Raw genomic sequence first — 57671 nt, 5'->3', positions numbered from 1 at the left:
CCGGGCAGCTTGCCGTTGTCGGCGGGAGTGATCTCGTTCACGGTGTAGGTGAACGTCTTCGACGTCTTGCCGTCCAAATCGCTCAGCTTGTAGGCGATCGGGTCGAACGCGATCGAGCCGTCCGCGGCCGCGGCCTTGGTCTGGAGGACCTTGCCGGTCGTGGTCGCGCCTTCGTGCAGCTGGAACGTGAAGTCGTTCTCGAAGATCGGGCGGGCGGAGCCGTCCGAGTTCCTGAAGTCCTTCTTCGCGCCGAGCGTGGCTGCGCCGGCCGCGTCGTAGGTGTTCGTGAACTCGGCGGTGTCGGTGCCGCTGTTCGCGTCCGTGACGGCGGCCTTGAGCTTGCCGGTCGACTTGTCGAGCGTCACGTCGACGTGCACGTACTGCCACGTGTGATCGTAGGTCACGCCGTTCCTGACGTCGTTCACGGCGTCGTCGGGCACGACCTCGCGGATGGAGTAGTCGTGGGCGCCGACCTTGTCGAAGTCGATCGTGTCGAAGGTCACGTCGCCGTTCGCGGCGTTGGTCTTCGTCTGGAGGAGCTTCGCCGGGTCGCCGTCACGGAACTGGATGCCGTCGTACAGCTGGAACGTGAACTCGCCGTCCTTGAGCGTCGCGCCGTTCAGGGTCTTGTGGGCCTTGAGCTGCGCGTCGACCTTGGTGGGCGTGTACGTGTTCGTGAACACGGGGCGTCCGGCGTCGATCCTGTCGGCCGCGACCGGGTCGCCGTTCTTGTCCTTGAACGCGGGGGTGACGGTAAGATAGCCGTTGCCGTCCACCGCGACCGTGACGTCGACCGTGTAGACGGTGTCGTCATAGGTCATGCCGGCTTCGGAGCCCTTGACCTCGGCGATCTCGTAGCGGTAGGTCTTCGCGCCGCCGTCGGCCGCGAGGTCGGCGTCAGTGAACTGCACGTCCTTGAACGCGGCCTCGCCGTTGCCGGTGTTCTCGGCCTTGAGGCTCGTGGCGTCCTTCACCGTGCCGTCGGCGTCGATCACGTGGAGCGGCGCGTTCTTGACCGGCGTGAGCGTGAACTGGAACTTGCCGGCGGTGAGCGGGTTGGCGTCGCCGCTCAGGTCGGTGTAGCGCTTGAGGACCTTCGGGCTCCAGTTCTGGGAGAGCTTCGCGTACGTGTTGGTGATCGTCGCGACCGGTTCGCCGACGGCGGGATCGGCCTTCACGGCCTTGCCCTGCTTGGCGGCGTTCGGATCGACCTTGGAGACGAGTTTCATGGCGGTCGTGGCGGTCAGCTGGCCGGTGCCGTCGTCGGTCACGGTGACGGTGGCGCGGTACAGGTCGGTGGAGTAGCTGACGCCGGGGATGGCGTCGGCCGCCGAGGGCTGGACCTCGCTGATGTTGTACACGTAGGTGCCGGCCTTCGTGTAGGTCATCTCGCCGAATCCGAACACGTCGCCATTGGTGGCGGTGTGCGTGAGCACGCCGTCCTGCGCGCCTGCCGGCATCGGGATGTCGGTCTTGGCGACGGTCGCCTTGTTCGCGGCGAGCGTGCCGCTCACGGCTTCGAGCTTGAAGTCGAAGCGGTCGGTGCCGTCGGTCTTCCAGTCGCGGCCGTCAAGCTGCTTCTTCGCGTGCAGTTCGGCGGTGGCGGGCGCGGGCGTGTACACGTTGTCGAACGCGGCGGCCTCGGAATCGGGGTCGTCGGACGTCGCGGGATTGCCATCGCTGATCGCGTAGCTGGTCTGCAGCGTGCCGCTGCCGGCGTCCTTGACGGTCACTTCGATCGTGCGGGTCGTGGCGTCGTAGGCGATGCCGTCCTTCACGTCGCCGGCCTTGGCGGGCTGTCCGTCGGGGCCAAGTTCGGCCGCCGTGTAGGTCAGGTTCCAGGTCTTCGTGGCGGCGTCATAGGCGGCGTAGCCGTCGGTGACCGCCTGCGCGAGCGAGGCGGGCGTGTAGTCGATGTGGTCGAAGGCGACGTGGCCGGAGGCCTCGCCGTCTACGGGGGCCGTGTTCGTGGCGGTCTGGATCGGCGTCTTGCCGTCCGTGCCGTCGCCCTGGTACAGGCCGAAGGTGTACGCGCCGGCCTTGAGCTGCGGTGCGGTGGTTCCCTCGGAGGCGGTGATCTTCTTGTGCAGCAGGAAGTACGCGTAGCCGGTGGGCGCGTACACGTTGGTGAACGTGGACGCGTCGGTCGTGTTCCTGTCGGCGTCGGTCGTCGCCGCGGAATTGTCGTAGACGGTGGGCGCGATGGCGAGCGTGCCGTCGCCGTTGTCCTTCACCGTGACCGTGACGTACCCGACGTGCTCGTCCTTCTGCGTGCCGGTCTTCACGGTGCCGGTCTCGGTGACCGCGAACTTGAAGGTTCCGGGCTTGCTGAAGTGGAGGCCGTCGAAAGTGAACGCAGCGGGCTGGCCGTCCTTCGCGTTCACGACGGTCTGCGTCATGTCGGTGGCTTTCCTGTCGGAGCCGAGGACGATGGAATGGTCCTTCAGTCCGGCGCGGGCGGCACGTGCTTCGGCCGTGTTGTCGGAGGCGGCGGCGAGACGGAACGTGAACGTCTCGTTCGGATCCATGTCGCGGCCGGTCAGGGTCTTGCGTCCGGCGATCGACGTCTCGGCGGGCGTCAGGTCATACGTGTTGGAGAACACGGGGCGGCCGTTGTCGAGCTTGGAGGGGTCGACCGCATTGCCGTCCTCGTCGAGGATGGTGACGCTCTGCTTGAGCACGGGCCTGTCGCCGTCCGTCGTGGTGCTGATCGCGACCTTCACCGTGTATGCGGCGAGGTCGTAGGTCATGCCGTTCAACGTGGCGGCCGTGCCGTCGGCGTTCGGCGTGGCACCGTCGGGCACGTTCTCCTTGAGCGTGTACTCGTAGGTCTTGCCGTCGTCGCGCGCGGAGGTGAGCGTGATGAGGCCGAACGAGGCGACGCCGGCACTGGTGACGTTCGCCGTGGCGGAATCGCCGGTGGCGCCATCGGGCAGCGGGGCGCCGTCCTTCGCGACGAGCGCGAACGAGAACATGCCGTCGGTCAGCGGCTTGGAGCCGGTCTTGTCGGCGTACTTCTTGGTGACGAGCAGGCCGAGGTTGGCCTCCTGCGCCTTGAAGACGTTGGTCACGGCCGCGACGTTACCGTCGACCGCGGTGTTGCCGGCGGACGTGCCGTCGTCGTTCTGCACCTTGGTCATGACGACGCTGTCGTTGGACAGCTTGCCGTTGCCGTCATCGGTGATGGTGACGGTCACGTCGTACAGCGCGTTCGAATAGTCGACGCCGGGGATGGCATGCTCGCCGTTGTTCGCGGTGGGCGTGCGTTCGAACACGGTGTAGTGGTATTCGCCGGCCCTGTCGTAGGTGATGTCGCCGAACGCGTGCGTCTTGCCGTCGGTCACCGTGAGCGAGGCGTAGCCGTTCTTCGCGCCCGCGGGCAGCGGGGCGTCCTCGGTGGGCGCCGCCGGCTGCAGGCGGAACTCGAACGAATCGCCGTCACGCCATGCGCGGCCGGTGAGCGTCTTCTGCACCTTGATGGTGCCGGAGGTCGTGACCGGAGTGGGCTTGTACGTGTTGTCGAACGTCCAGTCGCCGTGGTTCTCGTCGATGCCTTCAACCTTCGCCTGACCGCCCTTGATCTCCAGGTTGCCGGAGGCATTGCGCGTGACGGTGAACGTCACGGAGGCGGTGCGGGTGTCGACGGTCATGCCGTCGCCATCCTTGCCGGTCTCCTTGACCGTGTAGGCGTAGGTGCCAGGTTCGGGGAACGTGAAGTCGCCGAACGTGAACGGCGAGGCGCTGCCGTCGGCGCCGTCGCCGGTCTTGCCGACGGTGGCGGTGGTGTCGGCGGGCATGGCGGCCTTGAGCGCGGCCTCGCTCACACCCTTGCTGTTCGCGGCGTCCGCGGCGAGCTCGAACGTGAACTTGTCGGCATCTGTCCACGCGCGGCCGGTCAGCTGCTTGTACAGGGTGACGGAGCCCTTCACCGCGGCGGGCTTGCGCTTGTCGTACACGTTGAACGACGTGCCGTCGGAGACGGCGAGGCCGAAGCCCTTAGCGCGGTCCAGCGCGTTCGCGGCCTGTTCGGCGTCCGTGCCGGGGAGCATGAAGTAGTGCGGCGTGGCGTCGAGCTCGTAGGCGGTGCCGTCCGTGCCGGTGGGGGCCGCGGTCTCCACGAAGTAGTAGAGCGTATTGGTCTTGAGCGGCTTGTCGGCGGAGCCGAACGTGGCGACGCCGTTGGCGTCGGTCGTGACCTCGGCGCCGGACTGCGTGGCGACGGCCTTCACCTGGTCGAAGGTGACCTTCGTGCCGGACAGCCGGTTCATGTCGACTTCGTAGAGCGCGAACTTCGCGCCGGCGAGCTTGCGGGAGAGGTCGTCGGCGTCGGTCTTGGTGATGGCGATCGAGCCGGCGGCGCCGTCGGTGCCGGAGTTCGGGTTGGTGACGGTCCAGTCCTTCTTGTTGATGTCCTCGCCGTTGGCGACGCCTTCCAGCGTGGCCGTGTTGGTGAGGTTCACCCTGTCGCCGGGCTTGCCGTTGGGCTTCACGTCATAGGTCACGGTGACGGGCGTCGAGTCCGGCAGCGTGAGCGTGAGCTTGGTGGTGGGGTCGCCGTTCGCGTCGGTCACGTCCTCGACCTTGACCGGCACGATGAGCGTGGCGCCCGTGTTGCTGTTGGTCACCTTGAGCGAGGCGGGAATGAACGTGCCTTCGGCGTCCATCATGTCGGTGAGGGTGACGGTGTCGGCGTTCTTGATGAGGTCGGCGCCCTGCGGGTTCACCTTGATCGTGTAGCGCACGCGGTTGAGGTCCTTGATCTGCGCGGCGGACTTGTCGATGACCTTGCTGTCGCCGGTCACGGTGCTGGAGTCCTCGCCGAAGTGGGTGTCGCCGGAGTCGGCGGTCGCCTTGTTGGTGAAGGCGACCGCGCCTCCGGTGGTCTTGGCCGCGGTGGAGTAGGTGAGCACGGCGTACGCCTTGTCGGAGCCGTCGGTCTGGACGACGCCGTTGGTGGGGATCGTGAACGTGAGTTTGCCGTTCGCGTTCGCCATGACGTTGTCGAGGTTCTGCTTGTCGAGGGTGCCCGGATTCCAGCCGGCCTGCACCTTGTAGGTGCCACCGGGCACGTAGCTCATGCCCTGCGGGATGGTGTCGTTGACGACGATCGGCCGGCCGTTGAGTTCGGTCTTGCCGACGCCGTTGTACGGGTCGTCGTCCTCGTTGACGGTCACCTTCCACGTGGCGACCCACGCGCCCTTGGTGGCGTCGCTCGGGTCGATCTTGGACCAGTCGAAGTCCTTGTCCCATTTCATCGAGCCGGTCTTGGAGACGAGGTTCGTGTTCTCGATGTCGTAGGAGTCGCTGGCGGAGGTGGTCCTGCCGTTGACCTTCACGCTGGCCGTGTTCTTGTACGTGCCGGGCGTCTTGTCGCTCGTGGTGGCGTAGCGGACGGTCACGTCCTGCTTGCCGACTGCGGCCTTGAGCGCGTCGGTCGCCTTGAACGTGATGGTGAACTGGTCGTTCGTCTTGTTGTAGGCGACCGTGTAGTCGGGGCCTTCGGCGAGCGTCGTGCCGCCGATCGTGAGCGTCGGTTTGCCGTCGAACGTGAACGTGGCGCCGTCCGGCTCGGAGAGCTTGTCGGTGAACGTCACCTTGGACGGGTCGGTGCCGGCGGCCATCTTGGAGAACTCCACGGTGGACGTCCACGTGGCCTTGCCGTCGGCGGCGATGGCGGTCTTCGGGGTGTCGAGCTTCTTGGTGACGTACGTGTTGGTGTCCTTCGGCGTGTAGGAGCCGTCGTCGCTGCCGCCGGGGTGCTTGTCGTCCGGCGGGGTCACCTCGGCGTGGTTGTCCACCGTGGCGGTGGAGGAAGCGTCGTCGAGCGCGGTGTGGTATTCGATGGTGTACTGCTGCGCGCCGGCGTCCGCCGGGAACGTGTAGGTGAAGTCCTTGGCCGAACCGTCGAGCCGGCCGGTGGCCACCGTGTTCCCCTTGGCGTCCTTCACGGTGTAGGAGCCGGTGTAGTGCTGGCCGTCCCTGATGGCGTCGGTGAACACGTAGCCGCCCATGTCGGCCTTGAGGCTGCCGGAGTTGAGCTTGACGGTCCACTTGATGTCGGAGGCGGTGCCGGAGCCGTTGGACTTCTGCACCATCGCGTAGCTGAGGTTCGGGGTGACGTCGGCCGCGCCGGGCTTGTCGGCGCCGTCCCAGTTCCATTGCGCGGTGTTCTTCGCGTCATCGAGCTTGCCGCCCTGGGCGAGCGTCTTCTTCGCCGCGTCGGTGAGCTGCGCCTTGTAGGTGAGCTGGTAGCCGTTCTTGTCGGCCTTCGCGAGGTCGCCGAGGCTGATGGTGGCCTTCTGGCCGTCGATTGTGGCGTTCACGGGCTTGCCGTCGAGCTGGAAGCTACCGTCGACGAACGTGAAGTTGGAGCCCATCGTGTCGGTGACGACCATGTCCTTGACGTCGAACTGCGGCTTCAGGGTGACGGTGAACGTGACGGTGCCGTCGTCGTTGATCGTGTACGTCTTCTGGCCGTTCACCTTGGACTTGTCGATGGTGATGGTGATGTCGCCGCCACCACCGGGGAACGTGATGTGTTCCTGGTCGCCGTCGCCGCCGGCATCCTCGCCGAGCGTGAAGTCGAAGCTCACGTACGAGCTGATGTCGGAGGGGTGGCTGTTGAGCCAGTCCTCGTTCCAGTGCGCGGTGACCACGCCGTGCGCGATCTTCCACGTGCCGGCCGCGTTGCCGTCCTTGTCGTAGAGCGTGGAGGATTCCACATCCTTCACACGGATGTTCTTCGGGAACGTGTAGGAGCGGTTCGGGCTGTCGAGCGTGGGCTTCTGCTCGTCGGTGAAGTCGAAGCTGATGGACCCGTAGAACGTCTGGCCGACGCTCGCCTTGTCGGTGTTCGGATCGAACTTCTGCGTGTGGTTCTTGTCCTTGTAGATGTCGACGGTCACGCCGCTCGTGACCTCGACGGCCGGTGCGTCGGGATTGTAGACCGTCTCCGCCGCGACCGCGGACGGCGTGAGGTTCACGCCCGTCAGCAGCATCGCCACGGCGGCGATCAACGCCACCAGCACCTTGCCTAGCCTGCTTGTGTTCTTGCCTATCTTGTTGTCCAGCGATTCCATGGCCGAACGCCCCTTACTGGCTTATTCCTGGTTCTCTCCGTCGTGAAGCGTCTGAACGAGCCCGCCTCGGTGGCGCAGGGAATTCCCAATACGCCTATAAACGACGAACGTAGCCCCCCCCCCCGGGACAAAAACCAACCGGAAAACGGCGGAATTCCAGTAATGCCAACGTTGGCACTACCTTCAGTGGCGTGTCTCACATCGCGAAAGTGCTTTCGTCATACGATTGAATGTGCACAACCGGAATCAATCAATCGAATCGTATAGTATTAGATACTAATAGATAGTATAAGATAATGTAAGATAGTAGACGAAACACGCCCACGATAAGGAGACCACGATGACGTCGCTCCATGAGAACCTCATCACCGAATTCAAACGGGATTGGGTGGATGGTGCGAAACGCACGGCGGTTGCCTTCGCCAACACGGACGGCGGCGTCATCTATCTCGGCGTGGAAGACGACGGCACACCAATAGGCGTTCCGGACGCGGACGAAAGCATGCGACGCGCCACCCAGGCGATAGCAGACGGCATCCACCCCGATCTGATGGGATTCACCTCGGTGGAGACGGAACAAATGAACAACGTTCCCGTGGTTGCCGTCCACATTCAACGCGGCACGAACCGTCCCTATTATCTGGCCGACAAGGGGATCAGACCTGCCGGAGTGTACGTCCGTTCCGGTGCGGCGTCGATTCCCGCCAGCGAATCCGCGATCGTCGATATGATCCGCCAGACGGCTGGCGACTCCTTTGAGGACGCGGTGTCATTGCAACAGACATTGACGTTCACAGCCGCCGAACTTGCGTTTTCCGATACCGGACTCGCCTTCACCGAAGCCACCCAACGCACGCTGGGTCTACGCACCGATGATGGCCGGTACACGAATCTGGCATGGCTGCTTTCCGACCAGTGCACGGTCTCCATCAAAGCCGCCGCATTCGCCGACGACGACAAGGAGACGTTCCTGAACCGGCAGGAATTCAGCGGATCGCTGCTCACCCAGTTCGACCAGGTCAATGAATTCATCAACCGGCACAACACCGTGGTCTCGCGCACCGGCGACGACATGCGCCGCGTCGATGACTACGATTACACGCCGTTGGTGTTGCGCGAGGCTCTGCTCAATCTCATTGTGCACCGCGACTATGGGCTGTCCGGCCCGTCGCTGGTCAGCGTGTTCGCCGACCGTATGGAATTCCTCAATCTTGGCGGCCTCCCCAGCAGGTTCACCCGCGAGGACATGATGAACGGCATCTCCGCCCAACGCAATCCGAAACTAGCGAACGTGTTCTACCGGCTGCGGCTCGTGGAGGCATATGGAACAGGAATCCGCCGCATCATGGGAGATTATCGGGATTCCAAGGAACAACCATCGTTCCATATCACCGATCACACGTTCCGACTGGTGCTACCCAAGCACGCAGCGTCCCGCGCCACCGCCCACGGTCACGACACGGCCGCAAGCCACGATACGGAGCAGCCGTTGTCCCCCAACGAACACATGGTGCTCGACTATGCGCGGAATCACGGTGCCGTCACCCGGCGACAGGCACAGGCGCTCACCGGACTATCCCAAGGCTCCGCCTACCAAATAATCGCATCGCTGGTGGGACGCGGCATGCTCTCCCGAACCGGGAAGGCACGCGCCACACGCTACATGCCGGCATAGCCGCATCGCCGTGCGGCACTCCGCGTCATGCCGTCCGGCGGTTCTCTCCGCCGGAACCACTGCCGGAGAGAACCGCCGGACTACCGGCCGCCGCCCGAGCCGCCGCCGGAACCGCCGCCACCTCCGCCGAAGCCGCCGCCGCCGGACGAGGAGGACGGCGCGGCGGCGGAGATCGTCGAGGCGACCGAATCGAAGCCGGAGCTCAGCTGCGAGCCGATGTCGCCCAATCCGCCGGCGAACGCGTCGCCGCCGAAACCGCCCATGCCGCCGGACGACGACCCGCCCGACCACGGGCCGGAGGACCCGTACCCGCCGCCGCGGCCGTACCGGCGATGCCATTCGCGACGGCGGTAGTTCCAATACCACACGGAGTCCGAACCGTTCTCGTCGAGCCATGCCGGATCGGCGAGCTGCGGGTAGGCTTTCGCGAGCTCGGCGGCCATCCGCCCGGAGATGCCGAACGCGGCCGCGTACACCATGTACCAGTCCCAGAGCACGAGGTCCGCGGGACCGCGGCCGGTGAAGTCGGAGAAATCCTCCATGTACCGTTTGAGTCCAAGGCATCGGCCGGCGTAGTCCTCGCCGGAGGCCGTGAACCGTTTCGGCATGCCGATGCCGAGGATGAACACGCTGGTCCACACGCTGGGGGCGCCCACGCACAGCTGCACGGCGATGTTCGAGGTGAGCACGGGGGATGTGAGCAATCCCGAGCCGAGGATCAGCAGGAACGCCATGGGGATCATGTAGCCGCTCGTCATGGAGCGCACGGCGTCAAGCGCCGCGTATTCGAGGTCCGCGGCCGATGTGAACCGTTCCATCGACTTGTAGCCGTCCCGCCACCCCTTGCATGCCGCCTTCATCTGCGTGAAGTCGAACACCGGGGAGCCGACGCGGCGCGAGATGTCGATGATGAGGTCGAGGCACGCGGATTCGGACCGGCACAGGCCGAGCGAGGCCCGTTGCGGCGTGAACACGGCGGGGAGGATCACGATCGTGCTCGTCGTGTCGCTCGCCGCGACGAGCCGCGGGTCGGCGCCGATCATGCGCGACAGGCCGACCGGGTCGGCACGGCTCAGGTCGATGCCCCGGTACATCCACGAGGGGCCCGGGTAGATGGCGACGGCCTTCTTCACGGCGAGCGCCATCACGGTGCCGGAAAGCGAGCATTCGTTCAGCATGCGGTCGGCGCGTTTGCCGGCGACGCCGCCGACGGGCAGCCCGTCCATCGCGTCCATGAGCCGTGCGGCGACGGCGGGGCTCACCTGCGGCGGGTCGCGCCAGTAGACGATCGGGCCATGGTAGCCGGCGAGTCGGCGCGACCGGAACGCGGCGATGAGCCCCCACGTGCACAGGCCGATGGCGGCGGCGGCGAGCGCTCCCCACCAGGCGAGGTACGTCCATGCTTCGCCGCGTCGGTCTTCGCGCCATTGCCGTTCCTTGGCGCGTTCGGTGGATGTGAGGTCGGCGAGCGCGTCGTCGTGGACGGTGTGCGCGACGTCGCCGGCGAACCGGGAGTCGTAGGCGGCGACGACGTCGAGGTAGTCGCCGGAGCGGAGGTCGTGGACGGTGAAGTCGAACGTGCCGTCGTCGGTGCGGCCGTCGGCGTCCGTGTCGGTGTCGCTGTCGCGTTCGGTGTGCAGCCAGCTCCACACGTTCGACGCGCCGGTGCCGTCGGGGAAGCGCACGCTGCCGGTGATGGTTCCGGCGGGAACCCGGCTGGTGCTCTTGATCGGCTCCCATTGGAAGGTGGTGACGTCGTCGTGTTTCGTGGCGATGTCGTGCATGGTGAACGACACGTCGAATTTCAGGCTGTCGGTCTCCTTGGTGGCGGGGATGTTCCAGCCGATTTCGATGGTCTTGGGGCCGCCCGTCGCGTCGGCGCCGTCGAGTCCGTCCCTGCCGGGCTCGTAGGGTTGCGGGTCGTCGGCGCCGTCGGTCACGTCGGCGATGTACCAGTGGTCCGCGTATTTCAGGTTCCAGGTGCCGTCGTTGACGGTTTCGGGGTTCTGCGGGTCGATGCGCGTGTACGTTGCGCCGGTGGTGGCGTTGCGCACGGTGATGCCGGTGATGTCGGTGAGTTTGCCGCGTTCGAGCGTGTACTGCCAGTACAGCTGCTTCCAGCGTTTCGTGTGGCCATCGTCGTCCTCACGCGCCTTGAGCCGGTAGTCGTAGCGCGTGTCGACCTTGAGGTCGCCGTCGGCGGTGGCGACGGCCGTGTAGTCGATGGTGCGGCAGCTGAGCAGGGCGCCGCCGACGAGCCCGCTGTGCCCGAGGAGCAGGATGCCTACGAGGATCGCCGTGGCGATGAGTGCGTTGACCGCCGATCTGACCAGTCCGTGCCGCATGTTGCCGTCCCGTCCGTGCCGTTGTTCGTGTCGTTCGTCCGCTCCGTGTTCGGTGTGCTCTACGCGTTCAGCGTCCGCCGAAGGAGCCGCCGCCGGAGCCGCCGCTCGAACCGCCGAATCCGCCGGAATCGAAGCTGCCGGACGAGCCGAAGTCGATTCCGCCGGAGGAGCCTGACGAGCTGGAGGGCGACGCGGCGTCGATGGTGGAGGTGATGTCGGAGATGCCGGCGGACAGCTGCGAGCCGAGGTCGCCGAATCCGGCGAGCCCCGAACCGTTGGCCGAGTACGGGCCGATGCCGAAGAAGCGGTCGAGCCTGGAGGAGAACGAGGAGCCTGCGCCGTTCCCCGGGCCGCCGTAGCCGTAGGCGCGGGGCCCGTCGCGCCATGGGTCGGTGCGGTAGTCCCAGTAGAGCGTGGAGCCGGACGCGTTGCCGTCGAGCCATGCCGGGTCGGCGAGCTGCGGGTAGGCGTCGGCGAGTTCCCGTTTGAGCTTGTCGGACATGCCGAACGCGGCCGCGTACACCATGTACCAGTCCCACAGGGCGATGTCGGCGGTGCCGCGGTCCGTGAAGTCGGAGAAGTCGTCCATGTAGCGTTTGAGCCCGAGGCATTGGCCGGCGGCTTCCTGTCCTTTCGGCATGATTTCGTTCATCGCGCCGCTCATCGAGCAGAACAGGCCGATCGTGAAGACCGGCATGCCGAGCAGCAGGCCGACGGCCCCGTGGCCGATGATCACGTTGGCGAGCATCGTGCCGAAGCCCAGCAGCGTGGTGAACACGCCGGAGACGATCCACCGCCAGCCGACCGACTTGGAGACGTGCAGATGCCAGTATTCGCTGTCGCGGGCGTTGATGAACCGGTTGAGTTCGATGTACCCGTCCTTCCATCCGCGGCAGGCGGCGTCCATCTGGTCGAAGTCGAACACGGGCGAGCCGACGCGTCTGGAGATGGCGACGAGCAGGTCGAGCAGCGCCTTCTCCGAATCGGTGAGACCGCCAGCCGCCACCGCGGCGGCGGCCGAGGACCGGTCGAGGGCCCGCGGCAGCAACACGATGGTGCGGGTGCGTCCGGCCGCGTGCCGTCTGCCCGGGTCTGCGTCGATCATGCGGGTCAGTTCGGCGGGTACGGCACGGCTCAGGTCGATGCCGACGTACATGGTCGCGGGACCGGGGTAGACGGCGATCGCCTTCTTGACGGACAGGGAGAGCAGCGTGGCGGTGAGCGCGCGGTTGGTGCGCGAGGCGCGATGCCTGCCGCCCTCCGGGTCGACCACGTCGATGAGCCGCGCCGCGGCAGCGGGGCTCACCGCGGGCTTGTCGCGCCAGTATTCGATGGGACCGCGGTAATGGGAGCGCCGTCGGCTGGTGACCACGGCCGTGATGGACAGCGCGCACATGACGATGCCGGCGACGAGCGTGATCGACCAGTAGATGAGCCGCGCACGGGCGTCTCCTTGCTGTTTGTCGCGCCATTGCCGTTCCTGTTCGGCCTCGCTGCGCTTCAACGCGTCCAGATGCGTGCCGGAGCGCGTGCGCGCGACATTCGACGCCTCGTCCGCGTCGAAGGCGGCCACGAGGTCGAGATAGTCGCCGGAGCGCACGTCGTGCACGGTGAAGTCGAGCGTGCCGTTCTTCCCACGGCTGGTTTCGGATCGCTGTTCGGTGTGCAGCCACGCCCATGAGTTCGTCGTGTCGACGCCGAGCGGGAACCGTACCTTGCCGGTGACCGTGCCGATCGGCACCTGGTTGGACGTGCCGAACGGCTCCCATTGGAACGCGGCGACGTCGTCCCACTTGGTGCCCACGCCGTGCATGGTGAAGCGGATGTTGAACGTCAGGCTGTCCGCGGATTCGGTGGCGGGAATGTTCCAGCCGAGTTCCACGGTCTCCGCGGTCTTCGCGCCGTCGACGCCCTTCCTCAGGGTGACTTCGCCGCCGCCGGTCTCGTAGCCGGTCGTGCCGCCGCCGTTGACCTTCGCGATATACCAGCGGTTGGCCTGTTCGGCGTTCCACGTGGCGTCGGAGTAGGCGTCCGGCGCGGCGTACTCGTCGCTTTCCTCGTACTCGATGCCTTTGGTGATGTTCGTCACGTGGATGTCCGAGATGCCGGTCAGGTTGTCGGATTTCAGCGTGTACTGCTGGTACAGCTGCTTCCACGGCTTGGTCTCGCCGCCCTCCGTGCGTTTAGCCAGACGCACGTCGATCTTCTGCGTGATCTCGAGGTCGCCGTTGCGGTCGACCAGCACATCGTAGTCGAGCGACCGGTAGCTGAGCGACGGCGAGACGCCCACGCTTTGGATCAACGAGAGCGAACCGAAGACGAACGTCATGAGCAGCGTGCCGAACACGGTGACGATGATGGCGACGATGGTCCGTTTCCTCATGGTTCCCGCCTTCCCTTCCGCCGGCCGCCCGTCCGGCGGTCAGAACCTCACCTGCGGCACGGCGCGGCTCGCCTCGTCGGCGGCGAAGTACTGCGCCTGCGTGAAGTGGAAGAGTCCCGCGATGATGTTGCTCGGCACCGTCTCGATGCGCGTGTTGTATTTCATCACCACGTCGTTGTAGAACTGGCGGGCGAACGCGATCTTCTGTTCGAGCGCCTGCAGCTGGTTCTGCAGGTTCACGAAGTTCTGGTTGGCCATGAGCTGCGGGTACGCCTCGGCCGTGGCCGTGAGGTTGAACAGGGCGCGCGACAGCTGGTTCTCGGCGGCGGCGCGTTGGGCGATCGTGGCGCCCGGGTTCGTGGCGGCCGCCATCGCGCCGGCGCGCGCGGCCGTCACCTGCGTGAGCACGCCGGATTCGTGCGCCGCATAGCCCTTCACCGTCTCCACGAGGTTCGGGATGAGGTCGGCGCGCTGCTTCAACTGCACGTCGATCTGCGCCCAGCCGTTGCCGACCCGGTTGCGCAGCTGCACGAGACCGTTGTAGGCGGCGATCGCCCACGCCACCAGTCCGATGATGACCGCCAGGATCACCACCACAATCACTATCGCCACCGCCGCACCGCCCATGGCCCGCTCCTTCGTCCGGGGGACACGGCCGCGCCGCACGCGCCCGTGTCCCGTCATCCGATCGTCGTCCGATCGTCCGCGATCATCCGTAACCGCTTGCACCCCATTCTTCCACGCCCCACGCCATACCGGTAGATATCCACCGGTTATTGCCGACGCCCGGCGCGTCGCCCCACCCACATTCCCATGGTGCGGCAACACATAATCTCCATAACGGCGGAATCAAGCCGTTTCCCGTCACCGCACCATGGGTGATTCACCGCACCATGGGAGTCGGGTCACCCCACCGGTGCATCGCCGCCGACCACCATTCGATTGTTGGTGGTTTCTCAGACAATAACAAGCCCATTAACAAAAACAGGGGTCCGGAACATCGTAAGATGTTCCGGACCCCCTTGAGTTGGCGGCCGTTAGGCCATACATCCGGCATGAGACGATTTCGAAGGCGATCTCATGCCCTCAACTGCATGTGAAGAAGCTTGACCGGACGCCAACCCAAGCTTCGGGGAGCCTGAATCGGCATAGCGGAATCAGGCACGCTTGCGCAGCAGCATGACGGCCGCGGCACCGGCGAGCGCGACGAGCGCGAACACCGCGACGCCCGCGATGGCGGAACCGGTCTCACCGAGAATGGCGCCGTCGTTCTTCTTCGCGTCGGCCTTGGCCGCGGCATCGGTCTTGGACTGGTCGCCCTTGGCGGCGACCTTGGTCCACTGCGCCACGATCTTGTACACGTTGCCGGTCGCGGTATCGGTCGCCTTCACGGCGGAGCCATCCTTGTCGGTACCGGTCTCGGCGTACTGCCAACCGGACAGCTTGTAGCCGTCGCGCACGATCTCGTCGGTGGTAGGCAGCTTGTCCAGAATGGTGTCGCCCTTGGCAACCTGCACGGAGAAGTCACCGACCTCGCCGTTGATGTTGCCGCCGTTCGTGTTGTACACGACGGTGAACTGCTCGACGTTCATATCGGGGTCGGGATCGGCCACGTCCCACAGGGCGATGACGGTCACGTCACCGGTCACGGTATCGGTCGCCTTGACGGTCGTGTTGGTGCCGTGCGCGGCGACATCCTCGTAATGCCAGCCGCGGAACGTGTAGCCGTCACGCTTGAGCTTCGGCAGCTTGTCCAGCAGCGTGTCGTTCTCGGCCGCGGTGAACTTCACGTCACCGGACTGGCCGTCGAACTCACCGCCGTCGATCACACCGCCCTTGGTCTTCACCGTCACGTCATACGTCTTGACGTTCATACCGGAATCCGGATCGGCCACGTCCCACAGGGCGATGACGGTCACGTCACCGGTCACGGTATCGGTCGCCTTGACGGTCGTGTTGGTGCCGTGCGCGGCGACATCCTCGTAATGCCAGCCGCGGAACGTGTAGCCGTCACGCTTGAGCTTCGGCAGCTTGTCCAGCAGCGTGTCGTTCTCGGCCGCGGTGAACTTCACGTCACCGGACTGGCCGTCGAACTCACCGCCGTCAATCACACCGCCCTTGGTCTTCACCGTCACGTCATACGTCTTGACGTTCATACCGGAATCCGGATCGGCCACGTCCCACAGGGCGCGCACGACGAGATCCTTGGTGACGGTGTCGCTCTCGCCGACCTTCGTGGAGGTGCCGTAGGACTGGTTGTCGTTCTCGTCCCAGCCGTAGTACCAACCGCGCTGCACGAAACCATCGCGCTTGAGCGACGGCAGCACGGAAAGCAGGTTGTCTCCGTCGCCGACGGTGATGGACACGTCGCCGTTCTGGCCCTTGGCCTCACCATCCTGAACGGTGCCGCCGTTGGTGCGCACGACCACCGTATGCGTGGTCACCTGCATACCGGGATCGACCTTGTCGAGATTCCACGTGGCGTAGACGGTGACATTGCCCTTCACCGTGTCCTGGGCGCCGACCTGGGTGCCGGCGTTGTCGGCGTAATGCCAAGCGACGAAAACGAAACCGTCGCGCTTGAGCTTCGGCAGCACGGAAAGCAGGTTCGTGCCTTCCTTCACCTGGTACTGAAGGTCACCCGTCTGTCCGGCGTTCTCGCCGTTCTGGACGGTGCCGCCGTTGGTGCTCACGATAATGTTGTAGGTCGCCGTCGGCTGTTCGGGTGTCAGGGAGGTCCACTGGGCCTGGACCTCGTAATAGTCCTTGCCGAGCTTGGCCACATCGCCGCTCTGGACGGGCGTGCCGTCGGTGTACGTCCAACCGGCGAACTTGTAGCCGTCGCGCTGGAGGTCGACTGCGGTCGGCAGTTTGTCCAGAATCGTCTGGCCGGCGGGGACCTGCACGGTGCCATCGCCGCTCACACCGTTGATGCTGCCGCCGTTCATGTGGTAGACGACAGGCACGGACTGCTGATTCGTCACCTGCGAATTGGTGGTTTCGGTAGCGGCCGGCGTGTTCTCATCGGCCTGGGCCGTCATAGGTGCCAACACCGCCAATGCGGCGATTGCAGTGGCACCCGCAATAATCTTCTTCAAAGTCATGATGATACCTCGACAGTACTTCTCTACTATCTCCTTGAGTTATCCATTCCCGTCAGGTGCCTTCGAAAATCCCTTAGGATACGCGAGATTCCTCTTCACTGAAATCTCACAGGGAGAAGATACCCCCCCCCCCCCCGCGGACAAATCTCACCCAACGAGACATGCCGGAGCCATACACGCGGACGGAAATCCGTGTGAGAATCCGGCGCATCCACTCCACTCAGCCGGGCACCTTCCCCACGGTTCTTTCTATGGGCGGCTATCAATCCCTGCGAATCCGCGGATTCCCGCGGGCCACGCGCACTCGCGCGGGAAACGCGCGGCTGCTAGAGATGAGACCATGACCTCAGATCTCGTACATCATGGCGAATCCTTCGACGGCACGCCGCTCGGATTCGCGACCAAATCCATCCACCTCGGCAACGGGGTCGACGCCGAGACCGGCGCGATCCGCCGTCCGATCACGCTGGCGAACGCCTACGCCCTGCCCTACGACCCCTCCGACATCAACTGGTCCAGTTCGGACGTGAACCTGTACACGCGCAACGGCCACCCGAACCAGCGCTATCTGGAGGCGAAGCTCGCGAACCTGGAGGGCACCGAGGACGCGGTCGTGCTCGCCTCCGGCGTCGCCGCCCTCGCCGCCACGTTCACCACGCTCCTCGACCGCGGCGACCACGCGATCTTCTCCGACACGACGTACATCGCCGCCTACCGCCTGCTCAACCAGATCCTGCCGGAGAAGTACGGCATCGAGACGTCGATCGTCGACACGTCCGACCCGCAGAACATCGCCGCCGCGATCCGCCCGAACACGAAGCTCGTGCACATCGAGACCCCCGCCAACCCGACGTTAAAGGTCACGGACATCGAGGCGGCGGCGAAGCTCGCGCACGACGCGGGCGCGCTCCTGTCCGTCGACAACACGTTCAACTCGCCGTTCAACGTGCGTCCCGCCGACCTCGGCGCGGACGTCGTCATCGAAAGCCTCACCAAGTACATCAACGGGCACGGCGACGCGCTCGGCGGCGCCATCGCCACCCGCAAGGCGCTCACCGACCGGATCCGCTTCACCTATCAGGTGAACTACGGCGGCATCATCTCGCCGTTCAACGCGTGGCTCATCAACCGCGGCTCGGTCACGCTGCCGCTGCGCATGCGCCAGCACAACGCCTCCGCGCTGGCCATCGCGAAGCATTTGGAATCGCTGCCGCAGGTGCGGTTCGTCGCCTACCCGGGACTGGAGTCGCACCCGCACCACGACGTGGCGGCACGTCAGCTCGCCCGCCCGGACGCGGGCTTCGGCGGCGTTCTCTCGTTCGGTCTCGACACCGACCATGACGGGCACAACCGGTTCGTCAGCAAGCTCAACGTGATCACGTCCGCCGTCTCGCTCGGCCACGACGAAAGCCTGATCGTGTTCCTCGGCGAGGACGACGAACGCCAGTACCTGTACCCGGAGGAGTTCCACCGCGGGTTCTTCCGTCTCGCCGTCGGCCTGGAGGACACCGACGACCTCATCCGCGACATCGACCACGCCTTCGCCGAGGCGAAGCTGTAGCGCCACCATCACCAACACCCACACCAACACCCCACACCAACACCCATGGTGCGGCAACACACAATCTCCACAACGGCGGAATACCAACGTTTTCCACCACCGCACCATGGGGATTTCACCGCACCATGGGAATGACGGCATACGAATAGGGGGGCGCACCGGGATCAACGTTCCCGGTGCGCCCCCCCTATCGCGTACTCAGCGTGCGACGCCGACTTCTAGATTAGTCCGACTCAGTCCTCGAATGCTGAGCCGTCAAACGGACAGCCCAGTGGGCTGTCCGTAGGCGAAGTGAGCCGGCGCACTACAAGCGCCGGCGAAGGATCCGTGAGAGGACTCAGTCCTCGAACGGATCGAAGTCGCGACGGACGCGGCGGCGCGGGCGCTCGGTGCGCTCGATGCGGTCCGCGTGGTACTCGTCGTAGTTCTCGTCGGTCGCGTAGCGCGGGTTGCGGTCGTAGCCGCCACGGCCGCGGCCGCCGCGACGGTCGTCACGATCGGAACGACGGTCGTCACGATCGTCGGAACGACGGCGACGCGGACGATCGTCATCGCGGGAGCCGCGACGGTCGTCACGATCGTCGTAGTCACGCTCGGCGCGGCGACGACGCGGACGATCATCGTAATCACGATCGTCGTAGTCACGCTCGGCGCGGCGGCGACGCGGACGATCATCGTAATCACGATCGTCGCGACGGTCGTCGCGGTCGTCGGCACGGCGACGGCGCGGACGATCGTCGTAATCGTCGTCGCGGTCGCGACGGTCGTCACGACGCGGGCCGCGGGAGCCGCGACGGTCGTCACGGTCGGAACGGGCCGGACGGTCGCCGCCGCGACGCGCGTTGTTCTCCTGATCCTCGAAGCCGGGGATCGCGAGGGAGATCTTGCCGCGGTCGTCGACGCCCTGGACGACGACCTCGACGGTGTCGCCCTCCTTGAGCACGTCCTCGACCTGGTCGATGCGCTCGCCGTTGGTGAGGTTGCGGATCTGCGAGATGTGCAGCAGGCCGTCGGTGCCCGGCGTGAGGTTCACGAACGCGCCGAACGACGTGGTCTTGACGACCTTGCCGTTGTAGGTCTCGCCGGCCTGAGGCACGTGCGGGTTGGCGATGGAGTCGATGATCTGCTTCGCCTTCTCGGCGGCCTCGCCGCCTTCGGAGGAGATGAAGACGGTGCCGTCGTCCTCGATCGCGATCTCGGCGCCGGTGTCCTCCTGGATCTGGTTGATCATCTTGCCCTTCGGGCCGATGACCTCGCCGATCTTCTCGACCGGGACGGTGGTGGTGATGATGCGCGGGGCGAACTCGCTCATCTCGGCCGGGCCGTCGATGCACTCGTTGATGACCTCGAGGATCGTGGTGCGGGCGTCCTTCGCCTGCTGCAGCGCGGCGGCGAGGATGTCGGCCGGGATGCCGTCCAGCTTGGTGTCGAGCTGCAGGGCGGTGATGAACTCGGAGGTGCCGGCCACCTTGAAGTCCATGTCGCCGAACGCGTCCTCGGCGCCCAGGATGTCGGTCAGGGTCTTGTAGATGTGCTGGCCGTCGACGTCGCCGGAGACCAGGCCCATCGCGATGCCCGCGACCGGGGCCTTCAGCGGCACGCCCGCCGCGAGCAGCGACAGGGTGGAGGCGCACACGGAGCCCATGGAGGTGGAGCCGTTGGAGCCGATGGCCTCGGAGACCTGACGGATCGCGTACGGGAACTCCTCGCGGCTCGGCAGCACCGGCACGAGGGCCTTCTCGGCGAGGGCGCCGTGGCCGATCTCGCGGCGCTTCGGGGAACCGACGCGGCCGGTCTCGCCGGTGGAGTACGGCGGCATCTCGTAGTTGTGCATGTAGCGCTTGGACTGCGGGCCGGACAGGGAGTCGAGCTGCTGCTCCATCTTGAGCATGTTCAGCGTGGTGACGCCCAGGATCTGGGTCTCGCCGCGCTGGAACAGGGCGGAGCCGTGGACGCGCGGCACGATGTCCACCTCGGCGGACAGGGTGCGGATGTCCTTGAGGCCACGGCCGTCGATGCGGTAGTCCTCGGTGAGGATGCGGCGGCGCACGATCTGGCGCTGCAGCTCCTTGAACGCGTTGCCGAGCTCCTTGTCCTTCTCAGCGTCGTCCATGTCGGTGAACTCGTTGGCGAGAATCTCGCGCACGTGCTCCTTGATCTCGTGGATGCGCTCCTGACGCGGCAGCTTCTCCGCGATGGTCAGCGCCTCGTCGAGGTCCTGGTGGGCGATCTCGTCGATGCGGTTGTAGAGGTCCTCGGTGTACTCCGGGAACAGCGGGAACTCGCGGGTCTCCTTCGCCGCGGCGGCCTTGAGCTCGTTCTGGGCCTCGCAGATGACCTTGATGAACGGCTTGGCGGCTTCGAGGCCTTCGGCCACGACGGTCTCGTCCGGCTTGGTCTGGCCCTCGTCGTAGATGAGGTGCCAGGCGTTCTTGCCGGCGCCGGCCTCGATCATGGCGATCGCGACGTCGCCGTTGTCGATCACACGGCCGGCGACCACGATCTCGAACACGGCGCGCTCACGCTCGGACCAGGTCGGGAAGGCGACCCACTGGCCGTCGATGAGGGCCAGGCGCACGCCGGAGACCGGGCCGGAGAACGGCAGGCCGGAGATCATGGTGGAAGCGGAGGCCGCGTTCAGGGCGACCACGTCGTACGCGTCGTCCGGGTTGACGGACAGGATCGTCTCGACGACCTGCACCTCGTTGCGCAGCGTGTGCGGGAACAGCGGGCGCAGCGGGCGGTCGATGATGCGGCAGGCCAGGATCGCGTCGTTGGACGGACGGCCTTCGCGGCGGAAGAAGGAGCCGGGGATCTTGCCGGCGGCGTACATCTTCTCTTCGACGTCGACGGTCAGCGGGAAGAAGTCGTAGTTCTCCTTCGGGCTGTTGCCGGCGGTGGTGGTGCTCAGCACCATGGTGTCGTCGTCCAGGTAGGCGGCGACGGCGCCGTCAGCCTGCTGGGCGAGACGGCCGGTCTCGAAGCGCAGCGTGCGCTTGCCGAACGACCCATTGTCGATGATGGCCTCTGCGGCCTTGATTTCGGGACCCTCCATAGGGTTCCTCCTTTGTCTTGTCTTTTCCTACAACCATGCGGCCCTTCTTCAGCCGGGCCAGGCTCTTACATTCGCTTTCGTTCCGGCGGCGCGGCCCATCCGATCGGACCTCCGTTCGGGCCTCCCGCCGCCGCCATGCGCGACCCCCGGCCGCGCCCTCGTGTCAACTCACGATTCGTAAACCGGATTCTCTGCCGGCCGCACCTCGCGGCCCGTCCTCTCGAATCCGTCCCCTCTTCGGTTGTGTTGCCGTTTGGCAGGCGTATGTAAAACGCCCGAACGCCGTAAGGCGCCCGGGCGGAAGTCTGTACTATCGACGCAGACCAAGCTTCTCGATCAGCGCACGGTAACGGTTGATGTCGTTGCGCTTGAGGTAGTCGAGCAGGGAGCGACGGTCACCGATCATCATCTGCATGCCGCGACGGGAGTGGTGGTCGTGCTGGTGCTTCTTCAGGTGCTCGGTCAGGTCGGAGATGCGCTTGGAGAGCAGCGCGACCTGGACCTCCGGGGAGCCGGTGTCGCCCTCGTGCGTCGCGAACTCGTTGATGATCTGGGACTTCTCTTCAGCCGTAAGTGCCACGGCATCCTCCTTATGGTCGTTGCGCGGTGCCCCATGCTCGTTGCGTGGAGCGCTCTCTATCCGCGGGCGATTTACGCCAAATGGAAACTATAGGACGCGGTGCGGACGTGCGTGTCACATGCGATGCATGTCACGCGCACGGCGAACGCCACGCGTCACGCGTCACGCGTCACGCGCCGACGGTGGTGAGCAGACCGCCGAACATGACGACGAGCAGCGCCGCCGCCTCGATCGCGAAGAACAGGATGAACGACGCCCAGCTGCGCGTGAGCACGTTGAGCGGCGACTCCTTCCTGATGACGACGAGCAGCCCCACCCAGATCACGGCGAACACGGCCACGCCGAATCCGGCGGCGATGATGCCGAGGTTGGCCGCGTTCGCGACGGTCGCCGATTCGCCGTACACGACGTACGTCGAATACCAGAAGTCGAGTCTGAGCAGCGCCACGCCGGCGACGAACTGTTCGGCGGCGAGACCGATCACGAACAGGATGCGCCAGATCCAGCGCCCGGAGTCGACGATCGCGACGCCCAGCATGGCGATGGCCGCCAGCGTGACCGTCCATGAGAGGAACGCCATGCCCTGCGGCGTGAACGCGTCGAGGTGCGCGGTCAGCCACGCGGTGTCGTTGACGGCGAGCGCGCGCCCGTACCAGTACGGCGCGATGATCGCGACGAGCACGGCCGCGGCGTACACGGCCCAGCGCACGGGATGGGAGCGTCCGCGTTCGATGTCCGCGAGCGAGAGGTCCGTCTCGGGAATCGTCGCCTCCGGATGCTTCGACACCTCGACCGTCTCGACCCTGCCGTCCACGATCTCGGTGGCCTCGTTGCGTTCGCTCTCGTCCGCCATATACCGCCTCGCTTGCCGTCGTTCCTTCACATCCGTCGCGCCGCGCCACGGCCGACCGCAGCCGTGGCGCGTGCTGTTTTCCTCCGTCCACGATACTGCACACCACCGGCGAAGCGGGCACCCCGCGCAATCATTCATGTTTCGGCGCCGGCAATCGCGAAACAGCGGGGATGAAACGCCCGCTTGCGATGATTCCGCCGTTGCGATCCGCGAATCTCCGGGGCGACGATTCGACTGTCATGGCGGACGATCCGGTTCAGATGTCGTGGCTTCGTCGTCTGTTGTCCGCGATCCGGTACACTTCGTCGTCCGCGCGGATGCCGACCACGATGATGAGCATGCGGCTGTCGGTGCGAATCGGCTTGTAGACGACGCGTACGCCGATGTTCCTGAACTTGATTTTGCATAGTCCGGCGAGCTTCGTCTTGTTGCCGTTGCGCAACGGCTTCCCGTACCCGCCCTCGGTCGTGGGAAGCGGATTCTCGGCGACCTTCCGCAATCCTTTGATGACCTGGGCTTGAATCGAGGCGTCGAACTTGCTGAAATCATGTTCCGCTTCGGGAAGCCACTTCCGTTCCCATGCGGTCACTCGAATTCGACCTCCGGCGCGGCGGCGATGTCCGCCTCCGTGATGCCGGCGTGCCGCATGACATCATGCTCGTTGATGGCGGTTCCGTTCCAATGATCCAAACGCTCTTCGGCCATGCGGGCGTCGTCCATGTCCTCCAGGTATTCCTGAATCCGATTGTATTGGTCGATGTCGAGGATGACGGCCGTCGGCTTGTTGCGGTTGAGGACGACCACGGGGGCCTTGCGGGCGAGGAGGCATGTTTCGGTGGCCTTGCCGCGGTTGAGATCGCTGATGGAGACCGTCTGGTTGATGCGGGGCAGTGTGGAAACGCTCATCGATTCCTCCTTATATCGTTGTCTATGACGATATTACCATCGTCATAAACAACGATAAATTCGTTCTCGACATCGCATCCTCCGGATGTATGCGCGGGTAGCGGGACATGATTGCGCGAACCTTGTCTATGTCGAACATGGGCGGGCTCCTCTCTCCCCTAGTTGCTTTCTCTTTTTGCCTTCTTCGCTCTTCGTCGCCTATACCTGACGGCGCTCCTTTCGCTCCGGCTTTGTTTTCGGTCTGTCTCAGACCTTGGTCAGTTCCTGGTAGCGGTCGAAGAGGATCTGGAGGCGTTCGTCGTCCGACCCGCAGGGTCTGCCGGCGCCGAACGCGGCATCGACGACGCGGTCGAGCCGTTCGTGGGCCTTGAGCAGGTCGGGGTGCATGAGCAGCGGGTTGTACAGGTCGGCGAGGCTTTCGCCCGGATGGTTCGCGCGCGCCTCGGTCACCGCCCGGCCGGCCTCGATGACCTTCACGCGCATGGCATCGGACAGCTTCGGCAGCGGCAGCGTGTTCCAGACGACGGTGTTGCTGAAATTGCAGTCGTTCTTCAATCGTCCGCCGATCGCCTTCTGCCATGTCAGGAACATGGACGATTCGATGATCGCGAACGCGAAACCGTCCGGATCGTCGCAGACGAAAATCTTGTTGCCGGCGATGACGTCATTCGGCAGCAGACCGCAGGTCATCCACCGACGTTGGCTGCTGAACACCGCTGGGATGGCGAGATACTGTTCCCTTGGTTGGTGGTCGTCACGGAACAATTGCGGGGTGTCGCGGTGTTTGTACGCGTCGCCCTTCACCGGCGCTTGTTCGCGGTATTTCCTGCACGCTTCGACCCGCGTCTTGAGATACGGGGATCTGAGGATGTCGGACGCGGGCGCGTCCGCGAGCCACAGGCACCAGCGGTCGATGCCGTTGATGAGCTCGCGTCCCATGCGGAACGGGCGCACGTATTTCGCGGCGATCGGATCGTCCATCGCCTTCGCGTATTCGTCCGCATCGTTGATGAGCAGGTTGCCTCCGTCCAACGGCATCGAGCCGAAATCGACCCGGCCGAGCATCGGCGAGAGCGGCCCGGCCTTCTGGCTGCGTTTCTCCGCGTACACGTCCGGCCCGTCGAGCAGGTACCCGTTGACGTGCCGCGGATGCGTGGCCTCCGGTTCGCCGTCGATGTCGGGGTATTCGAACAGGACGGGCGGCTTCGTCGCGTCGTCGGCATGGTCCATGCCGATGATGACGACGTGGACGTGCGCATTGTCCGTGGATTGCGCGTTCCACGCGAACGTGCGGTGCGCGAACGCGATGCGCCACCCGTCCTCCATGATCGGCTTGAACAGGCGGGGCACGGGCTGTCCCTGCGTGATCGAGTTCGTGCTGACGAGCGCGAACGCCGCCGAAGGCTTGGTCAGGTACCGCGACGCCTTGCGGAACCAGCCTGTCGCATAGTCGAGATACCCGTCGTAGCCCCCGCCCCACACGGCCTTCAGGTCGCCCGTCTGCTCCGGCGTCTTGCTGATATGGCCGAGGAACGGCGGATTGCCCATCACGTAATCGCACTCAGCGCCGGGCAGCAGGTCGTTCCAGTCGTAGCGCAGGGCGTTCGCCTGCACGATGTTGCCGGAATCCTTGAACGGAAGCCGGTCGAGCCCCCTGCCGGACACCGATTCGGTCTCGTCGAGCATCTGCTGCTCCGCGATCCACAACGCGGTGCGCGCCACCGCGCACGCGAACCCGTTGATCTCCACGCCGTACATCTGCGCGATCGACACCTTGACGCTGAACCCCTCCATGTCGAACGCGATCTGGTCGCCCTGCAACGCCTCGATGACCCGGTTCTCCAACCGGCGCACGCAGATGAACGTCTCCGTGAGGAAATTGCCCGAACCGGCCGCGAAATCCGCCCACTTGAGGCCCGCGAGACGATCCTGGTAATCCTGGAGGCCCTGACGCCACTCCTTGAACGCGCGCCCTTTCTCCGCCGCCGGGCGGGCGGCGAGCAGCCGATCGCACTCGGCGGTCAATCCGTCGAGGAACAACGGGTCGATGAGCCGGTGGATGTTCGTCACGCTCGTATAGTGCATGCCGCCGCGCCGCCGCTCGTCATGACTGAGCGTCTCCTCCATGAGACTGCCGAAGATGACCGGGCTGATGCCGCTCCAGTCGAATCCCTCGCTGATCTCCATGAGCGCGTCCTGAATGTCCCGCCCCATCGGCGGTATCTCGATCTGGTCGCGGAACAGGCCGCCGTCCACGTACGGGAAACACGCGAGCGTCTCATCCAGGTATCTGCTCCGACCATCCTCGGGCGTGTCGAGCACGTCGAACAGGTCCTCGATGTCGCCGCGCAGATGCCGCGGATCGGACGCCTTCACCAGGTCGCGGAAACTGTTGGCCGGGAACAGGCCCGCATCCTCGGCGTACAGGCAGAAGACGATGCGCACGGTCAGCATCGCCAGATCGTCATGCGCCTTCGCCTCATCCGGATCGTCGTAGCAGGACGCGAGGGCGTCATGCAGCCTCGCACCCAACTGGCCCGCCTTCTCCGACAACTGCTGCTGGACGATGGTACGGCTGCGGCCCCGGTCGAACAGGCCAGCAAGCTCGCCGACATGGCCGGGCAGCTCCTCCAGCGCGAACTCCGAGCGCGGCGCCTTCGCCAACGGGTCCGATTCCAGATCGTAGAGACGGAACACGCCGAAATTGCAGGTGATCAACACCACCGGCCGCTCCGACGGCGGCAACGCGTTCGCATAATCGAGCGCCTGACGCACCGGCGTCTTCATCACGCCCTGCCGCGGCTCCTCCTTGTCCAAGTCCACGCCAAGGCTCTTCTGCTCGACCAGCACACGCGCCTCGACCATCAGCACGTCAATCAGGCCGTTGCCCGCCGTACGCCGCTCGAACCACAACACCTGCCGGTCGCTCAACCGGTCCACATGCAGCACATCGCCCAACAGATCCATCCAGAACTGCTGGGTCTCGCTGTTCTCATCGCCACGGCCACGCCACCGTTCCACGAACGCCCCGGCGCGCATCCTCAACTCATCAGCCATGCCCACCATCATCCCCGATGGCATGCCCCAATCGGCACAGCGGAAATAAAATGTTCTCACCGTGTTCTCACGGGAGCCGAACCCGACCTCGGCCAAGCCCGTACCGAACCCCGCACCGAACCCCCGCACCGACCCCCGCACCGAACCACCCGCACCAAACCACCCGCACCAAACCACCCGCACCAAACCCCCGTTATCTGGTTTCTACAGCGCCAAACACCCGATTCCACACCCCCTATCCGTCCATTTGACGCTGTACATCGCGGAGAACGGGGGTTTCATACGGGGTAATGTCGGACCACCCTCAGTCATGCTCCGCATGACAGCTCCCGCCAGCGGGAGCGGCACTGGGTCATCCCCGCGTTGCAGGCGAGACGGCGGACGAACAATCCATGCCACAACAATATGCCCCAGCGAAACAATCCGGTCATGTCCTACCACCTTCGACTCGTCCCAGCGAAACAATCCGGCCATGTCCTACCACCTTCGACTCTCACCGAATCACAAGACCACCCTCAGTCATGCTCCGCATGACAGCTCCCGCCAGCGGGAGCCAGTGGGTGCCCCTATGTTCCGGCAACCCCAGAACAAGCAAAAGAACCGTTGGAATTATTGGAATTCCAACGGTTCTTGAGTGGAGCGGATGACGGGAATCGAACCCGCGTAATCAGTTTGGAAGACTGAGGCTCTACCATTGAGCTACATCCGCGCATCGTCTCACCGAATCACTCCGATAAAACAACTCGTGCCATTATACACAAGGCCGCACGACGCACAACCCGCAGGGCGCCGCCGTGTCGCAGACGCCCCCGTCGCAACGCCCACGCCATGCCCCGAGTGCCGTCACCCACCGTTCCGGCACACGGCACATCCGCGCATCAGCACCGGCAACACAACGTTCCCGGCGCCACAAGTCCCCGACACCACAACGCGTCAGCAACACGCACTCCGGCGACACAGCACCCGCCATCACAACATATTCGCGCATCCCACGTCATGCGGACAGTACGGATTCCGCTCCGTGACGCCGGCACGGTCGCGTCGCGTCGCACGTCACGCGGGCAGCACGCCGACGTCGGCGGTGCGCACGACGTGCGTCACGCCGGCATCGTCGCGGATCGTGAGCGACGCGTCGTCGTTCAGCGCGACGGCCTCGCCTTCCAGCGTGCTGCCGTCGGTGAAGTGCGCGACGGCGCGGCGTCCGAGCGTGACGCACGCGTCGGCCGTCTCGCGCCGCAACGCCGCCGCCGCGTCGCGCGGCCCGGCAGCGAGGGCGGCGAGACGGCGGCGCAGCGCGGCGACGGTCCCAGCGGCGATCCGGTCGCGCAGCTCCTCCCCCGACGGCAACGGCGCATAGTGCAGTTGCAGCGACGTGGCCTGCGGCGTGGGCAGCCGGTCGGCGGGCACGGCGAGGTTCAATCCGACGCCGAAGACGATGGCGACGCGGCCGGCATCGTCGGGCGTCTCCGTCGACGGCCCGTCTCCCGACGCGCCAGTCCCCGATTCCCCCGTTTCCGCCGTTTCCGGCAGCGGCACGAGTTCGGCGAGGATGCCGCCGAGCTTATGGTCGCCGACGAAGATGTCGTTCGGCCATTTGAGTCCGAGACGGTCGGCGGACACGGCGGGCGCGTCGCCGCCATCGCCGCCATCTTCCGCGTCGTGCAGCGGCTTCGCGCCGACCGCCGCGAGCGCGGTCCGCAGCCCGTCGAGCGTGGCGAGCCCGGCGGTCATCTGCAGCCAGCCGTTGACCGTCTCGTCGACGGCGAGCGCGCGCGGCACGGTCACGACGTACGACACGGTGGACGACTCCCCCGGCGCGCTTTCCCACGTGTGGTCGAGACGGCCGCGTCCGGCGGTCTGCCGGTCTGCCGCGACGACGGCGGCATATGGGTGGTCCGATGCGGCGGAACCACCTGCGACCGCCCCGGCGGCATCCGCGACACCGGCGGCGCCCGCGAGTTCCCCCGATGCGACCAGTCCGCGCGCGAGCGTGTTCGTCGATCCGGTCTCGCCGACGAACACGACGCGGTCGGCGACCTGTGCCGTGCGCGGCATGCGCGCTTCGTCATTCCCGATGATTCCCATATGGGCGACTGTAGCGCGATGGGACAGGATGTTCGCGGAATCGTCCGCGTGATGTGATGCGGCGGGGACGCCGATGGTTGCCGGCGACGGTTGCCGGCAGGCTCCCGCACGCCGCCTGGGAGCGGATATGGGATGGCCCCGGCCGCGTGGGAAGGGGATCCGCGCGGCCGGGGCCACAGGTGGGACGGCATCGCGTCCGAGAGGAACAGGGCGCGATGCCGATGATGGTACGTCGTGGAGCGGCGCGTGCGGCGTCACTCCGCGACGACGGTTCGGGGACGGCTCACTCGTGGGCGACGATGATCTTCGCCTCGTAGGGCTTGAGATCGACGCGCTCGGGGAGCGTGACGTCGGCGGTGCTGTCGAGCACGGCGTAGGTGTCGGCGTCGGTGAAGTTGAACAGGCCGACGATCGTGCGATCGCCCTCCTTGCGCAGGACGCCGAGGATCGCGTCGTCGTGCGTGTCCCACGTGGTCACCCACGCGTCCGGGCCGAAGCACGGATCGTCGCGCATCTCGCGCAGCGACTCCATGCCCTCCCACAGGCGGTTCTGGAGCGTGCCGGGCGTGTTGCGCTCGGCGGCCTTCTTCCAGTCGAACTTGCTGCGGTGCAGGTTGCGGCTGTCGGCCACGCGGTCCGGGTCCTCCTTGTAGTCCCAGCCGTTGAGCTGGCCGATCTCGTCGCCGCAGTTGAGCATCGGGAAGCCGCGCAGGAACGCCATCGCGCGGTGCAGGAGCAGGTCGCGGTCGATGGACTTCTCGTAGGCGGGCTTGTCGTGGGTGATGAGCGCCTTCTCGACGCCGCACAGGGAGGCGGCGGTGCCGCAGCTGCGGGCGTCCTTGGTGGCTTCGTCGTAGTTGTACAGTTCGCCCATGGCCCAGCTGCCGGGCACAGTGCCCTCGTAGAAGTGGTACAGGAACTCCTTGTGCTTGAGCGGGTCGATGGCGAGGCGCACCTCCTCGTCCTCGTCGAGGCCCCAGCCGATGTCGTCGTGGCAGCGCAGGTAGTTGACGAACCAGCAGTTGTCCGGCAGGGCGTTGAGCTTGTCGGCCTGGCGCTTGAGCAGGCGCACGTCGCCGCTGGCGAGCGCGGCCCACAGGTTCACCATGATGGACACGTTGTACAGCATGTGGCATTCGGGGCGTTCGGGGGTGCCGAAGTAGGCGGCGAGCTCCTTGGGGGCCATGACGACCTCGCCCTTGAGGACGACGGCCGGGCAGACGATCTCCAGCATCATGCGCATCATGCGCACGATGGTGTGGACCTGCGGCAGGTTGCGGCAGTTGGTGCCGAACTGCTTCCAGATGTACGGCACCGCATCGAGGCGGAACACCTCGACGCCGAGGTTGGCGAGGTGCATGACGGAGGTCATCATCGCGGTGAAGACCTTCGGGTTGCGGTAGTTGAGATCCCACTGGAACGGGTAGAACTGGGTCATGACCCACTTGCCCATCTTCTCGTTCCAGGAGAAGTTGCCGGGCGCGGTGTTGGGGAAGACCTGCGGGACGACGGCGTCGTACTGGTCGGGGATGGTGCGGTCGTCGTAGCAGAAGTAGTAGTCCTGGTATTCGGGGTCGCCGGCCTCGGCGGCCTTCGCCCAGCGGTGGGAGGAGGCGGTGTGGTTCATCACGAAGTCGAGGCACAGGCTGATGCCGGCCTTGCGCAGCTTCTTGGTGAGGGCGGCGAGGTCCTCGTTGGAGCCGAGCAGCGGGTCGACGGTGTCGAAGTCCTCGATGGCGTAGCCGCCGTCGTTGTCCGGGTGCGGCATCTTCAGCAGCGGCATGAGGTGCAGGTAGGTGAGCTTCTGCTCCTTCAGGTAGTCGATCTTGCCGGCGAGTTTCTTCAGGTCGCCCGCGAACAGGTCGGTGTACATGGTCATGCCGAACATGTCGCCGCGCTTGTACCACTCCGGGTCCTTCTCGCGTTCGATGTCGAGCTTCTTCAGGTCGGCGGGGCGTTCGGCGTAGGCGTCGGCCATGGCGCGCTCGAAGACGGCGAGCTCCGGGGAGTCGCCGTACAGCATGCGGAACAGGGATTCGAATTCGTCGTGATGGCGGGCGAGTCGCGCGGCGAACACGTCGTCGGTCGCGGGGGCGGACTTGGTTGCGGTGGTTTCGGCCATCTGTGACTCCTTTTAGCTGCGGTGCCTAACTTCGTCGTTGGTTGTATGCGATGACGCTGTCCAGTGTAACGTCGCGCGCGCGTGTTATCAAACCGGTTCGATACCCGGCGTGTCAAACCGTTCCAAGCCACGCCACCGCAACGGTAACAGCGTTTGCACCGACCCACTTCCCCATCCCCCTTCCACCACTCACCCACCACTCACCCGCCACTCCCGCCATTCCCATGGTGCGGCAACACACAATCTCCACATCGGCGGAAAATGGCCGTTTTGCGGTACCGCACCATGGGGATTTCACCGCACCATGGGGTAAGGGGCGGGGTTATGACTCGAGGAGGGTGACGGCGGAGGCGATGCCGGCGTCGTGGGTGAGGGAGACGTGCCAGCGGGGGGCGGGGGACGGGGGCGCGGCGGGCCCTCCCCCGATCGGCTCCGTCGACGGGTCCCTCGGCAGCGGGGACCGAAGCCGCGGCGACGGCAACGACTCGCGCAGTTCGCGTGCGACGTCGTCGCGCAGCGCGACGTGCGGGCGTCCGTGTGCGTCGTCGAGGATCTCGACGCCGGACCAGGGGAAATCGTCGAGCGTATACGGCAACGCGCCCTCTCCCACGGCCTCGCACCACGCCTTCAGGACCGCCTCCTTGCCGGCCCATTTGGCGGCGAGATGCACGGCCTCGCCGTCGTACTTCGCCGCCGCGCGGGCCGCGGCCTGGCGCGTCTCGCGCACCGAGAACAGCGTGCGCATGCGCGAGCCGGGCAGCGCGAGCTGTTCGGCGAACGCCGCCACGTCGACCACGTCGTGGCCGAGTCCGAGCACGGGCATGATGACCTCCCATCGGTGTGCGTATGAATCGATATACGTATACGGAAATATACGGATACGACTACGTACGGATATGTACGGATATGAAAAAGCCTCCCTTCAACGAGGGAGGCGGCGCGACGCCCCGGAGGGGGAGACCGCGGGAAACGCGCCGTGGTCTCTCCCCGGTCGGCTTCGCCGGCAGCCCCCTCAGACGAGGGGGGCAGACCATGATGACGGGCACGGTGTCGACGCGGTCGTGCGGCCCCGCAACGGGGGCCGACGACGTCACCGCATCACCGCGCCGCCGCATCACGCTTCGAAGTAGCCGGAGGCGTTCAGGCGGGCGTCCGGGTCGAGGAGCATGGCCTTCTCGACCTCGTGGGCGTCGTAGCGGCCGCCGCCCGCGAGCTTCACGCCGTCCTCGCGGAAGCGACGGTTGTCGATCGGCTCGTAGAGCGCGGCGCGCCCCATCATGCCCTCCTCGAGTCGGCGCTGGCCGGCGGCGAGACGGGCGTTCGCGCGTTCGCGCCACGCCTCGAGCGCGGCCTCGCCGTCCGTCTTCGCAACGGACGCCTCGAACGCGCCGGGGTGCACGAGCGCGACGAACCCGCTCACGTGACCGAAGCCAAGCGACGTGGCGAGACCGGCCTTGACCGGCTTGCCGGCCGCGGCGCGGCCGAACACGTCCTCGCCGCCGCCGATGCGCAGGGGCTTCCTCAGCCAGGTCATGTGGTCGTCCTTCGCGAGCTTCGGGTCGACGCAGTCGAGCGCCGCGTTCGCCGGGATGACGCCGGAGGCGAACAGCTGCGTGAGGCCGTTGACCTGGAAGATGCAGGCGCCGCCCTTCGCATGTCCGGTGACGGTCTTCTGCGAGATGACGAACAGCGGGTTGCCGTCGGTGCGGCCGATGGCGTGAGCCAGCGTGTTGTGCAGTTCGGACTCGTTCGGGTCGTTCGCGTTGGTGGACGTGTCGTGCTTGGAGACCACGGCGATGTCGTCCGGCGTGACGCCGAGCTTCGCGAGGTCCCTCACCAGCTTCGAGTCGCGTCCGCCGAGGCCGGCCGCCAGGGCGCCGAGGCCCGGGGCCGGGATCGACGTGTGGGCGCCGTCCGCATAGGAGTGGATGAAGCCGATCACGCCGGCGACCGGCAGACCCAGCTTGAGCGCGATGTCGCCGCGCGTGAGCAGGATCGTGCCGCCGCCCTGGGACTCCAGGAAGCCGCCGCGGCGACGGTCGTTCGCGCGGCTGAAGAAGCGCGCGTCGATGCCCTTGCCGTACATCTCGGCGGAGTTGGCGGTCGCGTTCATGTTGCCGAAGCCGATCACCGACTCCACGCCGATGTCGTCGATCGCGCCGGTGACGACGAAGTCGGCCTTGCCGAGCGCGATCTTGTCGGCGCCCTCCTCCAGCGACACCGCGGCGGTGGCGCAGGCGGAGACCGGCTGGATCATGTTGCCGTAGCCGCCGATGTAGCTCTGCATGACGTGCGCGGCGACGACGTTCGGCAGCGCCTCCTGCAGGATGTCCGTCGGGATCTCGTGGTTGAGGAAGCGGTCGAGGTAGAGCTTGCGCATCGAGGCCATGCCGCCGAAGCCGGTGCCCTGCGTGGAGGCGACGAGCGACGGATGGATCGCCTGGAGGATCTCCGCCGGGTTGAATCCGGCCGACAGGTACGCGTCCACGGTGGTGACGATGTTCCACAGCGCGATGCGGTCCACGTCGCCGACCATCGAGGCGGGGATGCCCCACTTGACCGGGTCGAAGCCCTTCGGGAACTGGCCGCCGACCGTGCGGGTCATGGCGGCGCGGCGCGGCACGCGGATCATCGAGCCGGCGTGGCGGGTCACGTTCCATTCGCCGGACTCGTCGTCGCGGGCGATGGACGTGTGGGCCTCGTCGAGCTTGACGTACTCGCGGGCGACCTGCTCGGTGGGCACGGAGAAGGTGACGTCGTGGTCGAGGTAGACCTCGGCCTCCTCCTCGTCGGCGCCGTCCTTGTAGTCGTCGCCCATGCCCTCCTCGAACGGGCGGATGCCGGAGCGGGCCACGACCTCGTCGTGGTAGCGGTCGGCGATGTCCTCCTCGGGCACGAGGTTGCCGTCGGTGTCGTACCAGCCGGGCTTCGGGCTGTCGGCCCAGGTGAGCAGGCCCATGTTCCATGCGAGTTCGAGCACGGCGCCGGCGTTGAGGTCGACGGTGCCGTCCGGGTGGATGCCGAGTTCGGCCTGGGCGCGCGTGCGGCCGGAGCCCCACGGACCCAGCTCGCCGACGGACACGATGACGATCTCGTCCTCCGGTCGGGCGGTCACGCCGTCCCAGTCGGCGAGGTCCACGTGCGGCTGGTGCGGGACGTGCGGCGTGGGGAGCGCCTTGATCCGCTTCTCTTCCTCAGTCGCGACATTCGTCGCGCCAGCTCCCGCCGGCGGGAGCCCAGCGGCTTCCTTCGCCGCGTCCGTCTCGGCTTCCGCACGCAGAGCGCGAATGTCGATCGGCTCGCTGCCGAGACCGCCGGTCAGGTCCACGTCGAGCGGGGCAGCGACGGCCGCCTTGCGCGAGTCTGCGGTGCACAGGTCGAGCAGCTTGATTGCGATCTCACGCGTGGAATACGTGTGGATGCCGTGGCGTTCGACGACGGCGACGAGCGGGTCGTTGCCGCCCATCAGGCCGGTGCCGCGCACCCAGCCGATCTTCGGGTGGGCGAAGGTGACGCGGTCCGACCAGGCGTCGCGTTCGGCGCGGGCGCGGTTGACGATCGCGTCGAACGCGGACTTGACCTCGCCGTACGCGCCGTCGCCGCCGAACACGCCGCGGTTCGGCGAGCCGGGCAGCACCACGTGCAGCTTGTGCTGCACGTCGGTGTCGGCGCCGATCTTCGCCAGTCCGACGATCGCGCGTTCGACGCCCCACAGCATGAGGCGGGCCTGCGATTCGAACAGTTCGCCGGAGTCGGCGAGCGTGCCGTGCACCGGCGGGGCGGCGAACGGGAAGAACAGGGTCGGCTCGTAGGCGGGCTTCAGGATCGTGGTGGTCGCGCCGGTCGTCTTCTTCTGGACGTTGCCCACCCAGTCCACGAGCGCGTCCACGTCGCGGAAGCTGGACAGGTTCGCGGGCACGAGCCACAGCTTGGCGTCGCCGGTGGCGTGCTCGCGGTACGCCTGGCGGCCCCACGCCTTGATGGACGGCCTGAAGCTGTGCGAGGTGGCGATCACGGTGGCGCCGCCTGCGAGCAGGCCCTCGACCACCTGGGCGGCGATCGAGTTCGGGCTCACGCCGGTGACCACGGCCACGTCGCCCGCGAAGCGGGAGGCCGTCTCGCTGGACGAGGCCGGTTCGAGCGCCTCGGAGGCGATGCGGGCGAACGCGGACTTGAGCGTCTCGTCGTCGGCCGTACGACCACCCTCGGTCTCGCCATGCTCGACGGCTCCCGCCAGCGGGAGCCGGGAAAGGAACCACTCGGCTTCGTCGGCGACGGCCTTGCCGAGGCCGATGAAGCTGCCGGCGAGCGCGTCCGCGTCGCCTTCGTAGTAGGCGCGGGCGAGGTCCTCGCGGGCGGAGGCCCAACGGTCGTCGAAGAGGATGGCCTTGTTCGCGTCGAAACGCGGTTCCACCTGCTTCGGCCAGTCGGAGCCGAGTTCGGCGCTGACGGCCGCGACCACGGCCGCGTTCTCGTCCTCGCCGGTCTCGGGCGCGGGGGCGGCCACGCCGAGCTCGTTCAGCACGAACCGCGCGGTGGCGGCGAGCACGCCGTCGGCGCCGGTGACCTTCTCGGCGAACGCGTCGAGCGCGGCGGAGTCGACCACGGCACCGCCCGCGGCACCGCCGGCGGACGGCTTGGAGACGGCCACGCCCTTGGTCTGTCCGACGAGGGCGACCGCGTCGTCGATGAGCTTGTCGGCGGCGGCCGCGTTGGCGGCGGCGCCGGTCGGCAGCTTGGCGAGGTCGCCGCCGCGCGAGCTGGAGCCTTCGCGGGTGTCGAGCAGGAGCGCGGCGGTCGTGGCGGCCACCCAGCCTTCGCCGAGCTGCCACACGCCGGTCACGCGTTCGCGGATGTGCGACGGCTTGACGCCGGCCGCACCGAACAGGGCGCGCAGACGGTCGCGGATCGCGTCGGAGAGGACCGGACCGAACGGCTTGTAGTTCGGGGCTGCCTTGTTCACGATCTGGGCGAGCTGGGTGAGCGTCGCCTCGGCGGCGCCGTCCACGCTGGCCACGCCCAGCTCGGAGCTGATGTCCATGAGCAGCTGGTTGCGGCGGGAGGACACGCCGTTAGTGAGCGTGTCGGTGGTGTCGGAGGCGCCGATCTGATCGAGGCGCACCTTGGCCGAGTAGGCCATGAGCACGCCGATCGCGTCGGCGGCCTTGAACGGCAGGTCAGGCACGTCCGCACCGGACGCCTGATTGCCGGCGGCCTGATTGCCGGCGGCCTGACCACCCTCAGTCGCGGCTTGCGCCGCGCCAGCTCCCGCCAGCGGGAGCGGAGACGCCGGAGCGGCGGACGCGGCCGGTGTGGCGGCACCCGCGGCACCCGCGGCGGCAGCCGAAGCCGCGCCGGAGCCGAGCTTGGCGACGGCGGAGCCGCCGGCCGGAGCCGCCTCGACGGGGGCCGCGGCGGCCGGAGCGCTCTCCGGCTCCTCCTCGGGCACGAGCGAGTCGGAATCGGTCATGTACACGCGGCCTTCGTCGCGGCCCACGTTGTAGACGGTGACGTCGGTGCCGGCGAACTCGGGCAGGCGGAGGGTCTTGGCGCCGAGGTTGGCGAGGGTCGGCGCGTTGCCGAGGCCGACCTCCACGTACTCCTCCACGCCGAGACCGCCCTGCGCGGCCTTGTGGAAGAGCAGCGACTGGGTCTCGATCCAGCGCACCGGGGAGGCGAACTGCCAGGAAAGCAGTTCGGTGAGCAGCAGGCGGCCGAGCTTCTGGTCGTCGGCGGTGTAGGAGTCCCACACGGCCGGGTTCTCCAACGCCTCGCGGATGCGCTCGGAGGGCACGACCTCGAGGATCTTCGCCGCGAATTCCTTGGTCATCTCGAACGGCGCGGCCACGAGGTTCGGGATGTAGCGGCCGACGAGGCGTCCGCGGTAGTCGATGTGCTGCGGCAGCAGCGCGTCGAGCTTGTCGCGGAACTCGGGCACACCCTTCCTGAGGAGCGTGGAGTGGAACGGCACGTCGATGCCGGGCACGAGCATGAACGCCGGCTTGCCGCCCGCCTCCTTGGCGCGGCGGTTCGCGTCCGCCTGCAGCGCCTTGAGACCCGCGATCGTGCCGGCGACCGCGTACTGCGCGCCCGCCAGGTTGTAGTTGACGATCTGCAGGAACTCGCCGGTCTTCTCGGACACGGATTCGACGTACGCCTTCACTTGCGAGTCGCCCACGCCGAACTGGTTCGGACGCAGCGCGCCCATGCGGTAGTTGGAGCGGCCCTGCGCGTCGCGCGGGATGAGATGGTGCATCGTGGAACCACGGTGGAACACGAGTTCGAGCACGGTCTCCAGCGGGATCACGCCGGCGAACGCGGACAGCGCGTTGTATTCGCCGAGCGAGTGGCCGGCGAAGTAGGCGGGCCAGATGTCGCTGCCGGATTCGCGCAGGCGCGCGGTCTGCGCGAACGCGACGGTGGCGAGCGCGACCTGCGTGAACTGCGTGAGGTTGAGCAGGCCCTCCGGGTGGCGGTAGGTGACGCCGTTGGCGGTGAGTTCCTTCGGGTTGTCGCGCACGAGGGCGAGGATCGAGAATCCGAGCTTGGAGCGGGTGAGCTTGTCGGCGCGCTCCCACACGTCGCGGGCGGCGGGCGACTTGGCGCGCTCGTCCAAAACCATGCCCTGCTTCTGGATGCCCTGGCCGGGGTAGACGAACGCGGCCTCGGGGGCGCGCACCAGCGCGGTGCCGCGGGAGACGAGCTGGCCGTCGATGCGGCAGGTGACCTCGAGGGTCATGCCGCCGTGGCGCACCTTGCCGACGCGTTCGACGGAGATCTCGACCTCGTCGTTCAGCTGGACCATGCCGTACATGTTGTAGGTCCAGCCGGCGATCTCGTAGTGGGCGCCCTTCTCGTCGGCCGCCTGCACCGCGTGCTGGGCGGTGGCGGACAGCCACATGCCGTGCACGAGCGGCGCGGCGAGGCCGGAGATCGCGGCACCGCGCTTGGAGGTGTGGATCGGGTTGAAGTCGCCGGAGGTGCGCGCGAACGCGGTCATGTCGTTCGGCGCGGTCACCTTGACGCGGCGCAGCAGACGGCGCGGCGTGGATTCGATCTCGTCGTGCTGCGCGTCGCCGAACTCCGGGGAGTCGACGGGCAGCGCGTCGGAGTAGACGCGGCCGCGGATCGCGAAACGCTCGGTCTCGCGGGCGAGCAGCGTGCCGTCGGCGGCGGTGTGGGTCACGTGGATGGTGACGACGCGGCCGGACGCGGATTCGAAGTAGTCCTCGGCCCAGGAGGTGAGCGTGACGGTCTCGCCGACGTGCTGGAGCAGTTCGTCCTCGGTCTCCTCGAGTTCGATGAGATGGTCGAGGTGGACGGCGTTGAGCAGGCCCTCGATGACCGGGTAGCCGTTCACGGACACGGAGCCGAGCGCCGCGTAGATCGCCGGCCATGCCGGGCCGACGAGCGCGTCCGGCGCGATGCGGGAGGCGCGCAGCGTGCCCGGCAGGGCGCCGCCGGTCGCCGCCTCGTGGTCGTAGCCGAGGTTCGCGGAGAACGTGTAGGAGGCGTGCGCGACGCCGAACGGGTGTTCCCCGTCACGCGTGCCGTCAATCGCGGGCATCGCGGTCAGCTTGTCGCCGGTGATGGCGGTGTTGCCGATGCCGGCGGTGGCGGCGAGCATCGCGTACACGTCCGGGATCAGGCGTTCGCGGTTGACGATCGGCATGCCGCCGGTCGCGTCGGCCGGCACGGTGAGCGGGATGACGATGTCGCGCACGGCGTGCTTCGACTTGCCGCCGTCCGGGTCGTTGTCCCAATACGTGTCGAGATGGATGTCGAGGTCGTATTCGCCGTTCGCGGCGTCCACGGCGCGGATCTCGTAGTCCTTGTCGCCGAGCGTGGTGCCGTACGCCGGATTGTCGGTCACGTGGCCCACCCAGGAGATGTTCGGCGACTTGCGGATGAAGTCCTCGGCGTTCCCGGCCTCGCCGAGCGTCGCGTACTCGTTCTCGACCGCGGCGCCGGACTCCTTCGCACGCTCCAGCGCGGCGGCCTCGAAGCGGCCGAGGATGTCGGCCACCGGCTCGTCGACGGTGGTGATGCCGGCCACGGAGATCGGGCCGGGGATGACGCGCACGGAATCCGCGGAATAGCGCGGGTCCTCGGACTGCCAGAGCTGGTCCTGGCCCCACCAGCGCAGCAGGTCGTTGTCGATGACCGGCACGAACGGCATCGGCTTCGGGTATTCGCGCACGAGCACCGGGAACCACGCCTCGTCGGCCGGGGTGACCTTGAGCTCGGCGGCCTGCGGGTAGGCGGCGGCCAGCGCCTCGAGCGCGGGCGCCGGATCGGCGATCACGTCGTCGCGGGTCACGTCGAGCTTCGAATCGAACTCGCCGGAGTCCACGTCGGCCACACGGGCCTCGATGCGGTGCAGCAGGTGCAGGAAGCGGTCGGCGTACGTGTCGTCCGCCCACGGGTAGGCGAGGTCGGCGAACCGCTGCGCCCACTGGAGGTAGGTCATCGAGGCGAGATCGCCGAAGTACGGCTTGGCGGTGCGGTCCAGCGCGGCGATGATCTCGTCGCGGCGGGACTGGAGCTCCTCGGGGTGCTTCATGACGCGCACGAGCAGACGGCCGCACACGGCGGAGGCGTTCTCCACCTCATAGATGTCGGCGTGCAGATGGCTCAGGCCGGACGCGACGCCGCCCACGGACTTGCCGGACGGCACCCAACGCTCGCCGGCGGGGGCGAACGGGTCGTCGGCCGCGCCGGACGCGGCGACGGTCTCGGCGGTGATGCCGGGGGTGTCGACGAGCAGCCGCTTGACCTCGGGGCTGGTGTGCGCCTCCTTGGCGGTCATGACGGCGGTGCCGACGAGCACGCCGTCGACCGGCATGTCGGGCAGGCCGTAGGCGCGCGACCACTGGCCAGACAGGTAGTCGGCGGCGCGTTCCGGCGTGCCGATGCCGCCGCCGGCGACGAGCACGAGGTTGTCGCAGGCGCGCACTTCGGCGTAGGTGGAGGTGAGCAGGTCGTCGAGCGACTCCCAGCTGTGGTGGCCGCCGGCGGCGCCGCCTTCGACCTGCATGAGGATGACGGTCGGGGCGACGGCCTTGGCGATGCGGATCACCTGGCGGATCTGGTCGACGGTGCCGGGCTTGAAGCTCACGTACGGCAGGCCGTCCTTCTTGAGCTGCGCGACGAGCGCCACGGCCTCGTCGAGCTCGGGCACGCCCGCGGAGACGACGACGCCGTCGATCGGCGCGCCGGACGCGCGCTTCTTCGGCACGATGCGGGAGGAGCCGAACTGGAGGTTCCACAGGTAGCGGTCCATGAACATGGCGTTGAATTCGACGGTGCGTCCCTCGTCGAGCAGCTCCTCGAGCTTGGCGACGTGACGGTCGAACACCTCGGCGGTGACCTGGCCGCCGCCGGCGAGCTCCGCCCAGTAGCCGGCGTTCGCGGCCGCGGCGACGATCTCCGGATCGACGGTGGTGGGGGTCATGCCGGGCAGCAGCACCGGCGGCTTGCCGGTGAGCTCGGAGAACTTGGTGACGAGACGGTCGCCGGCGGGCGTCGCCGCCACGCGCGGGGCGAACGCCTTCCAGTTCTGGGTGCGCTTCGTCTCGGCCTCGGCCGGATCGAGCGTGGAGAGCGCGGCGCGCTCGGCGAGCGTGGTCGCCTCGACGACGCCCACGCCGGTGCCTTCGACCACGTTGCCGATGAGCTTGCCGAGCGTCGAACCCGGGCCCATGTCCATGATCCACAGCTTGGCCGGGTCGGTGCCGGTCAGGGCCTCGCGCACGCGGGCGGCCCAATCCACGTGGTTGAGCAGCACCTCCTCGGCGAGCGCGCGGGCGCGGTCGGTGTCGAAGCCGCAGGCCTCGGCCCAGGCGACCGTCTGGTCGACGGCGGGCTTCATGAGCGGGGAGTGGAACGGCAGGGTCACGTCGAGGTATTCGAGCACGGGCGCGAACACGGCGCCGCCTCGCACCTTCTCCTCGCGCAGGGCGGCCTGCTTCCTGTGCTCCTTGGCGACTTCGACGGCGAAGGCGGCGAGGTCGTCCGGGAATCCGGAGATCACGTGATGGTTGGCCGAGTTGGTCACGGCGATGGCGATGGGGCCGCGCGGGTTGTTGACGCGGGCGGCGAGCGTCTCGACCTGGGCGCGGGTGGCGCCGCGCACGGACAGCATCGGCGTGGCCTCGCCGTGCAGCGGGTTCAAGGCGAGTTCGCGGGCGGCGCGCGTGCCGGCGGCGCCGATGAGGGCGGCGGCGGCGAGGATCTCGTCGATCTGGTCGCGGGCGGCTTCGATGGAACCGGCCTGTTCGATGGCCTTGGCCATGTGGACGGCGAGCACGCCCTGCGAGTGGCCGAGCACGACGGTCGGCTTGGCGGCGGGCAGCGTGTAGCCGAGGTGTTCGAGGTCGATGAGCGCGCCGAGCTGGGTCAGGGCGATGCCTTCGACGGAGGCGGTGGCGTCGGCGGCCGCGCCGAGGCGGGCCGGGTTCGGCGTGAAGCCGAACAGGTCGACCGGGCGACCGGTGGTGGCGAGCAGGTCGGCGTTCACCGGCGTGAGCTTCGTGTAGGCGGCGTCGGCGTGCGCGTGCAGCGCCTCGGCGAGCGTCGGATCGGTGGTCTGGTCGGCGAGCGCGACCGGCCACGGCGTGGATTGGCCGGCGAAGGCGAGCGCGTGCGGCGTCTTGCCCGCGGCGAGCTGGTCGAGGAAGAATGTGCTCATTGCTTGGTTCCTTGTCTGTGTGCTTCTGTTGCGTTTCGTAAGTCTGCTTGCCCCCGCTGGCGGGGGCTGTCGGCGCAGCCGACTGGGGGTGGTCTTCTGTTGTGTCACGTAAGTCCGCTTGCCCCCCCGCCGGCGGGGGCGGACACTACAGCGGCTGGTTGCCGTGGTGCTTGTCGTTCGGGCGGACGCGGCGTTTGGTGGCGAGCGTGCCGAGCGAGGCGACGATCGCCTCGCGCGTCTGCTCGGGGTCGATCATCGCGTCGATCTGCCCGAGTTCGAGCGAGAGGTTCGCGTTGACGGTGGTCTCCTCGTAGTCGGCGATGTACTTGGCGCGCAGCGCTTCCACGTCGCGGCCGGACGCCTTGGCCTTGGCGAGGTCGTGGCGGTGGATGATGTTCACCGCGCCGGCCGCGCCGAGCACCGCGATCTGCGAGCTCGGCCAGGCGAAGTTCATGTCGGCGCCGATGGCCTTGGAGCCCATCACGATGTACGCGCCGCCGAACGCCTTGCGCAGCACGACGGTGACGAGCGGCACCTGCGCGTTCGCGTACGCGTAGATGACCTTCGCGCCGCGGCGGATGATGCCCGCGTGCTCCTGTTCGGCGCCGGGCTTGTAGCCGGGCGTGTCCACGAGGGTGACGACGGGCAGGTTGAACGCGTCGCACAGGCGCACGAAGCGGGCGATCTTCTCGGAGGAGTCCACGTCGAGGATGCCGGCGTTCACGTTCGGCTGGTTCGCGACGATGCCGACCGGGCGGCCTTCGACGCACGCGAATCCGACGAGCGCGGACGCGGCGAACAGTTCGTGCACCTGCACGAACTCGCCGTAGTCGACGATGCAGCGGATCACGTCGAGCATGTCGTACGGCTGGCGGTCGTTGTCGGGCACGAGCGTGGCGAGGCGCTTCGCGGTCTCGCGTTCGGCGCGCGTGGCGGCGTACGCGTAGACCGGCGGCTGTTCGTCGCAGTTGGACGGCAGGTAGGCGAGCACGGTGCGCGCGTAGTCGATCGCGTCGGATTCGTCGGCGCCGAGGTAGTGCGCGACGCCCGACTTGCGGTTGTGGACCTCGCCGCCGCCCAGGTCGGCCATCGAGATGGTCTCGCCGGTCGCGGCCTTGACGACGTCCGGTCCGGTGACGAACATGTCGGAGTTCTCGCGCGTCATGATGATGAGGTCCGTGAGGGCCGGGCAGTAGACGGCGCCGCCCGCGCACGGGCCGAGGATCAGCGAGATCTGCGGCACGTAGCCGCTCGCCTCGCAGGTCTTGCGGAAGATGCGGCCGTACTGGGTGAGCGCGGCGACGCCCTCCTGGATGCGTGCGCCGCCGGAGTCGACGATGGCGACGATCGGCACCTTGAGCGCGATGGCCATGTCCATGAGATGGCAGATCTTCTCGCCTTCCGCGGTGCCGAGCGTGCCGCCCTTGACGGAGAAGTCCTGCGCGTAGACGGCGACCTTGCGCCCGTAGACGAGGCCGAATCCGGTGATGACGGCGGCGCCGGCCTTCCCGGCGTTGATGTCGCCGCCCTGGAAGCGGCCGATCTCCTCGAAGCTGCCGGTGTCGAACAGCAGGTCGAGGCGTTCGCGCGCCGTCTTCTTGTGCTTGGCGTGCTGCTTGTCGCGCGCGCGGTTCTCGGCGTCGCGCGCGAGTTCGGCGGCCTTGACGACGGCCGCGCGCAGCGGCTGACGGCCGTCTGCCGCCGCGTCGCCGGCCTGCGCGGCCTGCTTCACGGCGTCGCGCACGGCGGGCATCTCCACGATGTCGGTCATTCCGCGCCCTCCTTCTTCTTGTCGTCGGCGGCGTCGACCTGCGGCCCGCCGGCCGAGCCGGACGCCCCAACCACGTCCAGCGTGACCAGCGTGTCGCCGGCTTCGACGCCGTCGGCCGGACCGACGAAGATCTTCTTCACCGTGCCCGCGGCCGGCGCGTACACGTAGTTCTCCATCTTCATCGATTCGAGCACGACGATCAGGTCGCCCTTCGCGACCTCCTGCCCCTCCGCCACGTTGACGCGCGTGACGACGGCCTGCATCGGCGAGGCGATGACGCCGGACTTCGATCCGTCGTCGACCGGGCCGCGCGCGACGGTTCCGGCGTGCGAGCCGGAGCCGCGCAGCGGCTGCGTGGGCCGTTTCGCGCCGCGCGCTCGGGCGCCGCCGGTGAGGTTCTCGACGACGTCGAGCGGCACGGTGAGCTTGACGCGGCGGTCGTTCATCTCGATGACGAACGTCTCGGAGGCGACCTTCGCGTCCGCGCCGGGCGCGCCGGCGAGCGACGCCGGCTGCCCGCCGCGCGCCGCGTTCGCCTCGCGGTTCAGGTACGTGCGTTCCAGCCATTTCGTGCTCACGTCGAACGCGTGGCCGTGCTCGGCGGTGAACGCGTCGTCGCGGAAGATCTCCTTGAACAGCGGGATCGGCGTCGGCACGCCCTCGATGACCATCTCGTCGAGCACGCGGCGCACGCGCGCCACGGCGGCGGCGCGATCCTGCGCGGTGACGACGACCTTACCCATCATCGAATCGAATTTCGGCGACACCGTGTCGCCTTCGACCACGCCCGTGTCGATGCGCACGCCGGGGCCGGACGGCCACACGATGCGCTCCAGCGTGCCGGAGGACGGCGTGAGGTTCGTGGCCGGATCCTCGGAGGTGATGCGCAGCTCGAAGCTGTGGCCGCGCGGCTCGGGCGCGGGCGTGAGCTCGCCGCCGGCGGCGATGTTCAGCTGCTCGCGCACGAGGTCGAGGCCGCTGACCTCCTCGGAGACGGTGTGCTCGACCTGCAGGCGCGGGTTCACCTCGAGGAAGTAGACCTTGCCGTTCGGCGTGACCATGAACTCGCAGGTGCCGAGTCCCGTGTAGTCGACGGTGGTGAACAGGCGGCGGGAGTATTCGACGAGCGTCTCGGTCACCTTGTCCGTCAGGAACGGCGCGGGCGCCTCCTCGACGAGCTTCTGGTTGCGCCGCTGCAGCGAGCAGTCGCGCGTCGAGTAGACGGTGAAGTTGCCGTGGCTGTCGCGGCCCGACTGGGTCTCGACGTGGCGCGCCTTGTCGATGAACTTCTCGATGAAGTACTCGTCGAGGTCACCGCCTTCGAGCGCGTCGTGGTTCGTGTAGAAGCGGCGCAGCTCCTCGTCGTCGCGCACGACGGTGATGCCGTGGCCGCCGCCGCCGTCGGTGCGCTTCATCATGATCGGGTAGCCGTGCGTGTGCGCGAAGTCGAGCAGCGTGCGGATGTCCTTGACCGATTCGGACAGGCCGGGCACGGGCGGCACCTTGGCGCGCAGCGCGACGCGGCGCGCGGTGATCTTGTCGCCGAGCTCGGTGAGCGCCGTATGGTGCGGGCCCACCCAGATCGCGCCGGCCTCCTCGACCTTGGCGGCGAAGGACGGCACTTCGGACAGGAAGCCGTATCCGGGGTGCACGGCGTCCGCGCCGGAGCGCTTCAGGATGTCGATGAGCAGGTCCTCGTTGAGGTACGTGTCCTGATAGGTGTCGCCGGGCAGCAGGTACGCCTCGTCGGCGAGCGACACGTATTGCGCCCCGCGGTCCTGTTCGGCGTAGACGGCCACCGTGGCGATGCCCATCTCACGCGCGGTGCGGACCACGCGCATGGCGATTTCACCACGATTGGCGATAAGTAGTTTCTTGACGGATTGCCCCATACCGTCAGATTCTGCTCTTCAGAACTGACGGTTTCAATCGAAACGTCTACAAAACGCGATGCGAACTTTTGTTACCTTCCACAAACGTCACCGTAGCTTGACGGTCCTATCCTCGGTGACAACACCGGCGGCGGACCGTGGCCGCCGCACCGGGAAGGCCGCGGACCATCCGGCGGCCGGGCGGAACCCGTCGTTCGGATCCGCCTTTTCACGAGAAGGGAACCATCATCATGCAGTCCAACACCCCCGCGCCGTCCGCCGCCAAGTCCGTCTCCGTCGCGCGCCGCGTCGCCGCCGTCTCCTGGAAGCCGGTGCTGTTCGCCGTGCTCATGTGGGTCTCCGCCGCCGCCGGCGAGATTCCGATCCCCGGCACGCCGGTGCCGATTACGCTGCAGACGTTCGTCGTGATGCTCGCCGGCCTCATGCTCACATGGCGTCAGGCGGGCGCCGCCGTCGCCGCATACCTCGCGGCCGGTGCGGCGGGTCTGCCGGTGTTCGCCGGCGGCGCCTCCACGATGGCGCTCGTCGGACCGAGCGCCGGCTTCCTGCTCGGCTTCCTGCCGGGCGTGGTCGTCATCGCCCTGCTCAAGGGCAAGGCCGGTTCCCGCGGCGCCAAGGCGACGTTCCTCGCCGCGTTGCGCTACTTCGCTGCCGCGATCCTCGGCGGCGTCGCGGTCGTCTACGCGTTCGGATTCCTCGTCCAGTCCGCGCTGACCGGCGCGCCGATCGCGGCCGTCGCCATCGCCTCGATGGGCTTCGTGATCGGCGACGTCGTCAAGGCCGCCGTCGCCTCCCTCGTCGCCGCCGGCCTCGCCCGTCTGTGAGCGCCCTTGGTTCACGATTTCCGACCTGCTCGGATCGTGAACTGAGCCCATGTTCGCTCGAACATGGGCTTCCTTGATATTCCGCCGTTCCCACACACTCCGCGTGTGCGAAAATGCGCGTTTCCGGTTCACGATTCTCCCGGACGGGAAAATCGTGAACCGCTCGTCATTGCAGCAATCCCACTTCGCTGGCGAGGAGGGCGCGTACGGCGCCGTCCCTCGTACGCACGCTGATCGACGCGTCGTCGTTCAACGCGACCACCTCGCCGTGTACGGCGCTGCCGTCGATGAGCTGCGCGTCGACGGTGCGTCCCATCATCCAGCACACGTGACGCATCTCGGCGCGCAGACGACCCGCCTGCACGAGCGGCGCGGCGATGAACGCCTCCAGCCGGGAACGCATCGACTCGACGTACCGCGCGATGATGAGGTCGCGCAATTCGTCGACCGGCGGCAGCGGCCCCACGTTCATCTGCAGCGACGTGGCCTGGGCCGTGGGCAGGTGGTCGGCCGGCATGAACAGGTTCAATCCCGCGCTGAACACGATGGCCCGCCGGTCGGGGTCCCCGTGCAGCGGCATCACCTCGGCGACCGTGCCGCCCAGCTTCAAGCCGTGGCAGTACAGGTCGTTCGGCCATTTGAGCTGGAACCCGCACTCATCGTCGTAAGGGCGGGCGCCGCAGTCGTCGACCGCGCCCTCCAGCGCATCCAGCAGGGAGAGTTCGGCGATCATCGCCAGCCACCCGTTGACCATCTCATCGTCCGCGACGCTTTCGGGAATCACGCTCACGAACGTCGCCGCCAACGATTTGCCCGGCGCCATGATCCACTGGCGTCCGAACCTGACCAGCGCGTTGCTCAGATAGTCGGCGGTGATCACGGTGACCGGCAGCTCCCCCTCGCCGCGTTCCAGCACGACCTCGCCGCGCCCGAGCATGCGCCGCGCCTCGGCGTGCGTCGAATCCATATCCGCGACCGATACGACCTTGTCCGCGGTGCGCCTCGTATTGTCCAGCTCCGATGCTGCGACCTTCAACAGTGAAATCATGCCCACCACCATACGCCCCGCCTCCCCCAAGCCCTCTCAGGGATGCGGACGCGACGGTAGAATACCGTCCTATGAGTGACGTCACAGCGAATCCCCCCACCACGACGGCGAGCGCGACGGCCAAGGTCACGGCATCCGCTTCCGCGCCGCGCCGCGGCCGCCCCATCGACCGCATCGGTTCGACGGCACGGTGGGCGTTGGCCGTGGCGGCGGTGCTGTGGCTCTCCTGGTGCACGGCCGTCAGCCCGTTGTATTGGGAGGATTCCTCGATCGCCGCGTTCGGCTGGCTGAACGCGCTGTACGGTCTTCTCGCCTTCGTCATCTACATGGCCCTCATCGTCGCGCTGGTGCGCGTGGGCAGGCGGGAGCCGCCGCTCGGCTGGCATACGGACCGCGCGACCGGCGAGCGCACGCCGCGCCGCATCCTGCCGGAGCGGCTACGCCGGCGCCGCTCCGGGATTCCGATCCCCGCCGACGCTGACGCGTCATCCGAGCAAGGCTCCGGCGCACCGGACAGCCGCCGCACACGGTGGTGCGCCCGCGCGCGCATCGCGGCGACGCACGCGCACGCGTTCCTCTCCCGCTGGATCGTGCGTCTCACCGACCGTCGCTGGAAGCTGTGGACCGTCTTCCTCGTCGGCTGGCTGTGGGCGCCGACCACGCTGCTCGCCGCGTTCGGCGCGGACCTGCGCAGCCAGGCGCGCGAGTTCAGTTGGGCGTGGAACCAGTGGACCGGCTTGAAACAGCCGTACATCGGCTTCTTCTCGTTCGCCCCGATGGACATCTATCCGACCGCACACTATCTGTGGCCCGCCGACCCGACGTATCTGACCGACCAGCACAACATCGTGCTCACGATCTTCTACGGCGCGACGATGGCCGCGAGCCGGTACCTGACCGGGTCGAACGATTGGGGCGTGATCGCGCTCGCCGCCGCCCAGTTCCTGTTCGCCGTCTGCTGCACGGCGGCGACCGCGCACCGCTTCCTCAACCTGCCGTGGATGCGCCGCACCGACGTGCGCACGGCCCGGCGCGACTTCGCGCATCCAGAGCGCGGCAGCCGGTTCCGCCCGCGCACGTTCGCCCGTCCCGAACGCGGCGTGCGCCCCGCGTTGCCGCCCGAGGCGGCGCATGCGGGCATGCGGCTCGCGGTGGTCGTGTTCTTCCTCGTCTGCCCGCTGGCCGTGTTCTCGACGATCTCGCTGACGAAATCCCCGCTGTTCGCATTCGCGTTCCTCTGGGCGTTCGGCTTCTGGTACGAGCTCCACGCCCTCACCGACGCCTCCCGAACCGACGCATCCGCCTCCCGCAAGCCTCTCATCCTTCGTCTCCCCCGCCGTACGCTCGTCGCGTTCACCGTGGCGAACGCCGTCATGCTGATCTCCGCGAAATACGCGTGGTACGTGCTGCTGTTCGAGTTCGTGCTCGCCATCGCCGCCGACCGCCGACGCTGGGCCACCTACGTGGTCGCGATCCTCCTGCCGACGATCCTCATCCACGGCGGCATCTCGATGGCGATCTCGTCGGGCGCGATCATCGGCGGCGACCCGATCGAAAGCCACGGCGTGCAGTTGCAGATGATCGCCCGCGTCGCCGAACGCGCGCCGGAGACGATCCCCGAATCGGCGCGCAAGGAGCTCGCCCCCGTCTTCAACCTCGACCAGATGGCCGACGCGTACTTCCCGCAGGACGCGGACCCGGTGAAATCCTCCGGTATCCAGTCGAAGAAGGTGAGCTATCGCTGGCGTTCCGTCAAACCCGACGACATGAAGAACTTCAACAAGGCGTGGCTCGAGATCGTCAAGGCGAACCCGGTGGTGGCGATGGACGCGCTGATGGCGAAATGCTACGGCTACTTCGATATCGCGGACCTGCCGTACGTGTCGATGAACTACTACGTGGACAGCGACTACGTGCAGAAGAACTCGACGTGGCTCCGATACGTCAACCATGATTGGCGCGAGCGCGTGGCCACGTTCGCCGACTCGTGGGGCGCGATCCCGGTGCTCGGATGGGTGACGCACGGCAACTTCTACGTGATCCTGACGCTGCTCATCGGCGCGGCCGAGGTGATCCTGAAGCGGTGGCGTTCGCTCGCCTGGCATCTGCCGCTGCTGCTGCTCATGGGCGTGATGATCACCGCGCCGGCGAACAACTTCGAACGCCACATGCTTCCCGTCGCCTTCTGCTTCGCCTTCCTCTGTCTCACCTTCCACCGCGATTCGCGCAGCACGGATGGCGGCGAGACCGTCGAAGTCCACAATCACCGCTCCTACAATCACAGGTATGAGCATCCAACAGCAGTACGGCATCGCGATTCTCGACAACAATCCCTTCACCTTGGAGGGATTGGAGATGATTCTCGGCAACGAGACCGGAATCCGGGTATTGTGGACGTCATGCGCACCTACCGAAACGGTGTCTCGGTGCCTCGACCGTGAGACGCGTCCGGACGTACTGCTGGTGGATATGTCGTTGGGTGAGAAGGAGAGCGGCGCCTGGGTGTGCCGCCGCATCCGCAAGAGCACGTCGGCCGTTCCGATACTGGCGATGACCGCATTCTCGTTGGATTACTACATCAAAGACGCCTCCCTGTCAGGCGCGCAGGGCATCGTCGCCAAGACGGATCGTGCAGGCATGCGGCATGCGATCCGCACGATAGCGTCGGGAGGTACATGGGGCCCCATGTTCGATACGACGACGATCGCGCATATCCGATTGGAGAACCAACCGACGCGGAAGCTGTTGACGGGTAGGGAATCCGAAGCCATGAACCTTGCCGCGACCGGTCTGCGCCTGCGTGATGTGGCCACCCGCATGAACATCAGCGAGTCGACGGTGAAGACGCTGATCGCGAAGGCCAGGTCGAAGCTCGGCGCGACATCATTGCGTGAAGCCGTCGCGATCTGGACCGGTGAAACCGATGCGTGAAGGGGAGCGTCGGCGGATCTTCGACGTCGCACACATCGTGCGCCGGATTCCGGCAGGAACAGGACGGCATGTGATTCGCTGGCTCCTGGTGGCCTTTGCGCTGACGCTGACCGGATTCGACTGGTCGGCGCGGCCCGCGCAAGGCACCTATCCGCTGGTCATCGCCGTACTGCATTGCGTGGCAATCGTCGCCGTGGGCGTGATCCCCCGCATCGGCAGCATGAGCATGATGCTGGTGGAACTGGCGTGCTGTTTTTCCCAGCCCGTCGGCGGCCCCAGCCGCTTATGGGGCGTCTGCCTGTCATTGGGCATACTGTCCTACGCCGAAGGAACCGTGAGAGCCGTCGTGCTGGGCGCCTCGATATACGCGTTGATGCAGATAACGCAACTGACCTTGTTCCACGGCACAGGAGCATCGGGGATGAACCTCCCCGGATCGATCTTCATCATCTCCTTCATGCTGACGATCGCATTGTTGGGGTACACGTTCCGTCTCATATCGGACAAGTTTCGATCCCGCGAACGGATGCACGAGCACACATTGCGCGAACTGGAGTACGAGCATCAGGAGCAGCAGCTGCAGATCGCCGCGCGCATGCACGATTTCGTGGCGGACAAACTCGCCAACATCATCATGCGGACTGAGATGGATTCCCAGCCGGATTCCACCGCATGGCACGATATCCATGACGAGGCGCGCGCGGCGCTGGACGAACTTCACGCCATCATCGACGTGATACGGCAATCCGACACAGACACCCCTGTCGCAGGGGATGCCGTCAACCAGCAGCTCGCGGAGATCTGTGCCGTCCATGACCGCGCACTGGCGACGATGGGATTGCATGGCGAAGGCACCGTCAAGGACTGGGGACTCACCACCGCACCGCAGCCAGACCGAATTCGGTTGGCAGCGGCTCTCATCGGCGAGCTCTACACCAATATCGGCAGATACGCCGATAAGGAAATCCCCTATCAGATGAGCATCACACTCCACGACGACCATCTGGAAATCGTACAGACGAACGGAATCGCCACATCGCAACGGACGACCGTATCAGGTGGACGGGGCCTGGCGATATATGCGCAACGCATATCGCATATCCAAGGAATCCTCGCCTACGTTCCCCATGAAGGCGAATGGTCCTGCTACGCGCTGGTTCCTCTCACGGACACCACTGCGGCGGAATGAACGGCGGGCATAGGACGAGACCCCAACTATACGACCGGCTCTTAACGGCGGATTCCCGATATCCGGACGTGACCATGGTCATCATCGACATGATCAACGCCCAGACGCACAACACCGATATCGCCTGACTCGCTACAACTTTCATATGAAGCAGGATAGCCGTTCCGGCCCGTACACCATCTCCGGTTTCGGGAACACCGTCGACCTGAGGTCTACGTGTCGGTTTCCATCAGCATGTCGCCCATACTTCATTCTGCCACTATGGAATCGTTCCGCAACGGTGCGGGACACCAATCGAAAGGAACAGTCATGAGAAGACGACTTCTCGCCCTGTTATCAGGAATCATACTTCCCGTGGTATTGACCGTAGGAGCAATCCCCACGGCGAATGCCGCCTCCGTATCCGGCTCCAACGGATACGGCTATTGGACAGCCACATATTCCGTCGCCAATCCCGCCAACTGGTCGCGCCATGCTGCACAAGGTTATGACGACAGAGGACTCGATGTCTATCGAGTCGGTCCCACCAAGCCGAAATATGTGGCATCTGAAGTGAACAACATCTACGGCGTGTACTCCGTATGGCCGGTTTTCTGGTACTGATTCCGTAGTCGTAGCGTTGTCTCGGCCATCACTCAATCGAGGCAACGCTACATCGATGAATGGGGACTAACGTGAATACAACAGCACGATTCGTCGGACGTCTCTTTCCCTTGATAGGCACAATATGCCTATTCGTCGCACTCGCCGGCTGCTCCGTGAATGCGGCAGGCGGGCACGATACGGGCACGAACACCAAGACGACCGACGGCTACGATCTCAACACCAGTTATTCCACAGAGCTGGGCATCGTACAATCGCAGTTGCGAAGCGACAGCAACGACAATCGGTTAGGGCTGTCGATCCTCGAGGATGGTGTCGTGACCGAGGGAGAGCTGAACGAGCTCAAAGAGCAATACGACCAATGCTTCATCGACCATGGATACGACCCCGGATCCTTCGATTTCGATAAGACCGGCGCCGGAAGCGTCTATCCGCCGTCCGGCTTATCCGAAGAAGAGAGAAAAGCCTGGGGCGAGCGGACCAACACGGTCCAGCAGACCTGCGATCAACGGAACGGCACCGCGGCCATCCGAGGTCTGGTCGCTTCGGTCCAGATGAATCCGGACAACAAAGACATCCGCAAGACCATCGTCACCTGTCTCATCGAGCAGGGGCTCGTGGATGGCGGTTACACGGTCAACGACTATGACACCGATCTCGCCGACCAATCCGGTCCCTTCTCCGCGGAGAAGAACAACGACACCTCCTACCAAAGCAAACTTCGCCAATGTCAATCCTGAACTGGCCAAGCCGGCCGGTCAGGAGATGATGTCGTCCTCCGGATGACGTATCCCCTCCTGGTGGACACCCGGAACGCCATACAGTGGAATCGACCACATCAGCAAGGAGGCACCCACGATGCGCAGGAAGACGACCTCCAAGACCTCCTCCGCCACCACGTCCAAGCCAGCCCGCGCCGGCGTCACCGTCTCCGTGATCGTCCTGCTGGCGGCGCTGCTGCTGTCGACGGGCGTGGCCGGCGGATTCCTGCTCACCCGCTCGCGCATCCCCCAGTCGTTGGAATCCTCCACGCCCGCCGGCTCGATGACGGTCGCGTCCACCCGCTTCGACGATTCCCGTTCCGTCCAGCTCACGCTGGCGCTCGGCGCCTCCGCGACCGTCACCTCGCCCGTGTCCGGCACGGTCACCTCGTCGGATTGCGCGACGAACGCGACCGTCGCATCGGGAAGCACCCCGATCGCCGTGGACGCCGTCCCCCTGCTCGCGCTCAACACCGCCACCCCGCCGTACCGCCGTCTCGCGAGCGGCACGCAGGGACCGGACGCCCGCGCGTTGAACGACGCGTTGCGCGCGCTCGGCTACGCCGCCCCCGATTCCGACTGGTTCGTCTGGGATTCGATCGTCGCCTATAACACGCTCGCCGGCGACGTGGGCGCACGCCGCATCACCAAGAACGACGGCTGGGCCATCGACCCCTCGTTCTTCATCTGGCTGCCCGCCGCCACCGTGACCGTCGCCGACTGCCGGATCGCGGTCGGCCGGCAGGCCACGCAGGGAGCGGACCTGTTCGCCACGTCCGGCGCGCCCGTCAAAGCCACGCTGCCTGCATCCCAGTCCGGCGCGCAATCCGCATCCCAGTCCGCATCCACGCAGTCGTCGGGCGCGGTCGCCGGCGACCGTATCCTCACCGTGAACGGCCAGGATTTCCCCGTCGCCGCCGGCACGACCGAACTCACCGACGCGGCGGTGCTCGCCGCAATCGCCGCCAGCACCGAATACCGTCTCGCCTCGCTCGGCGGCGGTTCCGGCGGAGGCGGCAGCGGCGCCGCCGGAACCAGCACCGGCGGCGGCACGGGAACCGGCGAAGGCGGCACGCTCCAGGTCTCGTTCACGTGGCGTCTCGCGAATCCGATCGAGTCGATCACCGTGCCGCCGTCCGCGCTCTACCGCACGTCGGGCGGCACCGCGTGCGTGAGCGTCAAGGGCGAGCCCACGCCGGTCACGATCATCGCCTCGCAGCTCGGCAAGACGATGGTCTCGCCCGACGGCGTCGACCCGTTCACCACGGTCGACGTCGCCCCCACCACCAGCAAGCCGTGCCGGGAGTAGCGCCATGAACACCGACACCAGCGACATCACCGACACCACCGCCTCCATCACCCCCGACAAGCGCGTCGTCCTCACCGACGTGGGCCACACCTTCGACCCGACCGGCGAGGACATGCTCTTCCGTCATCTCACCGTCACGCTGCTCCCCCGGCACGTGTACGCGCTCACCGGCCCGTCCGGCTCCGGCAAGTCGACGCTGCTGTCGATCATCGCCGGCTGGACCGCGCCCGCGCAGGGCACGGTGGAGCGCATCGGCTGCGACCGCGTCAACTGGGTGCTGCAGAACCCGCACGGTGTGGCCAACCGCACCGCCATCGACCATGTGGCCCTCCCGTTCATCGCGCGCGGCGAGAACCGCCACGACGCCGAATCGCACGCATTGGACCTGCTCTACGCGTTCGGTCTCACACGGCTCGCCTTCAAACCGTTCAGTGACCTGTCCGGCGGCGAGGCGCAGCGGCTCATGCTCGCCCGCGGCGTGGCCAGCGGCGCTGACCTGATGCTCGTCGACGAGCCGACCGCCCAACTCGACCTCACCACCGCCGCCACCGTGAACGAGCGCCTTCACGCGTTGTCGCTCGGCGGCGCGATCGTCGTGGTCGCCACGCACGATCCGCGCACGCGCGACGCGTGCACCGACCTCATCGACCTCGGCGACTGGCAATGACCGGCCGTATCCGGCAGCAGAAGGGCATCATCATGAACCAGCCGAAGCAGTCGCACGATACGCAGCGGCGACACGATACGCGACGGCGACAGCCGCGCGAACGGCCCCGTCCCCGCATGCGTCTCGCCGGCATCCTCGACGAGGCCGTGCGCAATCTCGCGACCGGCACATCGCACGCGTGCGGGATGGCCCTGACGCTCGCCTTCCTGCTGCTCCTGTGCGCGGGTGCCGACCTCATGGCGGTCACGAAGATCCAGCGCGAGGCGGACGCGTTCGTCGCCGCGGGCGGCTCCACCACCGTCATCACGTACACGGGCCGCATCGACGGCACCGCGTGCGACCGTCTCGCCTCGCTCGACGGCGTCATCGCGGCCGGCGCGACGCGCGCCTCGCAGACGAAACTCACGTTCGCCGCGTTGCCGTCGACCGGCGTGCCCATGTATGAGGCGACGCCGGGCGCGATCGGCGTGTTCCGCAACAGCACGGCGAACGCGCGCGAGGCGAGATCCACGACGGTGTCCGATATGAACGGCGTATGGCTGTCGGGCGAGGCGGCGGCGCCGCTCGCCGCCCGCGCCGGCAGCCGGCTCGCGTTGCGCGACGAGCGGACGCTCGACGTCGCCGGCGTCTACGAGTGGCCGGACGACGGGCGGCAGAGCGGCTACTCGTATGCGGCGGTCACGCCCGTCCCCGCGGGGTACGGCGGCCTGTTCGACCAGTGTTGGGTGAAATCGTGGCCGGTTCCGGAGAACATCGAATCGTTGCTGCGCGTCACGACGGTCGGCGATGCGACGGGTACGCAGGAACGTCCGATGGTCTCGCAGTTGAACACGTCGCTGGGACGCACGTTCGACGCGGCCGCGATGTACCGCGGGCGTCTTACCACGTGGGCGCCGATCGTGGCCGGCGTGGTCGCGCTGATCGCAGGATTCGTTTCCGTGTGGCGGCGACGGTTGGAGCTCGCGTCCGCGTTGCACTGCGGCGTGCCGAAACCGGCGATGGTCGTGCAGATCCTCGTCGAGACGGCCGCGTGGGCGATTGCCGCGACGCTGATGAGCGTGGCGGAGTTCACCTGGACATGGTTGGAGAACACGCGCACCGATGCGGCGGTGCTCACCACCGCGCTGCTGCGCGTGCCGGCCGCCGGGTATGCGGGCGTGATGACGGGCGCGCTGATCGGCGCGCTCCTGATCCGCGAACGCCACCTGTTCCGGTATTTCAAGACCCGCTGATCGCCGATTCCCCTGCTTCCCCTTGAGAGATCGCCGGTTCCCCCGTTCCCCCTTGAGAGATGGCGGATTCCCCCGCTCCCCGTAAGGAGGATCGCCGATTCCCCTGCTCCCCCTGCCAGGGGGAGCTGTCGGCCGAAGGCCGACTGAGGGGTCCTCCCCGCGCCCGCACTCACTACACTGGAGACATGACTGATTTCCTGGACCTGCTGACGAACGCCGCCGAAGCCGACGACGATGACGGTTCGGCCCGCGCCCGCGTGGAGCGCGTCGCGTTCGAATCCCTGACGTCCGGACTGTCCGACGAGCGCGTCGCGTCGCTGCTGCGCGTGCTCGGTTTCGACGGCGGTTTCGCGTGTTTCGCGATCGCGGGACGCCCCGCGGCCACCGTCGAGGCGACGATGCGCGGCGTGGCGAAGGCGGTCGTCGATCTGGGCGGTGGTCTGCCGCTGGTCGGCGTGCGTGACGGCGTGGTCGCCGCGCTGATCCGCGTGGAGGCGGCGGTCAGCCCCGACGTGACGTGTACGGCGGTCGTGGGCGCGTTCGATGCGACGACGACGCCGTTGTGCCTCGGACCGGTGCGTCACGGCGTGTCCGGTGCGGAGGCGACGTTGATCGCCGCGTTGACGACGTTGCGTGCGGCGCCCGCGCTGGTCGAACACGGTGCTGGCGCGCCGGCCGCGGATGCGGCGAAGTCCGGTGTGACGACGACGCTCGCGCGCAAACGGATGCTCACGCCGCTGCGTGCCGAGGATGCGCTTCCAGAGCGTGCGTTGCTCGGCGATGATGATGCGCGGCGCGAACTGGTGGATGTGGTGTACGGTTCGCTGGTCGGCCACGGCGCCGACGATCCGACGATGATGACGGTGTCCACATTCCTCTCGTCGGGAGGATCGCTGGAGACTACGGCGCGCACGCTCAACGTGCATCCGAACACGGTACGCTACCGTCTGAAGCGCGCCGCCGATACGACCGGATGGGACGCGACCAACCCCCGTGAGGCCTATGTACTGACCACCGCTATAGCCCTAGGCCGCATCAGCGCCAAGTAGTGTGTCGTCCTCCCGCTGGCGGGGTGGCACGCCCCGGTGGGCATGGCGGTGTTCCTCCCGCTGGCGGGAGGTGGCGCGCGCAGCGCGCCGGAGGGTGGTCCCCCTATACGCGTCGGGCGGCCACCCCCGCCCGCTTCGCGGGAGCCCCCGCCGGCGGGGGCGGGATCCGCGGACGCGCGCGCCGTTCCCCCCGCTCCCCCTGAAGGGGGCGTGTGTGTGGGTATGCGTGGACCCCCGGGAGCCGTGTGGCTCGACCGGGGGTCCGTTTCACGTGTGGTGCGGCGGCGTGCTACTCTCCCACATCCTCTCGGGTGCAGTACCATCGCCGTGCCAGGTCTTAGCTTCCGGGTTCGGAATGGGACCGGGCGTCTCTCCTGGGCTATGACCGCCGCAAATCTTCAATTGTGGGGCGAGGCGCTCCCGCTTCCTCGTATATCCCCTCGGGCTGGTGGTTTGGGGACCGGATGGTGGACGCCTGTGTTGATTGTCTTGTCGTGTCGTCACGGTTGCTCCGTGTCGTTCATGATTCGCAGAAGAGGTTGATGCCGTCCCAACCAGGGGTTGGGATGTGTGTGTCGCGCTTCCCCGTTAGTACCGGTCGGCTCCACCCCTCGCGGGGCTTCCACGTCCGGCCTATCGACCACGTGTTCTTCATGGGGGGTCACGGCTCCGAAGAGCCGGGGAATACTTATCTTGGAGCGGGCTTCCCGCTTAGATGCTTTCAGCGGTTATCCCTTCCGAACGCAGCCAACCGGCGGTGCCACTGGCGTGACAACCGGCGTACCGGAGGTTCGTCCACCCAGGTCCTCTCGTACTATGGGCAGGTCTCCTCAGTATTCCGACGAGCGCAGAGGATAGAGACCAAACTGTCTCACGACGTTCTGAACCCAGCTCGCGTGC

30 protein-coding genes, 1 tRNA gene and 2 rRNA genes (1 of these 33 running past the window's edge) are annotated in these 57671 nt (G+C 66.9%); 12 read left to right on the top strand and 21 right to left on the bottom strand.

What is annotated here, in order from left to right:
* Window positions 1-7079, bottom strand: the 5' portion of a protein-coding gene (locus Uis4E_RS01320; protein WP_101621458.1) for a Spy0128 family protein. It extends 2350 nt beyond the left edge of the window; 7079 of the gene's 9429 nt are visible here — the first part of the coding sequence; its start codon is at window positions 7077-7079; its stop codon lies off the left edge, out of view.
* A 340-nt stretch (window positions 7080-7419) separates the two neighbouring features.
* On the opposite strand from Uis4E_RS01320, the gene Uis4E_RS01315 reads away from it, so the two are divergent.
* Window positions 7420-8754, top strand: coding sequence for an RNA-binding domain-containing protein (locus Uis4E_RS01315; protein ID WP_101621457.1), 1335 nt, complete (start codon window positions 7420-7422; stop codon window positions 8752-8754).
* A gap of 80 nt (window positions 8755-8834) precedes the next feature.
* Here Uis4E_RS01315 and Uis4E_RS01310 read toward each other — a convergent pair whose 3' ends face one another.
* The 4 genes from Uis4E_RS01310 to Uis4E_RS01295 form a co-directional block, all read right to left on the bottom strand.
* Window positions 8835-11099: a DUF2207 domain-containing protein gene (locus Uis4E_RS01310; RefSeq protein ID WP_101621456.1), complete on the bottom strand. Its 2265-nt coding sequence runs from the start codon at window positions 11097-11099 to the stop codon at window positions 8835-8837.
* A gap of 67 nt (window positions 11100-11166) precedes the next feature.
* Complete coding sequence (locus Uis4E_RS01305) at window positions 11167-13482, bottom strand: DUF2207 domain-containing protein (RefSeq protein ID WP_101621455.1); 2316 nt, start codon at window positions 13480-13482, stop codon at window positions 11167-11169.
* Window positions 13483-13521: 39 nt separating this feature from the next.
* Complete coding sequence (locus tag Uis4E_RS01300; RefSeq protein WP_165784796.1) at window positions 13522-14109, bottom strand: LemA family protein; 588 nt, start codon at window positions 14107-14109, stop codon at window positions 13522-13524.
* Window positions 14110-14639: 530 nt separating this feature from the next.
* Window positions 14640-16586 carry an InlB B-repeat-containing protein gene (locus Uis4E_RS01295; RefSeq protein WP_101621454.1) on the bottom strand — a complete coding sequence of 649 codons (1947 nt, stop codon included), beginning with the start codon at window positions 16584-16586 and terminating at the stop codon, window positions 14640-14642.
* 340 nt (window positions 16587-16926) lie between these two features.
* Between Uis4E_RS01295 and Uis4E_RS01290 the strand changes: the two genes are divergently transcribed.
* Window positions 16927-18147 carry a trans-sulfuration enzyme family protein gene (locus Uis4E_RS01290; protein ID WP_101621453.1) on the top strand — a complete coding sequence of 407 codons (1221 nt, stop codon included), beginning with the start codon at window positions 16927-16929 and terminating at the stop codon, window positions 18145-18147.
* 337 nt (window positions 18148-18484) lie between these two features.
* Here Uis4E_RS01290 and Uis4E_RS01285 read toward each other — a convergent pair whose 3' ends face one another.
* The 13 genes from Uis4E_RS01285 to Uis4E_RS01225 all read right to left on the bottom strand — a co-directional run bounded on the left by Uis4E_RS01285 (window position 18485) and on the right by Uis4E_RS01225 (window position 45158).
* Entirely contained in the window at window positions 18485-21202 is a 2718-nt protein-coding gene (locus Uis4E_RS01285) for a polyribonucleotide nucleotidyltransferase (protein WP_101621452.1), read from the bottom strand.
* A 310-nt stretch (window positions 21203-21512) separates the two neighbouring features.
* Complete coding sequence (rpsO, locus tag Uis4E_RS01280) at window positions 21513-21782, bottom strand: 30S ribosomal protein S15 (protein ID WP_034527929.1); 270 nt, start codon at window positions 21780-21782, stop codon at window positions 21513-21515.
* Between the two features lie 169 nt (window positions 21783-21951).
* Window positions 21952-22635, bottom strand: coding sequence for a hypothetical protein (locus Uis4E_RS01275; RefSeq protein WP_101621451.1), 684 nt, complete (start codon window positions 22633-22635; stop codon window positions 21952-21954).
* Window positions 22636-22891: 256 nt separating this feature from the next.
* Window positions 22892-23224: a type II toxin-antitoxin system RelE family toxin gene (locus tag Uis4E_RS01270; protein ID WP_101621450.1), complete on the bottom strand. Its 333-nt coding sequence runs from the start codon at window positions 23222-23224 to the stop codon at window positions 22892-22894.
* Window positions 23221-23541: a type II toxin-antitoxin system Phd/YefM family antitoxin gene (locus Uis4E_RS01265; protein WP_101621449.1), complete on the bottom strand. Its 321-nt coding sequence runs from the start codon at window positions 23539-23541 to the stop codon at window positions 23221-23223. The genes Uis4E_RS01270 and Uis4E_RS01265 overlap by 4 nt, the downstream gene beginning before the upstream one ends.
* 246 nt (window positions 23542-23787) lie before the next feature.
* Entirely contained in the window at window positions 23788-26598 is a 2811-nt protein-coding gene (locus Uis4E_RS01260; protein ID WP_101621448.1) for a DNA methyltransferase, read from the bottom strand.
* A 635-nt stretch (window positions 26599-27233) separates the two neighbouring features.
* Window positions 27234-27307, bottom strand: a tRNA-Gly gene (locus tag Uis4E_RS01255).
* 344 nt (window positions 27308-27651) lie between these two features.
* Window positions 27652-28653, bottom strand: a complete 1002-nt coding sequence (locus tag Uis4E_RS01250) for a biotin--[acetyl-CoA-carboxylase] ligase (protein WP_101621487.1) — start codon at window positions 28651-28653, stop codon at window positions 27652-27654.
* A gap of 313 nt (window positions 28654-28966) precedes the next feature.
* Window positions 28967-30805: an alpha-amylase family protein gene (locus Uis4E_RS01245; protein ID WP_101621447.1), complete on the bottom strand. Its 1839-nt coding sequence runs from the start codon at window positions 30803-30805 to the stop codon at window positions 28967-28969.
* 322 nt (window positions 30806-31127) lie between these two features.
* Window positions 31128-31628: a holo-ACP synthase gene (locus Uis4E_RS01240; RefSeq protein WP_165784795.1), complete on the bottom strand. Its 501-nt coding sequence runs from the start codon at window positions 31626-31628 to the stop codon at window positions 31128-31130.
* A 291-nt stretch (window positions 31629-31919) separates the two neighbouring features.
* Window positions 31920-41495, bottom strand: coding sequence for a type I polyketide synthase (locus Uis4E_RS01235; protein ID WP_101621446.1), 9576 nt, complete (start codon window positions 41493-41495; stop codon window positions 31920-31922).
* A 145-nt stretch (window positions 41496-41640) separates the two neighbouring features.
* Window positions 41641-43266 carry an acyl-CoA carboxylase subunit beta gene (locus Uis4E_RS01230; RefSeq protein WP_101621445.1) on the bottom strand — a complete coding sequence of 542 codons (1626 nt, stop codon included), beginning with the start codon at window positions 43264-43266 and terminating at the stop codon, window positions 41641-41643.
* On the bottom strand, window positions 43263-45158 hold the full coding sequence (locus Uis4E_RS01225; protein WP_101621444.1) for an acetyl/propionyl/methylcrotonyl-CoA carboxylase subunit alpha: 1896 nt from the start codon (window positions 45156-45158) through the stop codon (window positions 43263-43265). Before Uis4E_RS01225 ends, Uis4E_RS01230 begins: the two co-directional genes overlap by 4 nt.
* Window positions 45159-45388: 230 nt before the next feature.
* On the opposite strand from Uis4E_RS01225, the gene Uis4E_RS01220 reads away from it, so the two are divergent.
* Window positions 45389-45982 carry a biotin transporter BioY gene (locus Uis4E_RS01220; RefSeq protein ID WP_101621443.1) on the top strand — a complete coding sequence of 198 codons (594 nt, stop codon included), beginning with the start codon at window positions 45389-45391 and terminating at the stop codon, window positions 45980-45982.
* Between the two features lie 166 nt (window positions 45983-46148).
* Here the strand turns inward: Uis4E_RS01220 and Uis4E_RS01215 are convergent, their stop codons facing one another.
* Window positions 46149-47030: a biotin--[acetyl-CoA-carboxylase] ligase gene (locus Uis4E_RS01215; protein ID WP_101621484.1), complete on the bottom strand. Its 882-nt coding sequence runs from the start codon at window positions 47028-47030 to the stop codon at window positions 46149-46151.
* Between the two features lie 71 nt (window positions 47031-47101).
* Here Uis4E_RS01215 and Uis4E_RS01210 point away from each other — a divergent pair, with 71 nt between their 5' ends.
* The 9 genes from Uis4E_RS01210 (at window position 47102) to Uis4E_RS01175 (ending at window position 56771) form a co-directional block, all read left to right on the top strand.
* On the top strand, window positions 47102-49471 hold the full coding sequence (locus Uis4E_RS01210) for a DUF6020 family protein (RefSeq protein WP_243394265.1): 2370 nt from the start codon (window positions 47102-47104) through the stop codon (window positions 49469-49471).
* Complete coding sequence (locus tag Uis4E_RS01205) at window positions 49386-49961, top strand: response regulator transcription factor (RefSeq protein WP_243394264.1); 576 nt, start codon at window positions 49386-49388, stop codon at window positions 49959-49961. Before Uis4E_RS01210 ends, Uis4E_RS01205 begins: the two co-directional genes overlap by 86 nt.
* Entirely contained in the window at window positions 49954-51150 is a 1197-nt protein-coding gene (locus Uis4E_RS01200) for a sensor histidine kinase (RefSeq protein ID WP_133125368.1), read from the top strand. Before Uis4E_RS01205 ends, Uis4E_RS01200 begins: the two co-directional genes overlap by 8 nt.
* A gap of 309 nt (window positions 51151-51459) precedes the next feature.
* Window positions 51460-51753: a hypothetical protein gene (locus tag Uis4E_RS11620; protein ID WP_133125367.1), complete on the top strand. Its 294-nt coding sequence runs from the start codon at window positions 51460-51462 to the stop codon at window positions 51751-51753.
* A gap of 71 nt (window positions 51754-51824) precedes the next feature.
* Window positions 51825-52493 (top strand): hypothetical protein, encoded by a 669-nt coding sequence (locus Uis4E_RS11615; RefSeq protein WP_133125366.1) that lies wholly within the window; start codon window positions 51825-51827, stop codon window positions 52491-52493.
* 118 nt (window positions 52494-52611) lie between these two features.
* A complete protein-coding gene (locus tag Uis4E_RS01190) occupies window positions 52612-53823 on the top strand; it encodes a hypothetical protein (RefSeq protein ID WP_101621439.1) in 1212 nt (403 codons plus the stop codon).
* Between the two features lie 4 nt (window positions 53824-53827).
* Window positions 53828-54490 (top strand): ATP-binding cassette domain-containing protein, encoded by a 663-nt coding sequence (locus Uis4E_RS01185; protein ID WP_101621438.1) that lies wholly within the window; start codon window positions 53828-53830, stop codon window positions 54488-54490.
* Window positions 54487-55722, top strand: coding sequence for a hypothetical protein (locus Uis4E_RS01180; protein ID WP_101621437.1), 1236 nt, complete (start codon window positions 54487-54489; stop codon window positions 55720-55722). The genes Uis4E_RS01185 and Uis4E_RS01180 overlap by 4 nt, the downstream gene beginning before the upstream one ends.
* Window positions 55723-55907: 185 nt before the next feature.
* Window positions 55908-56771, top strand: a complete 864-nt coding sequence (locus Uis4E_RS01175) for a PucR family transcriptional regulator (protein ID WP_101621436.1) — start codon at window positions 55908-55910, stop codon at window positions 56769-56771.
* A 276-nt stretch (window positions 56772-57047) separates the two neighbouring features.
* On the opposite strand, the gene rrf is transcribed toward Uis4E_RS01175, so the two are convergent.
* Window positions 57048-57164, bottom strand: a 5S ribosomal RNA gene (rrf, locus tag Uis4E_RS01170).
* 175 nt (window positions 57165-57339) lie between these two features.
* Window positions 57340-57671 (bottom strand): 23S ribosomal RNA (locus Uis4E_RS01165); the annotation flags it as partial.

It is taken from the genome of Bifidobacterium parmae, assembly GCF_002860365.1.
Taxonomy (GTDB): Bacteria; Actinomycetota; Actinomycetes; order Actinomycetales; family Bifidobacteriaceae; genus Bifidobacterium; species Bifidobacterium parmae.
Note: the sequence above shows the minus strand (reverse complement) of the source record. Positions and strands in the feature narration are given on the sequence as shown.

Coding starts and splice junctions, on each gene's coding strand:
- Uis4E_RS01190 (WP_101621439.1), top strand. CDS start 52,612: ATGCGCAGGAAGACGACCTCCAAGACCTCCTCCGCCACCACGTCCAAG.
- Uis4E_RS01300 (WP_165784796.1), bottom strand. CDS start 14,109: ATGGGCGGTGCGGCGGTGGCGATAGTGATTGTGGTGGTGATCCTGGCG.
- Uis4E_RS11620 (WP_133125367.1), top strand. CDS start 51,460: ATGAGAAGACGACTTCTCGCCCTGTTATCAGGAATCATACTTCCCGTG.
- Uis4E_RS01315 (WP_101621457.1), top strand. CDS start 7,420: ATGACGTCGCTCCATGAGAACCTCATCACCGAATTCAAACGGGATTGG.
- Uis4E_RS01210 (WP_243394265.1), top strand. CDS start 47,102: ATGAGTGACGTCACAGCGAATCCCCCCACCACGACGGCGAGCGCGACG.
- Uis4E_RS01245 (WP_101621447.1), bottom strand. CDS start 30,805: ATGGCCGAAACCACCGCAACCAAGTCCGCCCCCGCGACCGACGACGTG.
- Uis4E_RS01275 (WP_101621451.1), bottom strand. CDS start 22,635: ATGGCGGACGAGAGCGAACGCAACGAGGCCACCGAGATCGTGGACGGC.
- Uis4E_RS01215 (WP_101621484.1), bottom strand. CDS start 47,030: ATGATTTCACTGTTGAAGGTCGCAGCATCGGAGCTGGACAATACGAGG.
- Uis4E_RS01240 (WP_165784795.1), bottom strand. CDS start 31,628: ATGCCCGTGCTCGGACTCGGCCACGACGTGGTCGACGTGGCGGCGTTC.
- Uis4E_RS01175 (WP_101621436.1), top strand. CDS start 55,908: ATGACTGATTTCCTGGACCTGCTGACGAACGCCGCCGAAGCCGACGAC.
- Uis4E_RS01260 (WP_101621448.1), bottom strand. CDS start 26,598: ATGGCTGATGAGTTGAGGATGCGCGCCGGGGCGTTCGTGGAACGGTGG.
- Uis4E_RS01225 (WP_101621444.1), bottom strand. CDS start 45,158: ATGGGGCAATCCGTCAAGAAACTACTTATCGCCAATCGTGGTGAAATC.
- Uis4E_RS01290 (WP_101621453.1), top strand. CDS start 16,927: ATGACCTCAGATCTCGTACATCATGGCGAATCCTTCGACGGCACGCCG.
- Uis4E_RS01295 (WP_101621454.1), bottom strand. CDS start 16,586: ATGACTTTGAAGAAGATTATTGCGGGTGCCACTGCAATCGCCGCATTG.
- Uis4E_RS01235 (WP_101621446.1), bottom strand. CDS start 41,495: ATGAGCACATTCTTCCTCGACCAGCTCGCCGCGGGCAAGACGCCGCAC.
- Uis4E_RS01220 (WP_101621443.1), top strand. CDS start 45,389: ATGCAGTCCAACACCCCCGCGCCGTCCGCCGCCAAGTCCGTCTCCGTC.
- Uis4E_RS01250 (WP_101621487.1), bottom strand. CDS start 28,653: ATGCCGCGCACGGCACAGGTCGCCGACCGCGTCGTGTTCGTCGGCGAG.
- Uis4E_RS01310 (WP_101621456.1), bottom strand. CDS start 11,099: ATGCGGCACGGACTGGTCAGATCGGCGGTCAACGCACTCATCGCCACG.
- Uis4E_RS01230 (WP_101621445.1), bottom strand. CDS start 43,266: ATGACCGACATCGTGGAGATGCCCGCCGTGCGCGACGCCGTGAAGCAG.
- Uis4E_RS01285 (WP_101621452.1), bottom strand. CDS start 21,202: ATGGAGGGTCCCGAAATCAAGGCCGCAGAGGCCATCATCGACAATGGG.
- Uis4E_RS01205 (WP_243394264.1), top strand. CDS start 49,386: ATGATTCTCGGCAACGAGACCGGAATCCGGGTATTGTGGACGTCATGC.
- Uis4E_RS01185 (WP_101621438.1), top strand. CDS start 53,828: ATGAACACCGACACCAGCGACATCACCGACACCACCGCCTCCATCACC.
- Uis4E_RS01180 (WP_101621437.1), top strand. CDS start 54,487: ATGACCGGCCGTATCCGGCAGCAGAAGGGCATCATCATGAACCAGCCG.
- Uis4E_RS01305 (WP_101621455.1), bottom strand. CDS start 13,482: ATGAGGAAACGGACCATCGTCGCCATCATCGTCACCGTGTTCGGCACG.
- Uis4E_RS01265 (WP_101621449.1), bottom strand. CDS start 23,541: ATGAGCGTTTCCACACTGCCCCGCATCAACCAGACGGTCTCCATCAGC.
- Uis4E_RS01200 (WP_133125368.1), top strand. CDS start 49,954: ATGCGTGAAGGGGAGCGTCGGCGGATCTTCGACGTCGCACACATCGTG.